At 71.2% G+C, this 54,496-nt stretch carries 56 protein-coding genes, 3 tRNA genes, 1 pseudogene and 1 riboswitch (1 of these 61 running past the window's edge); of the genes and pseudogenes, 23 read left to right on the top strand and 37 right to left on the bottom strand.

Annotated features, from left to right (window positions below):
• Positions 1 to 189 precede the first annotated feature (189 nt).
• Together F8R89_RS20925 and F8R89_RS20920 are read left to right on the top strand one after the other, a co-directional pair.
• Positions 190 to 1,416, top strand: coding sequence for a pyridoxal phosphate-dependent aminotransferase (locus tag F8R89_RS20925; protein ID WP_151785394.1), 1,227 nt, complete (start codon positions 190 to 192; stop codon positions 1,414 to 1,416).
• 123 nt (positions 1,417 to 1,539) lie between these two features.
• The gene (locus F8R89_RS20920) at positions 1,540 to 2,580 is read left to right on the top strand and encodes an adenosine deaminase (RefSeq protein ID WP_151785393.1); all 1,041 of its coding nucleotides are present in this window, start codon (positions 1,540 to 1,542) and stop codon (positions 2,578 to 2,580) included.
• On the opposite strand, the pseudogene F8R89_RS20915 reads toward F8R89_RS20920, so the two are convergent.
• Together F8R89_RS20915 and F8R89_RS20910 are read right to left on the bottom strand one after the other, a co-directional pair.
• Positions 2,564 to 3,217: pseudogene (locus tag F8R89_RS20915) on the bottom strand (hypothetical protein); the annotation flags it as partial. The gene F8R89_RS20920 and the pseudogene F8R89_RS20915 overlap by 17 nt on opposite strands.
• A gap of 24 nt (positions 3,218 to 3,241) precedes the next feature.
• Positions 3,242 to 3,730: a TetR/AcrR family transcriptional regulator gene (locus F8R89_RS20910; protein WP_225994450.1), complete on the bottom strand. Its 489-nt coding sequence runs from the start codon at positions 3,728 to 3,730 to the stop codon at positions 3,242 to 3,244.
• 34 nt (positions 3,731 to 3,764) lie between these two features.
• Here F8R89_RS20910 and F8R89_RS20905 point away from each other — a divergent pair, with 34 nt between their 5' ends.
• Entirely contained in the window at positions 3,765 to 4,397 is a 633-nt protein-coding gene (locus F8R89_RS20905; protein ID WP_151785392.1) for an NAD(P)-dependent oxidoreductase, read from the top strand.
• A 20-nt stretch (positions 4,398 to 4,417) separates the two neighbouring features.
• Here the strand turns inward: F8R89_RS20905 and F8R89_RS20900 are convergent, their stop codons facing one another.
• From F8R89_RS20900 to F8R89_RS20860, 9 genes are all read right to left on the bottom strand, one after another.
• On the bottom strand, positions 4,418 to 5,473 hold the full coding sequence (locus F8R89_RS20900) for a UDP-N-acetylmuramate dehydrogenase (protein ID WP_151785391.1): 1,056 nt from the start codon (positions 5,471 to 5,473) through the stop codon (positions 4,418 to 4,420).
• Positions 5,474 to 5,558: 85 nt separating this feature from the next.
• Positions 5,559 to 5,939: a DUF3291 domain-containing protein gene (locus tag F8R89_RS20895; protein ID WP_151785390.1), complete on the bottom strand. Its 381-nt coding sequence runs from the start codon at positions 5,937 to 5,939 to the stop codon at positions 5,559 to 5,561.
• 44 nt (positions 5,940 to 5,983) lie between these two features.
• Positions 5,984 to 7,444, bottom strand: coding sequence for an MFS transporter (locus tag F8R89_RS20890; RefSeq protein ID WP_151785389.1), 1,461 nt, complete (start codon positions 7,442 to 7,444; stop codon positions 5,984 to 5,986).
• A 92-nt stretch (positions 7,445 to 7,536) separates the two neighbouring features.
• A complete protein-coding gene (locus F8R89_RS20885; protein WP_192806181.1) occupies positions 7,537 to 8,112 on the bottom strand; it encodes a TetR/AcrR family transcriptional regulator in 576 nt (191 codons plus the stop codon).
• Positions 8,113 to 8,227: 115 nt separating this feature from the next.
• Positions 8,228 to 8,656, bottom strand: a complete 429-nt coding sequence (locus F8R89_RS20880) for a MaoC family dehydratase (protein ID WP_151785388.1) — start codon at positions 8,654 to 8,656, stop codon at positions 8,228 to 8,230.
• 5 nt (positions 8,657 to 8,661) lie between these two features.
• Positions 8,662 to 9,120 (bottom strand): MaoC family dehydratase N-terminal domain-containing protein, encoded by a 459-nt coding sequence (locus F8R89_RS20875; protein WP_151785387.1) that lies wholly within the window; start codon positions 9,118 to 9,120, stop codon positions 8,662 to 8,664.
• Between the two features lie 155 nt (positions 9,121 to 9,275).
• The gene (rpmG, locus tag F8R89_RS20870) at positions 9,276 to 9,440 is read right to left on the bottom strand and encodes a 50S ribosomal protein L33 (RefSeq protein WP_003948671.1); all 165 of its coding nucleotides are present in this window, start codon (positions 9,438 to 9,440) and stop codon (positions 9,276 to 9,278) included.
• Between the two features lie 90 nt (positions 9,441 to 9,530).
• Positions 9,531 to 9,603: transfer RNA gene (locus F8R89_RS20865), tRNA-Met, on the bottom strand.
• Positions 9,604 to 9,648: 45 nt separating this feature from the next.
• A tRNA-Thr gene (locus F8R89_RS20860) sits at positions 9,649 to 9,721 on the bottom strand.
• Between the two features lie 273 nt (positions 9,722 to 9,994).
• Here F8R89_RS20860 and F8R89_RS20855 point away from each other — a divergent pair.
• Together F8R89_RS20855 and F8R89_RS20850 are read left to right on the top strand one after the other, a co-directional pair.
• A complete protein-coding gene (locus F8R89_RS20855; protein ID WP_151788224.1) occupies positions 9,995 to 11,254 on the top strand; it encodes an amidohydrolase family protein in 1,260 nt (419 codons plus the stop codon).
• A 96-nt stretch (positions 11,255 to 11,350) separates the two neighbouring features.
• On the top strand, positions 11,351 to 12,007 hold the full coding sequence (locus F8R89_RS20850) for an SDR family oxidoreductase (RefSeq protein WP_151785386.1): 657 nt from the start codon (positions 11,351 to 11,353) through the stop codon (positions 12,005 to 12,007).
• Between the two features lie 20 nt (positions 12,008 to 12,027).
• Here F8R89_RS20850 and F8R89_RS36815 read toward each other — a convergent pair whose 3' ends face one another.
• The 5 genes from F8R89_RS36815 to F8R89_RS20825 all read right to left on the bottom strand — a co-directional run bounded on the left by F8R89_RS36815 (position 12,028) and on the right by F8R89_RS20825 (position 15,786).
• Positions 12,028 to 12,240 (bottom strand): hypothetical protein, encoded by a 213-nt coding sequence (locus F8R89_RS36815; protein WP_151785385.1) that lies wholly within the window; start codon positions 12,238 to 12,240, stop codon positions 12,028 to 12,030.
• Between the two features lie 198 nt (positions 12,241 to 12,438).
• Complete coding sequence (locus F8R89_RS20840) at positions 12,439 to 13,653, bottom strand: tyrosine-type recombinase/integrase (RefSeq protein WP_151785384.1); 1,215 nt, start codon at positions 13,651 to 13,653, stop codon at positions 12,439 to 12,441.
• A complete protein-coding gene (locus F8R89_RS20835) occupies positions 13,653 to 13,853 on the bottom strand; it encodes an excisionase family DNA-binding protein (RefSeq protein WP_029383635.1) in 201 nt (66 codons plus the stop codon). Before F8R89_RS20835 ends, F8R89_RS20840 begins: the two co-directional genes overlap by 1 nt.
• Before the next feature lie 2 nt (positions 13,854 to 13,855).
• A complete protein-coding gene (repSA, locus tag F8R89_RS20830) occupies positions 13,856 to 15,229 on the bottom strand; it encodes a replication initiator protein RepSA (RefSeq protein WP_151785383.1) in 1,374 nt (457 codons plus the stop codon).
• 47 nt (positions 15,230 to 15,276) lie between these two features.
• The gene (locus F8R89_RS20825; RefSeq protein ID WP_151785382.1) at positions 15,277 to 15,786 is read right to left on the bottom strand and encodes a hypothetical protein; all 510 of its coding nucleotides are present in this window, start codon (positions 15,784 to 15,786) and stop codon (positions 15,277 to 15,279) included.
• Between the two features lie 194 nt (positions 15,787 to 15,980).
• Here F8R89_RS20825 and F8R89_RS20820 point away from each other — a divergent pair, with 194 nt between their 5' ends.
• The 3 genes from F8R89_RS20820 (at position 15,981) to F8R89_RS20805 (ending at position 18,102) form a co-directional block, all read left to right on the top strand.
• Positions 15,981 to 16,754, top strand: a complete 774-nt coding sequence (locus F8R89_RS20820) for a GntR family transcriptional regulator (protein WP_151785381.1) — start codon at positions 15,981 to 15,983, stop codon at positions 16,752 to 16,754.
• Positions 16,751 to 17,314, top strand: a complete 564-nt coding sequence (locus tag F8R89_RS20815) for a GNAT family N-acetyltransferase (RefSeq protein WP_151785380.1) — start codon at positions 16,751 to 16,753, stop codon at positions 17,312 to 17,314. Before F8R89_RS20820 ends, F8R89_RS20815 begins: the two co-directional genes overlap by 4 nt.
• 488 nt (positions 17,315 to 17,802) lie before the next feature.
• On the top strand, positions 17,803 to 18,102 hold the full coding sequence (locus tag F8R89_RS20805; protein ID WP_225994449.1) for a hypothetical protein: 300 nt from the start codon (positions 17,803 to 17,805) through the stop codon (positions 18,100 to 18,102).
• Positions 18,103 to 18,352: 250 nt separating this feature from the next.
• Here the strand turns inward: F8R89_RS20805 and F8R89_RS20800 are convergent, their stop codons facing one another.
• Both F8R89_RS20800 and F8R89_RS20795 read right to left on the bottom strand, forming a co-directional pair.
• Positions 18,353 to 18,979 (bottom strand): hypothetical protein, encoded by a 627-nt coding sequence (locus F8R89_RS20800; RefSeq protein ID WP_151785378.1) that lies wholly within the window; start codon positions 18,977 to 18,979, stop codon positions 18,353 to 18,355.
• A gap of 199 nt (positions 18,980 to 19,178) precedes the next feature.
• Positions 19,179 to 19,260: transfer RNA gene (locus F8R89_RS20795), tRNA-Tyr, on the bottom strand.
• A 224-nt stretch (positions 19,261 to 19,484) separates the two neighbouring features.
• On the opposite strand from F8R89_RS20795, the gene F8R89_RS20790 reads away from it, so the two are divergent.
• Positions 19,485 to 19,973: a YajQ family cyclic di-GMP-binding protein gene (locus F8R89_RS20790; RefSeq protein WP_151785377.1), complete on the top strand. Its 489-nt coding sequence runs from the start codon at positions 19,485 to 19,487 to the stop codon at positions 19,971 to 19,973.
• Positions 19,974 to 20,066: 93 nt separating this feature from the next.
• Here F8R89_RS20790 and F8R89_RS20785 read toward each other — a convergent pair whose 3' ends face one another.
• On the bottom strand, positions 20,067 to 20,333 hold the full coding sequence (locus F8R89_RS20785; RefSeq protein ID WP_062664116.1) for a GlsB/YeaQ/YmgE family stress response membrane protein: 267 nt from the start codon (positions 20,331 to 20,333) through the stop codon (positions 20,067 to 20,069).
• Between the two features lie 148 nt (positions 20,334 to 20,481).
• On the opposite strand from F8R89_RS20785, the gene F8R89_RS20780 reads away from it, so the two are divergent.
• Positions 20,482 to 21,750, top strand: a complete 1,269-nt coding sequence (locus tag F8R89_RS20780) for an APC family permease (protein WP_151785376.1) — start codon at positions 20,482 to 20,484, stop codon at positions 21,748 to 21,750.
• Positions 21,751 to 21,850: 100 nt separating this feature from the next.
• Here the strand turns inward: F8R89_RS20780 and F8R89_RS20775 are convergent, their stop codons facing one another.
• The 13 genes from F8R89_RS20775 to F8R89_RS20715 all read right to left on the bottom strand — a co-directional run bounded on the left by F8R89_RS20775 (position 21,851) and on the right by F8R89_RS20715 (position 34,390).
• Positions 21,851 to 22,420: an SMI1/KNR4 family protein gene (locus F8R89_RS20775; protein WP_151785375.1), complete on the bottom strand. Its 570-nt coding sequence runs from the start codon at positions 22,418 to 22,420 to the stop codon at positions 21,851 to 21,853.
• A 144-nt stretch (positions 22,421 to 22,564) separates the two neighbouring features.
• The gene (locus tag F8R89_RS20770; RefSeq protein ID WP_151785374.1) at positions 22,565 to 22,960 is read right to left on the bottom strand and encodes a YccF domain-containing protein; all 396 of its coding nucleotides are present in this window, start codon (positions 22,958 to 22,960) and stop codon (positions 22,565 to 22,567) included.
• Positions 22,957 to 23,817, bottom strand: coding sequence for a zinc metalloprotease HtpX (gene htpX / locus F8R89_RS20765; protein ID WP_151785373.1), 861 nt, complete (start codon positions 23,815 to 23,817; stop codon positions 22,957 to 22,959). Before htpX ends, F8R89_RS20770 begins: the two co-directional genes overlap by 4 nt.
• Before the next feature lie 207 nt (positions 23,818 to 24,024).
• Entirely contained in the window at positions 24,025 to 25,548 is a 1,524-nt protein-coding gene (locus F8R89_RS20760) for an NADH-quinone oxidoreductase subunit N (protein WP_151785372.1), read from the bottom strand.
• Positions 25,545 to 27,119, bottom strand: a complete 1,575-nt coding sequence (locus F8R89_RS20755) for an NADH-quinone oxidoreductase subunit M (protein ID WP_151785371.1) — start codon at positions 27,117 to 27,119, stop codon at positions 25,545 to 25,547. Before F8R89_RS20755 ends, F8R89_RS20760 begins: the two co-directional genes overlap by 4 nt.
• Before the next feature lie 6 nt (positions 27,120 to 27,125).
• Positions 27,126 to 29,120, bottom strand: coding sequence for an NADH-quinone oxidoreductase subunit L (locus tag F8R89_RS20750; RefSeq protein ID WP_151785370.1), 1,995 nt, complete (start codon positions 29,118 to 29,120; stop codon positions 27,126 to 27,128).
• Positions 29,117 to 29,497, bottom strand: a complete 381-nt coding sequence (gene nuoK, locus F8R89_RS20745) for an NADH-quinone oxidoreductase subunit NuoK (protein ID WP_151785369.1) — start codon at positions 29,495 to 29,497, stop codon at positions 29,117 to 29,119. Before nuoK ends, F8R89_RS20750 begins: the two co-directional genes overlap by 4 nt.
• Positions 29,497 to 30,294: an NADH-quinone oxidoreductase subunit J gene (locus tag F8R89_RS20740; protein WP_225994646.1), complete on the bottom strand. Its 798-nt coding sequence runs from the start codon at positions 30,292 to 30,294 to the stop codon at positions 29,497 to 29,499. The genes nuoK and F8R89_RS20740 overlap by 1 nt, the downstream gene beginning before the upstream one ends.
• Positions 30,295 to 30,341: 47 nt before the next feature.
• Positions 30,342 to 30,917 (bottom strand): NuoI/complex I 23 kDa subunit family protein, encoded by a 576-nt coding sequence (locus F8R89_RS20735; RefSeq protein ID WP_151785368.1) that lies wholly within the window; start codon positions 30,915 to 30,917, stop codon positions 30,342 to 30,344.
• Positions 30,918 to 30,919: 2 nt separating this feature from the next.
• Entirely contained in the window at positions 30,920 to 31,888 is a 969-nt protein-coding gene (locus F8R89_RS20730; protein WP_151785367.1) for a complex I subunit 1/NuoH family protein, read from the bottom strand.
• Positions 31,885 to 33,282, bottom strand: coding sequence for an NADH-quinone oxidoreductase subunit C (locus F8R89_RS20725; protein ID WP_151785366.1), 1,398 nt, complete (start codon positions 33,280 to 33,282; stop codon positions 31,885 to 31,887). Before F8R89_RS20725 ends, F8R89_RS20730 begins: the two co-directional genes overlap by 4 nt.
• Positions 33,279 to 33,977, bottom strand: coding sequence for an NADH-quinone oxidoreductase subunit B (locus F8R89_RS20720; RefSeq protein ID WP_151785365.1), 699 nt, complete (start codon positions 33,975 to 33,977; stop codon positions 33,279 to 33,281). The genes F8R89_RS20725 and F8R89_RS20720 overlap by 4 nt, the downstream gene beginning before the upstream one ends.
• A complete protein-coding gene (locus F8R89_RS20715) occupies positions 33,968 to 34,390 on the bottom strand; it encodes an NADH-quinone oxidoreductase subunit A (RefSeq protein ID WP_055622584.1) in 423 nt (140 codons plus the stop codon). Before F8R89_RS20715 ends, F8R89_RS20720 begins: the two co-directional genes overlap by 10 nt.
• Positions 34,391 to 34,733: 343 nt before the next feature.
• Between F8R89_RS20715 and F8R89_RS20710 the strand changes: the two genes are divergently transcribed.
• The 5 genes from F8R89_RS20710 (at position 34,734) to F8R89_RS20690 (ending at position 41,786) form a co-directional block, all read left to right on the top strand.
• Positions 34,734 to 35,942, top strand: a complete 1,209-nt coding sequence (locus F8R89_RS20710) for a sensor histidine kinase (protein WP_151785364.1) — start codon at positions 34,734 to 34,736, stop codon at positions 35,940 to 35,942.
• A 124-nt stretch (positions 35,943 to 36,066) separates the two neighbouring features.
• Positions 36,067 to 37,428, top strand: a complete 1,362-nt coding sequence (locus F8R89_RS20705) for a sensor histidine kinase (RefSeq protein WP_151785363.1) — start codon at positions 36,067 to 36,069, stop codon at positions 37,426 to 37,428.
• A 342-nt stretch (positions 37,429 to 37,770) separates the two neighbouring features.
• On the top strand, positions 37,771 to 38,430 hold the full coding sequence (locus tag F8R89_RS20700) for a response regulator transcription factor (protein ID WP_283288202.1): 660 nt from the start codon (positions 37,771 to 37,773) through the stop codon (positions 38,428 to 38,430).
• 352 nt (positions 38,431 to 38,782) lie between these two features.
• Positions 38,783 to 40,714 carry a 2-oxoacid:acceptor oxidoreductase subunit alpha gene (locus F8R89_RS20695; protein ID WP_151785362.1) on the top strand — a complete coding sequence of 644 codons (1,932 nt, stop codon included), beginning with the start codon at positions 38,783 to 38,785 and terminating at the stop codon, positions 40,712 to 40,714.
• Positions 40,707 to 41,786, top strand: coding sequence for a 2-oxoacid:ferredoxin oxidoreductase subunit beta (locus F8R89_RS20690; RefSeq protein WP_151785361.1), 1,080 nt, complete (start codon positions 40,707 to 40,709; stop codon positions 41,784 to 41,786). Before F8R89_RS20695 ends, F8R89_RS20690 begins: the two co-directional genes overlap by 8 nt.
• A gap of 237 nt (positions 41,787 to 42,023) precedes the next feature.
• Here the strand turns inward: F8R89_RS20690 and F8R89_RS20685 are convergent, their stop codons facing one another.
• Positions 42,024 to 42,464, bottom strand: coding sequence for a winged helix-turn-helix transcriptional regulator (locus tag F8R89_RS20685; protein WP_413251263.1), 441 nt, complete (start codon positions 42,462 to 42,464; stop codon positions 42,024 to 42,026).
• A gap of 89 nt (positions 42,465 to 42,553) precedes the next feature.
• On the opposite strand from F8R89_RS20685, the gene F8R89_RS20680 reads away from it, so the two are divergent.
• The 4 genes from F8R89_RS20680 (at position 42,554) to F8R89_RS20665 (ending at position 46,297) form a co-directional block, all read left to right on the top strand.
• Positions 42,554 to 43,408, top strand: coding sequence for an SDR family oxidoreductase (locus tag F8R89_RS20680; protein ID WP_151785360.1), 855 nt, complete (start codon positions 42,554 to 42,556; stop codon positions 43,406 to 43,408).
• A gap of 145 nt (positions 43,409 to 43,553) precedes the next feature.
• Complete coding sequence (rarD, locus tag F8R89_RS20675) at positions 43,554 to 44,516, top strand: EamA family transporter RarD (RefSeq protein WP_151785359.1); 963 nt, start codon at positions 43,554 to 43,556, stop codon at positions 44,514 to 44,516.
• 216 nt (positions 44,517 to 44,732) lie between these two features.
• Complete coding sequence (locus F8R89_RS20670) at positions 44,733 to 45,209, top strand: VOC family protein (protein WP_151785358.1); 477 nt, start codon at positions 44,733 to 44,735, stop codon at positions 45,207 to 45,209.
• Positions 45,210 to 45,349: 140 nt separating this feature from the next.
• Positions 45,350 to 46,297, top strand: coding sequence for a M28 family metallopeptidase (locus tag F8R89_RS20665; protein ID WP_151785357.1), 948 nt, complete (start codon positions 45,350 to 45,352; stop codon positions 46,295 to 46,297).
• On the opposite strand, the gene F8R89_RS20660 is transcribed toward F8R89_RS20665, so the two are convergent.
• Positions 46,294 to 47,595: a tetratricopeptide repeat protein gene (locus F8R89_RS20660; protein WP_151785356.1), complete on the bottom strand. Its 1,302-nt coding sequence runs from the start codon at positions 47,593 to 47,595 to the stop codon at positions 46,294 to 46,296. The genes F8R89_RS20665 and F8R89_RS20660 overlap by 4 nt on opposite strands.
• Before the next feature lie 7 nt (positions 47,596 to 47,602).
• The gene (locus F8R89_RS36235; RefSeq protein ID WP_192806180.1) at positions 47,603 to 47,755 is read right to left on the bottom strand and encodes a hypothetical protein; all 153 of its coding nucleotides are present in this window, start codon (positions 47,753 to 47,755) and stop codon (positions 47,603 to 47,605) included.
• A gap of 63 nt (positions 47,756 to 47,818) precedes the next feature.
• Between F8R89_RS36235 and F8R89_RS20655 the strand changes: the two genes are divergently transcribed.
• The 3 genes from F8R89_RS20655 to F8R89_RS20645 all read left to right on the top strand — a co-directional run bounded on the left by F8R89_RS20655 (position 47,819) and on the right by F8R89_RS20645 (position 50,294).
• Positions 47,819 to 48,367, top strand: coding sequence for a DUF6668 family protein (locus tag F8R89_RS20655; protein WP_151785355.1), 549 nt, complete (start codon positions 47,819 to 47,821; stop codon positions 48,365 to 48,367).
• A gap of 71 nt (positions 48,368 to 48,438) precedes the next feature.
• On the top strand, positions 48,439 to 49,653 hold the full coding sequence (locus F8R89_RS20650) for an amidase (protein ID WP_225994448.1): 1,215 nt from the start codon (positions 48,439 to 48,441) through the stop codon (positions 49,651 to 49,653).
• 56 nt (positions 49,654 to 49,709) lie between these two features.
• A complete protein-coding gene (locus tag F8R89_RS20645) occupies positions 49,710 to 50,294 on the top strand; it encodes a flavodoxin family protein (RefSeq protein WP_151785353.1) in 585 nt (194 codons plus the stop codon).
• 65 nt (positions 50,295 to 50,359) lie between these two features.
• Here the strand turns inward: F8R89_RS20645 and F8R89_RS20640 are convergent, their stop codons facing one another.
• Positions 50,360 to 51,682 carry a LolA family protein gene (locus F8R89_RS20640; RefSeq protein WP_151785352.1) on the bottom strand — a complete coding sequence of 441 codons (1,323 nt, stop codon included), beginning with the start codon at positions 51,680 to 51,682 and terminating at the stop codon, positions 50,360 to 50,362.
• Between the two features lie 389 nt (positions 51,683 to 52,071).
• Positions 52,072 to 53,082 (bottom strand): polyprenyl synthetase family protein, encoded by a 1,011-nt coding sequence (locus tag F8R89_RS20635; protein WP_151785351.1) that lies wholly within the window; start codon positions 53,080 to 53,082, stop codon positions 52,072 to 52,074.
• Positions 53,083 to 53,811: 729 nt separating this feature from the next.
• A riboswitch (cyclic di-AMP (ydaO/yuaA leader) is annotated at positions 53,812 to 53,985 on the top strand.
• Between the two features lie 7 nt (positions 53,986 to 53,992).
• Between F8R89_RS20635 and F8R89_RS20630 the strand changes: the two genes are divergently transcribed.
• On the top strand, positions 53,993 to 54,496 hold the 5' portion of the coding sequence (locus F8R89_RS20630) for a transglycosylase SLT domain-containing protein (protein WP_151785350.1). Its footprint extends 237 nt past the window's final position; the window shows 504 of its 741 coding nt (coding positions 1–504); the start codon lies at positions 53,993 to 53,995; the stop codon falls past the right edge of the window.

The following is a 54,496-nucleotide window of genomic DNA, read 5'->3' as shown; positions in this document are numbered from 1 at the left end:
GGTCCCGGGCGCCCCGTCGAACAGAAAGTGGCCGATGAGGACGCGGCCGCCGGAGGATCGCCGGACGGGCACTGGTCCGCGGGCACAAGATCGCGCTGGCCGAGGGCGGGATCCGGACGGATGTTCAGGGGATGTTCAGTCCGTGAAACCCGTGTGCCGGGCGCGTTTCCTGTCTGAAACGATGGGGCCATGAGCGCTGCAACCCCTCCGACCGAGCGCCGGGTCTCCGCCCGAATCGGCGCGATCTCCGAGTCCGCCACCCTCGCCGTGGACGCCAAGGCCAAGGCCCTCAAGGCCGCCGGGCGTCCGGTGATCGGCTTCGGCGCCGGTGAGCCCGACTTTCCGACCCCCGACTACATCGTCGAGGCAGCCGTAGAGGCCTGCAAGAACCCGAAGTACCACCGCTACACCCCGGCGGGCGGTCTTCCCGAGCTGAAGGCCGCGATCGCCGCGAAGACGCTGCGCGACTCCGGCTACGAGCCGGACGTCTCGCAGATCCTCGTCACCAACGGCGGCAAGCAGGCCATCTACGAGGCCTTCGCCGCGATCCTCGACCCGGGCGACGAGGTCATCGTCCCGGCGCCGTACTGGACGACGTACCCGGAGTCGATCCGGCTCGCCGGCGGTGTCCCGGTGGAGGTCGTCGCCGACGAGACGACCGGCTACCGCGTCTCCGTGGAGCAGCTGGAGGCCGCGCGCACCGAGAAGACGAAGGTCGTCCTCTTCGTGTCGCCGTCCAACCCGACCGGCGCCGTCTACACCGAGGCCGAGACCGAGGCGATCGGCCGCTGGGCCCTCGAGCACGGCCTGTGGGTCCTCACGGACGAGATCTACGAGCACCTGGTGTATGGCGAGGCCGCCGCGGTCTCCCTGCCGGGCCTGTTCCCCGAGCTGCGCGACAAGTGCGTCGTCGTCAACGGCGTCGCCAAGACCTACGCCATGACGGGCTGGCGGGTCGGCTGGGTCATCGGCCCGAAGGACGTCGTCAAGGCCGCGACCAACCTCCAGTCGCACGCCACGTCCAACGTCTCCAACGTGGCACAGGCCGCGGCCATCGCCGCCGTCTCCGGCGACCTGGAGGCCGTCGCCAAGATGCGCGAGGCGTTCGACCGCCGGCGCCGGACGATCGTGCGGATGCTCAACGAGATCGACGGCGTGGTCTGCCCCGAGCCCGAGGGCGCCTTCTACGCCTACCCGTCGGTGAAGGCCCTGCTCGGCAAGGAGATCCGCGGCAAGCGCCCGCGGAGCAGCGTCGAGCTGGCCGAGCTGATCCTGGAGGAGGCCGAGGTCGCGGTCGTCCCGGGTGAGGCGTTCGGCACGCCGGGCTATCTGCGGCTGTCGTACGCGCTCGGCGACGAGGACCTCGTCGAGGGCGTGAGCCGTATCCAGAAGCTGCTGGCGGAGGCCCGGGACTGACGTCCCCCGTCCGCCCGAGGGCGCCTCCGGATCTCCGGAGGCGCCCTCATTTGTTTGTGCGAGCAAGACCACTAAAGGGGAAACCGCTACCGGGACCCCTCGGGCGTGCGGCAGGATCTGGGAATGGAGCGTGTACGTGATGTCTCTGATCTGCCGAAAGCCCATCTGCACCTGCACTTCACCGGCTCGATGCGGCCGACGACCCTGCTGGAGCTGGCCGACAAGTACGGGGTGCGTCTGCCCGAGGCCCTGACGGACGCGCTGACCAGAGGCGAGTCCCCCAAGCTGCGGGCCACGGACGAGCGGGGCTGGTTCCGCTTCCAGCGCCTGTACGACGCCGCCCGCTCGTGCCTGCGGCAGCCGGAGGACATCCAGCGCCTGGTCAGGGAGGCCGCCGAGGAGGACCTGCGGGACGGCTCCGGCTGGCTGGAGATCCAGGTCGACCCGACGTCGTACGCGCCCCGGCTGGGCGGGCTGATCGCGGCGCTGGAGATCATCCTCGACGCGGTCGACACGGCGGCGCGGGACACCGGGCTCGGCATGCGCGTCCTGGTCGCGGCGAACCGGATGAAGCACCCGCTGGACGCGCGCACCCTGGCCCGGCTGGCGGTCCGTTACGCGGACCGGGGCGTGGTGGGCTTCGGGCTCTCCAACGACGAGCGCCGGGGCATGGCCCGGGACTTCGACCGCGCCTTCCACATCGCGCGTGAGGGCGGCCTGCTGTCGGCGCCGCACGGCGGCGAGCTGACGGGGCCCGCCTCGGTCCGGGACTGCCTGGACGACCTGGAGGCGCACCGGATCGGCCACGGCGTGCGGGCGGCGGAGGACCCGCGCCTGCTGAAGCGCCTCGCCGACCGGGGCGTGACCTGCGAGGTGTGCCCGGCGTCGAACGTCGCCCTCGGGGTGTACGAGAAGCCGGAGGACGTCCCGCTGCGCACCCTGTTCGAGGCGGGGGTGCCGATGGCCCTGGGCGCCGACGACCCGCTGCTCTTCGGCTCACGGCTCGCCGCCCAGTACGAGATCGCCCGGCACGACCACGGTTTCAGCGACGCGGAGCTGGCGGAGCTGGCCCGTCAGTCCGTACGGGCCTCGGCCGCGCCCGAGGAGACGAAGAAGAAGCTGCTGGCGGACGTGGACGACTGGCTGGCCGGCCCGGTCGTCTGAAGTGGGTGTACGGCGGATACGGCTTGAAGCAGACCAGCACCTCGAAGGGGTGTCCGCCGCCGGGCGGCTGGGCCAGCGGCAGCCGCGTCATGAACGCGAGGTGCCCTTCGGCGACGCGCTTCTGACGCGGCCCGAAGCCGGCCGCGTGGGCGAGGTCCTCGGCGGACTCGGCGAACACCTCTCGGCCGCCGAACAGGAAGAGTGTGCGCGCGTGGGTGGTGTGCCGTAGGTCGTCGCGGTCCCGGCTCTCCTGCCAGGCGCGTGCGTCCCGTGCGGTGCGGGCCTCATCGGTGCGCACGGTCAGCGGGGTGCCCTGGCGCAGAGCGCGCCGCAGTCCCGGCCAGCGGCTGGGGCGCAGGCCGAGGGTGCGGTGGGCCAGGACGAGGTCGATCCGCTCTCCCCGGCCCTCGTCGGGCGGGACGCCGTCACGCAGGGGCACATGGACGATCGTGTGCGGGGAGCGGGAGGCGAAGGAGAACAGGGCGGCCAGCCGGCTCAGGCCGTCGTGGTCGCCGAGGAGCAGGCCGACGGGGTCGGGGGCGGTCAGCGCGGTGTGGCGCAGGGGTGTCCTCGGCCGGACGACCCGGTGGATGTGCGGCCCGGTCCGGGGCCGGAACTCGGTCAGCCTCAGCCGCATGTGCGCTGCCTCATGGGGTCAGGGTCACGGGCGGGCGGCGTCCCGCGCAACGGAGATTCCGTCCAGCAGGGTCCGGGCGAGCCGGGCGGCGAAGTCGGCCGCGGGCGGGCGGGCGTCCTCGGGCCCCGCGTCGTAGGCGAACGCGCGCTGGGCGCAGGCGCCGAGGAGCAGGGAGGCGGCCGCGAAGGTGTCGGCTCCGGGATGGACGCGGCCCACGGCCTGCTCGGCGCGCAGATAGGCGTCGAGGGCCTCGATCGGCACGTGCGGGCCGGCGCCGATCTTGCGCAGCGCCTCGTCGTGCCGCCGCTTGAGCTGGGGCTCGGCGTACAGGGACGCGGCGATCGGGAAGCTCTGTTCGTAGAACAGGGCGGCCTGCTCGGCGATGCGGGCCAGGTTGTCCTCCAGGGTGCCGGTGCCGGGCTCGGCCGTGAGGGTGCCGAGCAGCGGGGTGAGGCGGGTCAGCCGCTCGCCGAGAACCCTGACTCCAGAGGCGAGACACGGGTGAGTGAACACTTACCCACCAGTCGTTCCGAGATCGGGGAGAGCCATGAAGCTCACGGTGTTCGGTGCCACCGGAGGCATCGGTCAGGAGATCGTCCGCCAGGCGCTCGCCGCCGGGCACGAGGTGGCGGCGGTCGTACGGGATCCCGCGCGGCTGCCGGTGACGGGGGCGGGGCTGGAGATGTTCCGCGCGGATCTGACCGACCCGGAGGCCGTGCGTCCCGCGGTGGCCGGCCGGGACGCGGTCCTGTCGGGTCTCGGCGCCCGCACCCGCAAGGACGCCGGGATCACCGCGCGGCTGACCCGCACGGTGCTGCGGGCCATGGAGGCCGAGGGCACGCACCGGCTGCTGGTGGTGAGCGCGGCGCCGCTCGGGCCGGCCGCGCCGGAGGACGGCCCGCTGGACCGGACGACGCACGCCGTCGTCTCCAAGGTCCTCAAGAGCGTCTACGACGACCTGCGGGAGATGGAGGCGGACCTCGCCCGCAGCTCCCTGGAGTGGACGTCGGTCCGGCCGCCCCGGCTCCAGGACAAGCCGCTCGGCGGCGCGTACCGCACGGTGATCGGCGGGACCCCGGCCCGGGGCCGCTTCATCGGCCGCGCGGACGTGGCCCACGCGATGCTGGCGATGACCCAGGACGCGAGGACGGTGAAGCAGGGCGTGGGGGTGGCGTACTGACGCCTTTGCCTGCAGGGCCTCTAGAGGCTGACGCCGACCGTCACCGGCTCGTTGACCAGCGTGATTCCGAACGCCTCGCGGACCCCGGCGACGACCTCGCGGGCCAGCGCCAGCAGGTCCTCGGTGGTGGCCGCGCCCCGGTTGGTGAGGGCGAGGGTGTGCTTGGTGGAGATACGGGCGGGGCCGCTGCCGTAGCCCTTGGTGAAGCCGGCCTTGTCGATGAGCCAGGCCGCGGAGGTCTTCGTGTGCCCCTCCCCCGCCGGGTACGCGGGCGGCTCCACGCCCTCGCCGAGGCGCTCGGCCACGCGCGCGCGGAACGCCGCGAACTGCTCGTCGGTGAGGATCGGGTTGGTGAAGAACGACCCGGCCGACCAGGTGTCGTGGTCGTCGGCGTCGAGCACCATGCCCTTCCCGGCACGCAGCTTCAGGACGGTCTCCCGCGCGACGGCCAGCGGCACCCGGTCGCCGACCTCCACGCCGAGGGCGCGGGCCGTCTCGGCGTACCGCACCGGCGCGGAGAGCCCGCCCGCGTCCTCCAGCTCGAACCGGACGCGCAGGACGACATGACGCTCGGGGTCGGCCTTGAAGCGGCTGTGGCGGTACGAGAAGGCGCACTCCTCGTTCGTCAGCGTGACGGTCTCGCCGGCCCGGCGGTCGTAGGCGATGACCTCGGTGATGGTCGCGGAGACCTCCTGGCCGTACGCGCCGACGTTCTGGATCGGGGTGGCGCCCGCGCTGCCGGGGATGCCGGCGAGGCACTCGATGCCGGCGAGTCCGGCCTCGACGGTGCGGGCGACGGCGTCGGTCCACACCTCGCCCGCGGCCAGCTCCAGGGTAGTGCCGTCGAGCTCGACGCCCTTCGTGGCGATGACGAGGGCGGTGCCCTCGAAGCCCTTGTCGCCGATGACCAGGTTCGACCCGCCGCCGATGACCAGCAGCGGGGTCCCCGTGGCGTCCGCCTCGCGCACGACGTCGATCACCTCGGCGTCGGTGGTGGCGGTGACCAGGCGGGTGGCCGGGCCGCCCAGCCGGAAGGTGGTGAGGGGGGCGAGGGGCGCGTCGTGGAGTACCTGCACGCGCCCAAGACTACGAGACGGCGCCGACGGCCCCGGCACCCCTGTGGATACCGGGACCGTGACGGGCTCCACGCGCGCGTGCCGGTCAGGTGAGCCGGCGCCGCGCCTCGCTCCAGTCCAGCGGGAGCGCGTCGCCCGGCACCTCCCAGCGGGTGAACTTCGCGTCCCGCATCCGCCCGGACAGGCCCCGGGCGGTCGGGGCGTGCGGGCCGGAGCGGGCGAACTCCTTCAGCGCGGCCGGCGACTCCCAGGCGGACAGGGTCCAGAAGGTCTTCCGGAACACCTCGGCCTTCAGCGTGGCGCCGTACGCCCCGGGCGCCCGGCTCACCTGCCGCCACACGCCCGGCGTGCGCAGGAAGAAGGCGAACGCTCCCCAGAGGGTGCGGGTCTCGAAGCGGGAGGCGAAGACGTGCACGTCGGCGCCGGGTGGAACGGGGTTCGGCGTGGTCCAGGGAAGCGTGGGCACGGCTGTTCCTCTGTTCTCGGTGGACGGACGAGGGTGGGGCGAGGTCACCGGGAGGCCGGCTGGAGCTCGCGCTCTGGGAGGCTCCCCGCCTCGTCGGCGGCCTCGACGGCGTGCCGCCGGCCCGGGACGAACAGGGCGGCGGCACCGGCGAGCGCCACCACGGCGGCGCCGGTGACCAGGGCGGGCCGCAGCCCGTCGACGAAGGTCTGGCCGGTCTCGTAGCCGCCCTGGGCCGCGAAGATCGAGCCCATGATCGCGATGCCGAGCGCGCCGCCGACCTCGCGCAGGGCGTTGTTGGCGCCGGACGCGATGCCCTGTTCGGCGGGGCGGACGCTGGACATGACCAGGTGGGAGGCGGGCGCGAAGAACAGCGCCATCCCGACCCCGCTGATGATCAGACCGGGCAGCTGGCCGGCGTAGGAGACGTCGACGGTGACCACGGACGCCATGTAGGCGAGTCCGGCGGCCTGGAGGAACAGTCCCGTGGCGACCACGGGCCGGCCCCCGATCCGGTCGGCGAGGATGCCCGCGACCGGCGCGACCAGCATCGGCATACCGGTCCAGGGGAGCATCCGCAGGCCCGCCTCGGTCGGCGAGTAGCCGAGCACGCCCTGCATGTACTGGCTGAGCAGGAAGATCGACCCGAACATGCCGAGGAACATCAGCAGGCTCGCGGCGTTGATCCCGGCGAAGGCACGGGAGCGGAACAGCCGCATGGGCAGCATGGGGTTGCGGGCCCGGGTGCCGTAGAGGACGAACCCGGCGAGCAGCGCGCCGCCCGCGAACAGGCCGGTCAGGACCAGACGCCCGGTCCAGCCGTCTGCGGGGCCGCGCACCAGCCCGTACACGATCCCGAAGAGGCCGCCGCTGGCCAGCAGGGTGCCGGGGAGGTCGAGCGGGGCTCCGGTGCCGTGCGACTCGGCGAGGCGCAGCCGGGCGAGCGGCAGCAGGGCGACACCCAGCGGGACGTTCAGCCAGAAGATCCACTGCCAGGAGATGTGCTCGGTGAGGCTGCCCCCGATGAGCGGCCCGGACGCGACCGCGAGCCCGTTGACCGCCCCCCAGATGCCGAACGCCATCCCGCGCCGGGCCGCGGGCACCGCCGCCGTCAGCAGGGTGAGGGTGAGCGGCATCATGATCGCGGCCCCGACGCCCTGCACCGCGCGGGCGGCGATCAGGGAGTCGATGCCGGGGGCGAGGGCCGCGCCGGCGGACGCGGCGGTGAAGATCGTGATGCCGACGAGGAAGAGCCTGCGGCGGCCGAAGCGGTCCCCGAGCGCCGCGCCGAACATCAGCAGGACGGCGAAGGTGAGCGTGTAGGCGCTGACCGTCCATTCCAGGTCGTGCAGTCCGCCGCCCAGGTCCTTCCGGATGGAGGGCAGCGCGGTGGTGACGACGAGGTTGTCGAGTGCCGCCATGAATCCGGCGACGCTCGTGATGACCAGGGCCCAGAGGGCCCCGCGCGGGTTCGTCTCCCCCGCGTTCCGATCGGTCCGGTGTGACATCGCTCCCCCAGGAGTGTGCGATTCCGCTTGGTAGTTATTGATCACTAACTTTCGCGGCCACAAAAGAGCGCGACGATCCCCGCCGCCCTCCCCTACGACCCGTTCCCGCTCTCGCCCTCATCGCGCTCGGCGGACTCCATGCCCGCCCAGACCCGGTGCTCGGGCGGGAAGCCCATGGCCACCAGGCAGTTGATGAGCATCCCGTACGCCATGAAGGTCGTCGTCTCCTGCACGTCCGCCCCCAGCGGCAGATGCACGGTGTCCCACAGGCGCATCCAGCCGGCCCGGACGGCCTCGCCGAACTCGCGGTCGCCCTCCTGCTCGGCGGCGGCCACGGCGAGGAACATCTGCATCTGCATCATCAGCCGCTCGGGCTGCTCGGAGACCATGCGGTGATAGGCCTCACCCATGGCGTGCAGGGCCTCCTCGCCCTCCACCCCTTCGGCGGCCTCGGCGAACACCCGGTGGATGTCCTCCACGCACTGCTCGGCGGCGGCCAGGAAGATCGCCCGCTTGCCCGGGAAGAGCCGGAAGAGATACGGCTGCGAGACGCCGACCCGCCTGGCGATCGACTCGGTGGACGTGCCGTAGTAGCCGCCCCGCGCGAACTCGGCCATGGCCGCCCGCACGACGCTCTCGCGCCTCTCCTCCGCACTCATCCTGACCATGTTTCGAAGTTAGTACGCAATCACTAACTAAGTCAAGGGCGGTTTTCGGGGATCGGCCCGGGTACGGACAAGGGGCGCCCCGCCAGGCGGGACGCCCCTCACGCGCGCGTGTGCGTCACGCCAGCTGGACGACCGCCCGGGACATGCCGAGCACCTTCAGCCCGGCGCTCATCACGGTCAGGTCCACACGGACCTTCTTGTCGTCGAGCTTGGCCGCTACCTTGCCGCTGACCTCGATCGTGGCGCCCTTGTCGTCGTTCGGGACGACGACGGGCTTGGTGAAGCGGACGCCGTACTCGACGACGGCCGCCGGGTCGCCGGTCCAGTCGGTGACCACCCGGATCGCCTCGGCCATGGTGAACATGCCGTGCGCGATGACGTCCGGCAGCCCGACCTCCTTGGCGAACTTCTCGTTCCAGTGGATCGGGTTGAAGTCACCCGAGGCACCCGCGTACCGCACCAGTGTGGCGCGTGTCACGGGGAAACGTTGGGCGGGCAGCTCGGTGCCGACCTCGACTTCGTCGTACGCGATCTTCGCCGTCATCGGTCTCAGCCCTGCCCTTCCTCGGCTCCGCGCGCCACGAGCTTCGTCCAGGCGGTCACGACGTGCTCGCCGGCCTCGTCGTGGACCTCGCCGCGGACGTCCAGGATGTCGTTGCCCGCCATGGTCTTGACGGCCTCGATCGTCGAGGTCACGGAGAGCCGGTCGCCGGCGCGCACCGGGCGCGTATAGGCGAACTTCTGATCGCCGTGCACCACCCGGCTGTAGTCCAGGCCCAGCTGCGGGTCGGCGACGACCTGCCCGGCGGCCGCGAAGGTGATGGCGAAGACGAAGGTCGGCGGGGCGATCACATCGGGGTGACCGAGCGCCTTGGCGGCCTCCGGGTCCGTGTAGACCGGGTTGGCGTCCCCCACCGCCACCGCGAACTCACGGATCTTCTCCCGCCCCACCTCGTAGGGCTCGGTGGGCGGGTAGCTCCGCCCCACGAAGGACTGGTCGAGCGCCATGGCCCGGCACCTCCTGCTGTCTGCTGCGAATGTCCTGACGCGGCTGCGCGCGCCCCGCTCCGATGTACCGGCCGGCCGGAACCGACCGGTAACCGGAGCGGAAACGACGCGAGGCCGCCCCCACGATCGGGGACGGCCTCGCGTACGAGCCTGATTTATCGCGTTTCGCGGTGCGCGGTGTGCGCGTTGCAACGCGGGCAGTGCTTCTTCATCTCCAGTCGGTCCGGGTTGTTACGCCGGTTCTTCTTGGTGATGTAGTTCCGCTCCTTGCACTCCACGCAGGCCAGCGTGATCTTCGGGCGGACGTCGGTGGCAGCCACGTGAGTGCTCCTAAGACGAACGGATGGACTGATTCAACGCAAGAAAGAGTAGCCGATCGAAGGACCGACCCCGCAATCGGCTACTGTCAGTAGCGGTGACCGGACTTGAACCGGTGACACAGCGATTATGAGCCGCTTGCTCTACCGACTGAGCTACACCGCTGTGATGCGACAGGCCCCGTCTTGCGACGGGAACCCTTCACACCAGAGCCCCAAAACGGAATCGAACCGTTGACCTTCTCCTTACCATGGAGACGCTCTGCCGACTGAGCTATTGGGGCGAGCGATGAAGACATTACACGGTCTGCCGCCGTTCGCCCAAATCCGTTTCCCGGCCCCCGTCCGCACCCGAACACCGGGCCGAACACCCGCCTCCAGGACCGTGCCACGCCCTCGCCGCACGACGGCCACGCCGGTACGACTATTGCGCTCCTGCGCGCCAGGACCGCACGGCCACCCTAGGCTCGACTCACTCTGCGTGATCTTGCATGCCCGGCGCAGTGCCCCGGCAGGGTCCCGCAGCACCGATGCGCAGCCCGAGCCCCTGGAGCGCGATGCCCGACAGCCACCCCCAGCCGCCCCCCTCGTCCTCCTCGTCGGGACCCGCCGACCCGGGCACCCTCCTGCTGTGCGGCGCACACCTCACCGACGGCCGGACCGTCGACGTACGGCTGAGCGGCGGGCGCATCGAGGCGGTGGGGACGGCCGGGAGCCTGACCGGGGACGGCACACGCGCGTGCGGGTCCCGTCTGGACCTGAACGGGTACCTGCTCCTGCCGGCCCCGGCCGAACCGCACGCCCACGCCGACACCGCCCTCTCCGCCGACGACCGGGACGGGCCGGTGTCCTACGCCGCCGAGGACGTGCAGCGCCGGGCCACCGAGGCCGCCCTGCTCCAGCTCGGCCACGGCGCGACCGCGCTGCGGGCCCATGTGCACGTGGGCGACGTCCAGGAACTGAACGCGCTCGCCGCCGTCCTCCAGGCACGGCGTTCGCTGCGCGGGCTCACGGAGTTGACGACGGTCGCCATGCCCAGGCTGCTGACCGGCGTGGCGGGGGCCGACGGGCTGGCCATACTGCGGGACGCGCTGAAGATGGGCGCCTCGGTCGTCGGCGGCTGCCCCGACCTGGACCCCGACCCGACCGGGTACGTCGAGGCCGTCCTGGAGGTCGCCTCCGAGCACGGCTGCCCCGTCGACCTGCACACCGACGCCACCGACCCGGCCCGGCTGTCCCGCCTCGCCGCGATGGCGGGCGGCCTGCGCCCCGGCGTCACGCTGAGCCCCTGCGGCGGCCTGGGCCGCCTGCCCGAGGACGTGGCCTCCCGCACCGCCGACCAGCTCGCCGCGGCCGGGGTCACCGTGGTGTGCCTCCCCCAGGGCGGCTGCGGGGGCGCGGAACGCCGTGGCACGGCGCCCGTACGGCTGCTGCGCGCCGCCGGGGTCCGGGTCGCCGCCGGCAGCGGAGCCCTGCAGGACGTCTCCAACCCGGTGGGCCGCGGCGACCCGTTCGAGGCCGCCTATCTGCTCGCCTCCCGCCACGGGCTGCGCCCCGAGGACGCGTACGACTGCGTGAGCGCGTCGGCGCGCGCGGCGCTGGGCCTGCCGGAGGTCCGCGTGGAGGCGGGCTTCCCGGCCGAACTGCTGGCGGTGCGCGGCGAACGCCTCGCGGCGGCGCTGTCCCTGGCCTACAGCCGGATCGTGGTGCACCGCGGCCGCGTGGTGGCCCGCACGAGCGCCGTACGGGAGTACTGCGACTCGACCGCGGCGGCGGAACTCGGGCTGCCGCGGCAGGGGCGCGGGGAGGTCTCGTAAGGGCGTTCCCCTGCCGTGTGCGCCGATATGTGCTGACGTGGGTGACCGGCGGGCGTCGTGCGGCGGATGAGGTCGGCCCGGCGTACGGTCGAAGGCATGCGCATTGTCATCGCTGGTGGTCATGGTCAGATCGCGCTGCGGCTGGAGCAGTTGCTCTCCGCGCGCGGTGATGCGGTCGCGGGAATCATCCGCAAGGCCGAACAGAGCGACGATCTGCGGGAGGCCGGTGCCGAACCCGTGGTCCTGGACCTGGAGTCGGCGTCGGTCGAGGAGGCCGCGGAGCGGCTCCGGGGCGCCGACGCGGCGGTGTTCGCGGCCGGCGCGGGCCCGGGCAGCGGAGCCGACCGCAAGGACACCGTGGACAAGGGCGCCGCGGTCCTCTTCGCGGACGCGGCCGTCCGGGCGGGCGTACGCCGCTTCCTGGTCGTCTCCTCGATGGGCGCCGACCCGGCGCACGAGGGCGACGAGATCTTCGACGTCTATCTGCGCGCCAAGGGCGCGGCCGACGAGTACGTCCGCTCGCAGAAGGCCCTCGACTGGACGATCCTGCGGCCCGGCGCGCTCACCAACGACGCCGGAACCGGCCTGGTCCGCCTGGAGGCCCACACGGGCCGCGGCTCGATCCCCCGGGACGATGTGGCCGCCGTCCTGGCGGAGTTGCTGGACACTCCGGCGACCGCGGGCCTGACGCTCGAACTGATCAGCGGCTCCACTCCCGTGTCGGTCGCCGTGCGGTCCGTGGCGGGCAACTGAGACACGTCCTGCGGTGCCGCTCAGAACAACGGCAACTGCCCGGGGAAGTCGGGCACGACGTACCCGTCCAAGGCGGGCTGAGCGGCACCGAGTTGCGTCTGCCGCCGGGACCCCGGGCAGGACACGAGTTCCCCGCTCTCCCGCGCGCCGGGAGGATCGTGCCGGGCGAACCGGCCGGCGACGACGGCGATCTCTCGACGGCATTCGGGACAGCGTCTGCGAGGCGTGGCCATGGGGCCAGTGTGCCCGGCGGGACCGGGCCCTGGGGGACGCGGGAACGCCGGAACGCGCAAACCCCTCCGCGCTACGTTTCCGTAGTACGGAGGGGTTTTCCTCAGCGTGGCGGCGCCAGGATTCGAACCTGGGAAGGCTGAGCCGGCAGATTTACAGACTCCGGTGAACGATCAGGCACACCGGACTATCTGTGCAGGTCAGCCGCCCTGGTCTTCAGCCTCCGGAGCAGCGCCCTTCTCTTCGTGCAACGTCCGTGCCACGTCGCGCTTGATCCTCTTGGCTTTCCTGGCACGAGCCCGCTTGGCCCTCTCGTGATCGGCATTGAGTTCCTTGGCGATCTCCGCATCCTGGCCGTCCCGAGAACGGGCGTAGTGCCGAGTCGTGACACTCGCATTCGCATGACCGAGTCGCTTGGCCGCAGCCATGACGCCATGCCGGTCGGCCACCTGGGAGGCGTGCGTTGCTCGAAGATCCTGCGGGGTGACGTCCTTGAGGCCGGCGCGCTCGACGGCCTTGTCGAAGTGCGTCCGACGCCATGAGTTGTACCGAAGAGGGCGCCCAGTACGACCGAGGAACAGCAGTGCTTCGGGGTCGTCGGCCACGCGCGCGGCAAGGTGCTCTTGGAGCTCCCGAACGAGATACGCGGGCAGTGCCAACGGTCGCTTCTGGTGTGACTTCGGGGTGTCGAAGAACAGTTGCCCGGCGTCCTCCGCCAGAGCTTCATCCACCCAGATCAGACCGTTGACCAGGTCCACATCCTTCCGCCGCAGGGCGAACCCCTCACCGATCCGCAGCCCGGCGTACGCGAGGAGTTTGACCAGGAGGTCATGCGGTCGGTTGAGGTTTGAGATCAAGCGTTCGACCTCACGATTGCTCAGGATGTGCGGCTCGGTCTCAGGCAGTCTCGGAAGTTTGATCCCCCGGCACGGCGTGACCGCAATCAGGTCGTTGTCGACCGCAGACGCGAAGATCTGGGACAGCACCCGGTAGGCGGTACGAGCACGCGAGGCACTCAGCCCGGCTTTCTGGAGTCCGGCCAGCCATTCCTTGATGTGGATCGGGCGGACCGCCGACAGTTCGTAGCCACCGACCCGAGGATTGATCCACAGACGGATCAGTCCGGCGTAGAGCGTCACCGTCCGTCGCTTCAGGTGGGGGGAAGCCGAGTCGAACCACCGCTTGCCCCACTCGGCAACGGTGATCTTTCCCGCGCTCGGGTCACGGAACGTGCCCTTGATGATCTCTGCCTCAGTGGTGGTGAGCCACAGATCGGCGTCCGTCTTCGTCTCGAAGGTGTGCGGCGCGGACCGCAGCAGGCCCGTCGCCGGATCACGGTACCGGGCCTGCCAGCGACCGGACCCCAGTTGGCGGACTGCGCCGAAGCGCCGACGCCGACCACGACTGTTGGGCATCAGGCCACCGTCCTCAACCGGCGGACGACGCGAGGCACCGTGTTCGCGGCGATGTACTCGTCTACCGCGCTCTGTGGGATGCGGACGTGCCGCCCCACCTTCACAAAGGTGATCCGGCGTTCCTCGATCAGGCGCCGAGCGAAGCGGACGCCCGTCCCCAGCGCTTCGGCCACTTCCTGAACGTCCAGGAGCCGATCCATGGTCACCACTCCCCCTCAGCCTCAACGGCCAACGCGTCGGCCAGCGCCTCACGGGCGGTCTCTCGGTTCAGTTGGATCTCCTTTGCGATCGATGCGGCCAACCAGGACTCTCCTGGTGTGTGTCCTTGTCCGGCGTAGGTCCAGTGGGCGAGCACGAGCGTGGAGCCCTCCGAGTCGTCGAGGTCCTCGGAGAGCCCGCGTTCGCGGCGTTCCTGGCGTGCGCGGTAGTCGGCGCGGACCTGGCGGAGGGCGCCGAGGGTGGTGGAGTACTGGCGGGACTTGGTCGAGAAGTGCCCGCGGAAGCCGAGCATGTGAGCCCAGCGAGCCAGCAGCCGATCCGGGTAGGCCGCGTCGAGCGTCCAGCACGCTTCGATCAGGCGCCGGGTGTGGTCGGGCAGCGGCAGCTTGTCGAGTTCGGAGAGCTCCCCAATCCGGCGGTCCACGGTGCCGGTCGTCTCGGCCGCTTTGGTGGCGTACTTGGCGACGTAGGAGGCGACGGCCTGCTCGGTCAGTTCCTCGTGTCCGAGGGCGCCGATGGGCTGCACGTCGACCTGAGATCCCCACCGCAGCTCGCGTCCGGCGAAAGCGCCGGCGGAAGGCACCGGCACCGCGACCCGAGCGGCAGCGGCACGGATCGCACCGTCGAGGAGAGCGACCGTGGCCCAGGCCGGGGGCGCGGTGTCGGGACCGTCCGGGCCGTCGAGGCGCACCACGGCGTGGAAGTGCACGCTGCCGCGCTTCTGGAACTCGGCGACCTTGCCGAAGGAGACCCGGCACACCTCCCGCATGGCCGACTGCGTCAGACCCGCACGGGCGGCGATCTCACGGCGCAGGTAGATGGTGAAGCGCCGCCACAGATCACCGGCGAAGTTGTTCCACAGCACCGCCCCGGCGTAGTCGTAGCGCTCCGGATCGAGCGCCGTACCGAGGGCGGAGTCGTCGTCGGCGTGCTGGGCACCGCAGCGGCAGCGCCCGGAGTCCGCCCGGTTGTGGACCGGGCCGAACGAGGGCGCGGTGAGGGTGGCGAAGACCCGAGGGTGATCCCGCACCGTCTCAGGCACGTCCTTGCGTTCATCGCCCGTGATCCCGGCACGGATCAGGTGGTAGGTGTCCCCGGCGTAGGTCCAGGCGCAGGCCGGGCAGCGGGAGGCCCGCCGGTTGCCGCAGGCCACGCGGAGCATGCCGCCCGGCTCCTGTTCGGTGCTGTAGGAGTACAGGACGTCACCGGTCTTGGCGTCCCGGGTGACCGTCTGGCCTGCGAGGCGGATCGGGTTGGCGCAGCCGCCGGTACGGCGGACCTGCTCCTGCCAGCGGTCGAAGCCGGGCGAGTTGGCCACCCGCAGCAGATCAGCCAGGGTCAGGGGATCAGTGCCCATGGAGGCCGCAGCACCGGCCACGGCCTCCGGGGCGACGGGGAACACCGTCACGCGGCACCGCCGTCCCGGCACACCCAGCACGGGGCGTAGCCCTCCTCGAACCAGCCGGAGACGTCATCGATGACCAAGTTCACCCAGAGCTTTCCGGTGCCGTCGCACTTTGGGCACGTGCCATCGATCGCGGCCGAGAGCTCCCGCGCCCCCGGGGCGACCGAGACCCAGAAGAGGGATGTGGACGCCATGGATTCGGCGACGTTCAGACGCCGAGCCGAGGGAAACCGCTGCTTGTGACGGCGGTTGATCTCCGGAGTTGTCAGGTCACGCAGCCACAGCCTCCGGTGGCCCAGGAGGAAGGACGCGCGCCGACGGACTTCTTCGCGGCCGAGGCGAGCAGCACCCTGACCGATCCAACCGATCAGGGTCGTGTCCACCGGCCCTTGGAGGCGGTAGCGATCCGGCATGTCCGAGGCGTACAGCGCCACGGCCCGCTCCATGTTCGACAGGTCTTCGACTAACACCGGGGTCGGGGCATGCGTGGCAACGAGCGTTGCGGGCATGATGAGAGCTCCCTTCATGGGGGCGGGAGCGGCGATCTGACTTGGCGGTTGGGCGCCGCTCCCTGCTGCAGAGAAGGGGGTTACACCCCTTGCTCAACTTGTAGGTACGAGTTTGGTGGCGTTACGCGACTGTCGTCAAGAGATTCGGCGCCACATGTACCAATAAGTTGAGCGTGTGCGTCATGATGGGAGGTATGAGCAAGCAGCCGAAGTACCAACAGGTGGCGGACGCCCTGCGCAGGGAGATCGACAGCGGGACGTACGGCCCCGGCTCGCGGCTCCCCTCTGAAAGCGAGCTGATGGTTCGCTTCAACGCCTCACGGAACACGGTCCGATCAGGACTCAACTTGTTGGTCAGTCAAGGGCTGATCTCCTCCAGCCAGGGGCTGGGTTACGAGGTCCGGAAGCACGAGGTGTTCGTACTCAATGCCTCGCGGTTCGAGAACCTGACCTTTCCGCAGAACGGTGACGCATACTCCACCGACGTGACGAACGCGGGGCGCCGGCCGCACCAGACGTTCCGCGTCGAACTGACCAACGCGCCCGAGTACATCGCAGAGCGACTCAAGGTCGATGTCGGGTCCAGGGCCGTCTTGCGGTTCTGCCATCGCTTCGTTGATGACGTGCCCTGGTCCACCCAGGCGACTCACTATCCGGAGTGGCTCATCGAGCAGGCCCCGCGGTTGACCGAGCCAGGCGACATAGCCGAAGGCACCACGCGTTACCTCGCAAGCTTGGGCATCGAGCAGATCGGATACGCAGACGAGATCTCCACTCGCATGCCGACGCCCGATGAAGCCCGCCTGTTGGAGATCGGAGCTGGGGTGCCAGTCCTGCTCTGGACCCGCACTGGCTACTCGAATGAGAAGCCCATCCGGTGCACGATCACCACGCTTCGAGGCGACTTGAACCGCATGAACTACGAGATCGGCGATCTCTCGGCCCGAGACGAGAACGAACCCCAGTGATACTCGCACCCGCCACGCCTGACGATCTCCCCCTTCTCTTGGCGTTCCGTGAACAGGCAGCGTCCTGGCTGAGCAAGCTCGGCACTGACCAGTGGAGCCGTCCCTACCCAGCAGATCGCCTTTTGGCCACGATCGAGGCCGGGACGGTCTTCATGGTGCGGGATGGGAAGGCCACGGCGGCGACCATCACCCTCACCTCGGACGCGGAGGAGGGGTTGTGGTCGGAGGAGGAGTTGAGGGAACCGTCCATGTTCGTCAACAAGCTCACGGTGTTCCGCGAGTACGCCGGGCAGAACCTGGGCGGGCGACTTCTCGATTGGGCGGGTGACCGAGCCTTCCGCTCATCTGCCAAATGGCTTCGCCTTGACGCCTGGACGACCAACGATGCCCTACAGCGCTACTACCTACGTCAGGGCTTCGAGCATGTTCGGACCGTCCGCGAAGGCAGCGCCATCAATGGTGGTCCACGTGTCTCCGGATGGCTTGCCCAGAGGGAGGCTCTGCCCGCTCAGCATGGCTTCGTAGACCGTGCCCCGACCCCAGCGCCGATCATCGGGTAGCGGGTTACAGGTTTCTCTACCTCATCAAGCCCCGGCTGCGCTCCGCTCCGCCGGGCGCGCTTCCCGGCTCCGCTCCGGGCGACGCTCCTGCCTCCGGCCCGCTCCGCCCGCGCTGCGCCGACGCGCGCCCACCGATGGGTTGGGCCGAAGGCCATGAGGCGAGCACCGCACAGAGCGGCCTACGGTCACAGACGATGCCTCCGGCGGGGGATCGGCCGGCACCGGGATGGAGGGGGCACCGTCGCCGACCGCGGGTCCGTATGTGGCGTGCGTGGGGAGCTCCCATCCCGTCCACCGTCGACCCAGGCAGAGCCGAGCAGACGCGGCCCAGGGCGTCCAGGTCGTTCGTACAGTGGCGCGCTCCACCTGGACGCCCTGAACCACGCCCGCTCCACGGTGTGTGGGTCGACGGCGGACGGGATGGGAGCTGGGGTGAGTGGTGGGTGATGGTGGGTGCCTGGCCGATAAGGTGCGAAGGGGGTGATCCAGTGCACGGAAGTCTGCCGGTTGAGAATGCGGGGAGCGTCCCGCTGTGCCTCTTCGTCGAGCCGTACGGTGAGGACTTCTGGCTTGAGCCGGGCGAGGCCGTCACCGTTTCGGCAGTCAGCGACGGCATCGACGTCCAGTTCGCGGTAACCGTGGCGGCAGGGCTGGTGAGCGTGTGGCTCTACGAGGACGGCGACCCGAACAGGGTCGTTTCGGAGTCCCGGGTGATCGATGCGTCTGGTACCCCGTTGCAGTGTGGACACCAGCGTCACGATCGGCGAATTCCCGGGCCGTTCTTGTAGCAGGGTGTCAAGCCCGATGCTTCTCCTGACACCAGCGACTGACACCAACAAGGGCGGACAGCGGCGGTTCGCGTCGAACCTCAGCGGACAGGCAGCCGAGGAACAGGACGGGTTGGAGCAGGATCCCGTCCCCGCGTGATCGACCTGATAGAGATGAGGCCGGATCTCAAACCCTTGGCCTAGTACGGGCGCCGTCCACACCACCGGCCGGCGCCCGTCACCTTGACTGGGCCATTGAGACTCCGCCGACCTATCGAAAGAGGCTCTCCAGAACGCTCGAAAGAACTGCCCCGACAGCAGCGAGAGTGCCGAGCACCGCTGGGAGAAACTCCCAGCGTGCCACTTGGACTGCGGAGGACGGCTCAGGAGACTCATTGATCACTTTTGTGTCAATGAAGTACTGCTCCACAGATAGCAGGGGCTTGCCCTGGGTGATGAGCGAGACAGTCACAGACTGCCCAGGGGGCATCAGTTCTGGGCCGTACTTGACTTGGCTGCCGATCACTTCGATTGCGCTAGTCGATGGACTGTCCAGCAGCACGACCGGGCGACCCAAGTCGAACTTGATTGGTCGGCCCTGGTCGTAGTGCTCACTGGCTACGGCATGACGCCCCGTGCTCCGTAGGCGGAGCTTGACGACGTGAGGATCCTGTAGATCCTCTCCGTTGTAGTTGACGGTGAGAGCCCCGGGAAGGGCCTGCGCGTCGCCAGCCAAGAGCCTAGAGGTGTCCATTCTGTACGAGATTGCGCGATTCACCGGAAAAAGCGCTCGCCGAGCGTAGAGAACGCCCACCACGCCAGCAACCAGGGCGACAAGCGCAATGATGATCGTTAGAAGGTTGAACCCTCGCCCGTCAAGCCAGTCCATGGCAGCCATGAAGTTCCCCCCAGCGCTCACGCCCCACCCTCTCGCTCGCTTGCCCCTGACGGCCCACCATTCACCGCGTCATCCGCCTGCGCAGTGCCACTCGCGTGCCAGGTCGAGCAGTGGCCAGCGGGGAATGGCGGGGAATCAGAGAACTCATACAGGAACGACCCCCAACCGCTTGCGCTGGTCAGGGGCCGTTTCCTACGAGTGGCGGCGCCAGGATTCGAACCTGGGAAGGCTGAGCCGGCAGATTTACAGTCTGCTCCCTTTGGCCGCTCGGGCACACCGCCGGGGTCGCTGCCGTTCGAACCGCTCTGCGGCGGTGCTCCCTGGCAACGACGTAAACAATACCCGATACCGAGGGGTGCTTCGCCACCCGATTGATCGCCACCTGGGGGACCCGGGGTGGCTAGGCTTGTCGGGATGCGGCCCGAGGTCCGCCCCGGGCACGGCGGCCACCCCCACGCCCGCCGACACGCACCCATTCGCACCCCGATACAAGGAGCCACAGGACATGGCCGACTCCAGTTTCGACATCGTCTCGAAGGTCGAGCGGCAGGAGGTCGACAACGCCCTCAACCAGACCGCCAAGGAGATCTCGCAGCGCTACGACTTCAAGGGCGTGGGTGCCTCGATCTCGTGGTCCGGGGAGAAGATCCTCCTGGAGGCGAACTCCGAGGACCGGGTGAAGGCCGTCCTCGACGTCTTCCAGTCCAAGCTGATCAAGCGCGGCATCTCGCTGAAGGCTCTGGACGCGGGTGAGCCGCAGCTCTCCGGCAAGGAGTACAAGATCTTCGCGTCGATCGAGGAGGGCATCTCCCAGGAGAACGCGAAGAAGGTGGCGAAGATCATCCGTGACGAGGGCCCCAAGGGCGTGAAGGCGCAGGTCCAGGGTGACGAGCTGCGCGTCAGCTCCAAGAGCCGGGACGACCTTCAGGCCGTGATCGCCCTGCTGAAGGGCAAGGACTTCGACTTCGCGCTGCAGTTCGTGAACTACCGGTGATCGTGGGCTGAGCCCAGCGCCTGAAGTCGGAAGGGTGAGCTCCCACGGGGGCTCACCCTTCGCGCGTTCCGGGCCGGGCGCCGGGCGTACCGGTCAGTCGCGTGAGTGGCCGAAGAAGATCCGGTAGGCGATCAGCAGCACCAGGGAACCGCCGATCGCCGACACCCATGTGGCGCCGTCGTAGAAGTCCTTGCTGATCGGGTGGTCCAGCCAGCGGGCCGAGATCCAGCCGCCGATGAACGCGCCCGCGACGCCGATGAGCGTCGTGCCGATGAAGCCGCCGGGGTCGCGTCCCGGCAGCAGGAACTTGGCGATGGCTCCGGCCAACAGCCCCAGGAAGATCCAGCTGATGATCGTCATACCTCTGAACCTGCCCCTCCGCGCCGTGCCTGCACTTCTCCAGGCACTGTGATCTCCGGCGCGCTCGTTCGCCCACTGTTGCTGCTCCGTTGGTGAACAGGACGTATCACCGGCGCCCGCCGGTTGCAGCCGTCAGTAGGGTCGGGCCATGACTCGGTCCACCTCCGTCTCCCCCGGGCTGCGGCGTTCGCTCGGGGTCGGGGACGCCGTCGTCATCGGGCTCGGCTCGATGATCGGCGCCGGGATCTTCGCGGCGCTCGCCCCGGCCGCCCGCGCGGCCGGCTCCGGCCTCCTCGCCGGGCTCGCGGTCGCCGCCGTCGTCGCTTACTGCAACGCCATGTCGTCGGCACGGCTGGCCGCCCGCTACCCGGCTTCGGGCGGGACGTACGTGTACGGCCGGGAGCGGCTCGGGGAGTTCTGGGGGTACCTCGCGGGCTGGGCGTTCGTGGTCGGCAAGACGGCCTCCTGTGCGGCGATGGCGTTGACGGTCGGGGCGTACGTCTGGCCCGCTCAGGCGCACGCGGTGGCGGTCGCGGCCGTGGTGGCGCTGACCGCGGTGAACTACGGCGGCGTGCAGAAGTCCGCCTGGCTGACGCGGGCGATCGTGGCGGTGGTCCTGACTGTCCTGGCATGTGTGGTGGTCGTGTGCCTGGGGTCCGGCCGGTCGGACGCCGGGCTCCTCGGGGCCGGGGCGACCGGCGGCATGAGCGGTGTCCTCCAGGCGGCCGGCCTGCTGTTCTTCGCGTTCGCCGGGTACGCGCGGATCGCGACCCTGGGCGAGGAGGTGCGGGATCCCGCCCGCACGATTCCCCGGGCGATCCCACTCGCCCTGGGCGTGACGCTGGTGGTCTACGCGCTCGTCTCGGTGGCCGTCCTGTCCGTGCTCGGGGCTGAAGGGCTGGGGGCCGCGGGTGCGCCGCTGACCGACGCGGTGCGCGCGGCCGGGGCACCGGCGCTGGCTCCCGTCGTGCGGGTCGGCGCGTCCGTGGCGGCGCTGGGGTCGCTGCTCGCGCTGATCCTGGGTGTCTCCCGTACGACGCTGGCCATGGCCCGCGACCGGCATCTGCCCGGCGTCCTGGCCGCCGTGCATCCGCGTTTCCAGGTGCCGCACCGGGCGGAGCTGGCCGTCGGCGCGGTGGTCGCGGTCCTCGCCGCGACGGTGGACGTGAGGGGTGCGATCGGCTTCTCCTCCTTCGGTGTGCTCGCGTACTACGCGGTGGCCAACGCCTCGGCCTGGACGCTCGACACGGCCCGGCGTTCCCGTGTCGTGTCGGCCGTGGGGCTGGTCGGGTGTGCGGTCCTCACCTTCTCCCTTCCGGTGGTCTCGGTCGTCGTGGGCGCGGGTGTGCTGGCGGTGGGGGTGGCCGTGTTCGCGGTGCGGTGGTGGATGGGGCGGCGGCGGGCACCCGGGGCGTAGGGCGGGGGTGCGGCGGCCTTGCCCCAGGCGGTGGGGTGCGACGTCCTCGCCCCAGGCGGGGGTACGACGCCCTCGCCTCAGGCAGTGGGGTACGACGTCCTCAGGCGGTGGGGTGCGGGGAGGCCGTGCGCAGGGGGAAGTCCGCCCATGGGGTCAGGTCCATGTCGTCGTTCTCCTCCTCGTACCAGCCGGTGCCGTCGAGCCAGGCGCGCAGCCAGTCGGCGAGGCTCGGGGCGTCCAGGTACCAGGCGTGGGCGGCGGCGTCGGCGTTCGGCTCGAAGAGGAGGACTGGGGCCTCCGGTGTGCGGCAGTCCACGCAGGCGTACATCGCACAGCCCCAGTGGGATATCGGCAGGACCCCTTCGGGCCAGGGCCAGTCCGGGTTTCTGCGGGCGGCGTCCCGGTTGGCGAGGTACTGCGGGACGGCGGCGGGCTCGCCGGCGGGAGGGTTGTCGAGCAGCGGCAGCAGGCCGTACTCCGGGCCGAATCCACCGTCGCCTATACGGAGATAGAGGTCGGCGAGGAGCGGGGGCAGACCGAAGCCGAGGGCCGCCTCGGCGCGGGCCACGGTGGCCGCGTCCACCGGCTCGGGGAGTGAAGGCCAGCCCCACGGACGGGTGTTGCGGGCCTGGGCCGCCACCCTCGTCAGCAACTGCTCGTTCTCGGTCATGCGTTCATGATGCAAGCCGCCACTGACAACCGGCCGGGGCTGTGGACAACCGGCGCACTGTGGACAACCGCACACTGTGGACAACCGGCGGACTGTGGGCAGTCGGGAACGCCGAACTGTGTGCGGTGGGGTCGTCTCCCCCGCCTACCAGGTCGTCGCGAACGGCCTGTCCGTCGGCACGATCTCGCGTCCGAGCGGGAACAGCGACACCGGGATCAGCTTGAAGTTGGCGATGCCGAACGGGATGCCGATGATCGTCACGCACAGGGCGAGGCCCGTGACGATGTGGCCGATGGCCAGCCACCAGCCCGCGAGGACCAGCCACAGGACGTTGCCGACGCAGGAGGGGGCTCCCGCGTCACGCCGCTCCACCGTCGTGTACCCGAAGGGCCACAGGGCGTAGACGCCGATACGGAAGGCCGCGATGCCGAACGGGATGCCGATGATGGTGATGCAGAGGACGAGGCCCGCCACGATGTAGGCGAGGAACAGCCAGAAGCCGCTCAGGACGAGCCAGATGACGTTCAGGATGGTCTTCACAGGTGGCCTGCCATCTTCTCGAGTCGGGCGATGCGCTCCGCCATCGGCGGGTGGGTGGAGAACATCTTGGCGAATCCCTGTCCGGGGCGGAACGGGTTCGCGATCATCATGTGGCTGGCGGTCTCGATACGGGGCTCGGGCGGCAGCGGCAGCTGCTTGGTGCCCGTCTCCAGCTTGCGCAAGGCGCTGGCCAGAGCGAGCGGGTCTCCGGTGAGCTGGGCACCGGAGGCGTCCGCCTCGTACTCCCTGGAGCGGCTGATGGCCAGCTGGATGAGGGAGGCGGCCAGCGGCCCCAGGATCATGATCAGCAGCAGGCCGAGGATGCCGGGTCCGTCGTCGTCGTCCGAGCGGCCGATGGGGATCAGCCAGGCGAAGTTGACCAGGAACATGATCACCGAGGCGAGTGCGCCGGCGACCGACGAGATCAGGATGTCGCGGTTGTACACATGGCTCAACTCGTGGCCGATGACACCGCGCAGCTCGCGTTCGTCGAGGAGGCGCAGGATGCCCTCGGTGCAGCACACCGCCGCGTTGCGAGGGTTGCGGCCGGTCGCGAACGCGTTCGGCGCCTCCGTCGGGGAGATGTAGAGACGGGGCATCGGCTGGCGGGCCTGGGTGGAGAGCTCGCGGACCATCCGGTAGAGCCCTGGCGCCTCGAACTCGCTGACCGGTCGGGCCCGCATCGCGCGCAGGGCGAGCTTGTCGCTGTTCCAGTACGCGTACGCGTTCGTCCCGAGGGCGACCAGGACCGCGACGACGAGCCCCGTCCGGCCGAAGAAACTGCCGATGACGATGATGAGCGCGGACAGTCCCCCGAGGAGGACTGCGGTCCTGAGCCCGTTGTGCCGGCGGTGCACGGTACGCCCTCCAAGTGGTGCGGCAGGGGAACCTTCACTGGTCGTCTGCGACGCCACCGGTGTCGTGGTGTCACGTCCAGTGGACCCTTCTGTACTGGTCAACGCCAGGCGAAGGTCACGGGTTCCCTGGTCGGCCGCCGCCGTCCCTGGGCCGTCCGGGTGAGGCCCCGGTGGACGCGGGCACGCGTACGTGGCGGGGCCGCGGGGTCAGAAGAGCCCGGTGTCGGCGAAGCGCAGGACCAGCTGGGGCGCCCCGGACAGGGCGACGGCGATGACGCCGGTGAGGGCGATCGCCGCCGTCACCGGTGCGACGGGCAGGTGCCTGGCCTCTTCGCCCTCAGGCGCGCGGAACAGCAGGACCGTCCACTGGAGGTAGTAGAAGAGGGCGATCACGACGTTGACCGCCATCACCACGGCCAGCCAGCCCAGACCCGCGTCGACGGCGGCGGCGAAGACGGTGACCTTGGCGAACAGGCCGATGATCCCCGGCGGCAGCCCCGCGAGACAGAGCAGGAAGAAGGCCAGGACCAGGGCGGACACGGGGTTGCGGGCGTACAGGCCGCGGTAGTCGCTGACACGGTTCAGGGTCTTCGTACGGCCGACGAGTGCGGCCACCGCGAAGGCGCCCAGGTTCACGGCGCCGTACATGAGCGCGTAGGCCACGGTGGAGCCGATGGAACGCTCCGCGTCGCCGGAGTACGCGGCGGCGGCGATCGGTACGAGGAGGTAGCCGGCCTGGCCGACGGAGGACCAGGCGAGCAGGCGTACCGCGCTGTACGCGCGCGTGGCCTGCTGCCGCAGGGCACCGACGTTGCCGACGGTCATGGTGAGCGCGGCGAGCGCGGCGAGCGCCGGGCCCCAGACGTCGGCGTACGACGGCAGCGCGACGACCGTGACGAGGATCAGGCCGGTGAAGCCGACCGCCTTGCCGACGACCGACAGATAGGCGGCGACCGGCAGGGGCGCACCGATGTAGGTGTCCGGCACCCAGAAGTGGAACGGCACGGCGGCCGTCTTGAAGGCGAAGCCGACCAGGGTGAGGACCACGCCGGTCTGGGTGAGCGTCTGGAGCTGCCCGTCGACGTCCTGGATGCGTTCGGCGAGCCGGGTGAGGTGCAGGGTGCCCGTCGCGGCGTACACGAAACTGATGCCCATGAGGCTGACCGCGGTGGCGGTGACCGACGACAGGAAGAACTTCAGGGCCGCTTCGGAGGACCTGCGGTCGCCGCGGCGGAGGCCGACCAGGGCGAACGCGGGCAGCGAGGCGACCTCGAGGGCGACGACGAGGGTCGCCAGGTCGCGGGCGGCGGGCAGCAGCGCGGCTCCGGCGGCGGAGGACAGCAGCAGGAACCAGTACTCCCCTTCGGCCAGTTCCTTCTTGGCGTCCTTGAGCGCCGTGACCGAGAGGAGGGCCGCCAGGAGGGCGCCTCCGAGGACGAGGAACTGGATGACGAGGGTGAAGCGGTCGGCGGTGTAGCTGCACACGTCCGGGGCGCCGGTGAGGCAGAAGGTGGAGCGGTCGCCGTCCAGGAGCGGCAGCAGCAGGAGCGCGGCGGCGGCGAGTCCCGCCACGGACGCCCAGCCGAGAAGCGCCTTCCTGGCCTCGGGGACGAACAGGTCGGCGACGAGGACCGCGAGGGCCACGGCCGCCACGACGGTGGGCGGCGCGATGGCGAGCCAGTCGACGGACTGGACCAGCGACTCGACGAGGGACTGGGCCGGAGAGCTCATCGGGTGCCTCCTGCGAGGAGCTGCTGCACGGCCGGGTCGGTGAGGCCGAGGAGGGTCTTCGGCCAGAGGCCGGCGACGACGGTGAGGGCGACCAGGGGAGTCCAGGCCGCGAACTCGTAACTGTGGACATCGGCGAGGCGCGGGGCGTCCTGCGCGACCGCGCCCATGCACACGCGGCGCACCACGACGAGCAGGTACGCGGCGGTGAGCAGGGTGCCGAAGGCGCCGATCGCCATGAAGGTGAGGAAGGCCGGGCGGCTGAGCCCTGCGGCGGGATCGAACGCCCCGAACAGCGCGAGCATCTCGCCCCAGAACCCGGCGAGGCCGGGCAGTCCCAGCGAGGCGACGGCCGCGAAGGCGAGCAGTCCGCCCAGGCGGGGCGCCTTACCGTACAGCGCGGCTCCGGTCTCCTCGGCGAGGGTGTCGAGGTCGGTCGTGCCGGTCCGGTCCTTCAGCGCGCCGACCAGGAAGAACAGCAGGCCGGTGATGAGGCCGTGGGCGATGTTGGCGAACAGGGCGCCGTTCACGCCGGTCGGGGTCATCGTGGCGATGCCGAGCAGGACGAAGCCCATGTGGCCGACGGACGAGTAGGCGATGAGGCGCTTGAGGTCGCCCTTCGCGCCCTGTTTGGCCAGCGCCAGGCAGGCGAGCGATCCGTAGATGATGCCGACGACGGCGAAGGCGGCGAGGTAGGGCGCGAAGTCGGCGAAGCCGTCGGGCGCGATCGGCAGCAGGATCCGCACGAACCCGTACGTGCCCATCTTCAGCAGGACGCCGGCCAGCAGGACCGAGCCGACGGTCGGCGCCGCGGTATGGGCGTCGGGCAGCCAGCTGTGCAGCGGCCACATCGGCGTCTTGACCGCCAGCCCGAGACCGATCGCCAGAACGGCGATGACCTGCACGGACGCGGTCAGTGACCGGCCGTTGTCAGTGGCGAGTGCCACCATGTCGAACGTGCCCGCCTTGAGACCGATCAGGAGCAGGCCGAGCAGCATCACGACGGAGCCGAGCAGCGTGTAGAGGATGAACTTCCAGGCGGCCGCGGCCCGGCCGTCGCCGCCCCAGCGGGCGATGAGGAAGTACATCGGGATGAGGACCGTCTCGAAGGCGAGGAAGAAGAGCAGCAGGTCGAGGACGGCGAAGGTGGCGAGGGTGCCGCCTTCCAGCAGGAGCAGCAGGGCGACGAACGCCTTCGGGGTGGGCCCCGAAGGCATCTTGAAGTACGAGTAGAGCGCGCAGAGGAAGGTCAGCAGCGCGGTCAGGACCAGAAGGGGGAGGGAGATGCCGTCGACGCCGAGGTGGATGCGCACGTCGAGTGCGGGGATCCAGCTGATGTCCGTGCTGGCCTGCATCTTCGACGGCTGGTCGTGGTCGAAGCCCAGCGCGAGGACGATCGCGGCGATGAGCACCACGCCGGTCACGGTCACGCCGTGCCGGAGCACCGCCTGCTCGGGTGACTTCCCCTTCAGTCCCGGCGGGGCGGGCAGGAGGGCGGCGGCCGCGCCGAGGAGCGGCCCGACGACGACGAACGCCAGAAGGAACTGCATCACGGACTCGTTGATATCGATCACGCCTGCTCACGCTCCCGTGGCGACGAGGACGGCGGCGACCGCGAGGACGACGGTGCCGGCGAGCAGCGCGCTCACATAGGTCTGCACATTGCCGGTCTGGGCGCGCCGCACGGCGATGCCGAGCCAGCGCGGAAGGGCGCCGGCGCCGCGTACGTAGGTGTCGACGACCTCGCGGTCGAGGAACCGGACCAGGGCGGCGCCGCCCTGGACCGGGCGGACGAAGAGGGTCCGGTAGACCGCGTCGAGGTGGAAGCCGACGGCCGCGTGGCGGTGCAGCGGGCCGAGCAGCAGCCTGCCGGGGTCCGCCGGGTCGGGCGCGTAGGCAACTCCCCCGTACACGGGCGCGTGGCTGGCGATGGCCTCCGCCTCGACCTGTCCGGCGTCGCCCTCGGGGTGCGCGACGACCGCGCCCAGCGGGATGCCCATGGCCAGGGAGGTCGTGTGCCGCCAGGCCGCGTAGGTGACGATGCCGCCGATGAGGGCGACACCGGTGCCGAGGACGGACGTGGTGAGGGTGGGGGCGAGGTCGTCACCGCCGAACCAGTCGGGGAGTACGCGGTAGGCGAACCCGCCGAGGGCCAGGGACGGTACGGCCAGCACCCACAGCACCACGGTCATCGTCAGCGGCTGCCTGCCGTGGTCGGGGGCCTCGACGCCGCGGCCGTGGAAGGTGAGCAGCCAGAGCCTGGTCGCGTACCCGGCGGTGAGCAGGGCGGTGACCACGCCGGCGATCAGGACGGTCCAGCCGGCGGCGCCGGGGGCGTGCTCGGTGTGGCCGGTGGCGACGTGCTCGGCCGCGCCGAGGACGGACTCCTTGGAGAAGAAGCCGCTGAACGGCGGGATCGCGGCGAGCGCGAGGAGCGCCACGGTCATCGTCCAGAAGGCGTCCGGGACGCGGTCGCGCAGATGGCCCATGCGGGACATGACGGCCAGCGAGTTGGTGCCGGCGGCGTGGATGATCACGCCGGCCGCGAGGAAGAGCAGGGCCTTGAAGGCGCCGTGCGAGAGGAGGTGGAAGACGGCGGCACCGCGGTCGCCGACGGCCAGGGCGCCCGTCATGTAACCGAGCTGGCCGATCGTCGAGTAGGCGAGGACGCGCTTGATGTCGTCCTGGGCGAGCGCGGCGAGGCCGGAGCCGACCATCGTGACGGCGGCCATCACGGCGAGTACGACCATCGCGGCCTGTGAGGCCTCGAAGACCGGGAGGAGGCGGGCGACGAAGTAGACACCGGCGGCGACCATCGTCGCGGCGTGGATCAGCGCGGAGACCGGTGTGGGGCCGGCCATCGCGTCGGGCAGCCAGGTGTGCAGCGGGAACTGCGCCGACTTGCCCGCGACACCCGCGAGGAGCAGCAGGGCGATGACGGTCGGGTGGTCGAGGCCGCCGCTCGCGACGGTGCCGAGGATCTTCGTGATGCGGAAGGACCCGGCGTCGGTGGCGAGCGCGAACAGGCCGATGAGGAAGGGGACGTCACCGAGCTTGGTCACCAGGAACGCCTTGATGGAGGCGGCTCGGGCCTCCGGGGTCTCCCAGTAGTGGCCGACCAGGAAGTACGAGCAGATGCCCATGATCTCCCAGCCGACCAGCAGCACCATGAGGTCGCCGGAGTAGACGACGAGCAGCATGGCGGAGGTGAACAGGGAGACGAGCGCGGCGTACGACGGGTACCGGGGGTCCTCGCGGAGGTAGCCCGTGGAGTAGACCTGTACGCAGGTGGCGACGACGGTGACGAGTACGGCGACCAGCGCGGCGAAGCCGTCGACGTTCAGGGCGAGTTCGATCGGCACCGAACCGGTGGGCGTGAGCTCGGTGGCGGCGGTGATCGCCTGGTCGCCGCCCTGGCGCACGGCGACGACGGCGGCGAGCACCAGCGACGCGAGGGTCGGCAGGATGGCGAGGGGCCGGACGAAGCCGGGCGTCGTACGACCCAGGAGCAGGCCGGCCGCGGCGCCGAGGAAGGGGAGGAGGGGGACGAGTACGGCGAGGGTGGTCGTGGTCACGCGGTGGCCTCAGCCTTCTCGGCCTGCCCGGCGGCGGGGCTGTCGTGATCGGGATCGTGGCCCTCGGCGGTGTCGCGGAGCCGGTCGATGTCCGAGGTGCCGCGGTTGCGGTGGACGGCGAGCACGATCGCCAGGCCGATACCGATCTCGGCGGCGGCGATGGTGATCGTGAAGAGGGTCAGGGCCTGACCGGAGTGCAGGGTGTCCGCGGCGGCCCGGCTGAGCCAGACGTCGAAGGCGACCAGGTTGAGGTTGACGGCGTTGAGCATCAGCTCGACCGACATCAGGACCAGGATCGCGTTGCGGCGGGCGAGGACGCCGTAGAGGCCGGTGCAGAACAGCAGGGCGGACAGCACGGCGGGGTAGGCGAGATGCATCAGCGGGCGCCTTCCTGCTCGGCCGGCGTGAATTCCTCGGGCGCCCGGGACTTGCTTCCCTCGGGCGCCCCGGACTCGGTTCCTCCGGTCGTCCCGGCGTCAGTTGCTTCGGGCGTGCCGGGCTTGGTTCCCCCGAAAGCCCCATTTCGCCCGATCGGGCGATTACGGGAATCCGGAACGGAAGGGGAACTCCTGGTCGCGGCTCGGGAGTTCACAGAGGGAGAGCCCGGCTCGGCCTTCGCTTTGCGGGACAGGACGATCGCCCCGACCAGCGCGGCGAGGAGGAGGACGGACAGGCCCTCGAAGGGGAGGACCCAGTTCTGGAAGAGGCTCTCGCCGGTGGCCTGGGTGGAGCCGGCGGCGGGGCCGTCCAGGTCGATCCAGGTGGTGCGGAAGGCGTCGACGACCACCCAGACGAGCGTGACCGCGGCGACGGCGGCCACGGCCAGGGCGGCCCAGCGGTTCCCGGAGTCGGCGTCCGGGGAGCGGCCGATGGGAGCGCGGGTCAGCATCAGACCGAACAGAAGGAGGACGACGACGGATCCCACATAGATGAGGACCTGCACCCAGGCGATGAACTCGGCCGTCAGCAGGAGGTATTCGACGGCGAGTCCGCCGAGCGCCACCACCAGCCACAAGGCGGCGTGCACCAGCTGCCGGGTGGTGACGGTGACGAGGGCGGCGCCGAAGGTGACCAGACCGACGAGCAGGAACGTGATCTCGACGCCCGTCGGCGAGAGAAAGCCGTGCGAGCCCTGCGCCGGGGCCGCGTGAGCCGCCAGGGCGTGAGTGGTCACGGCCTGGGTGGCGACGGCGTGGGCGGTGACAGCCACCGCGGCGAGGCTCACGACTGACCCTCCTGCGCGTCGGTGCCCGACTCCGTCCGAGGTTCCGCCTGAGCGGCCGCCAGCTTCTCGGCGGTCTTGCGGGCGGCGGCGATCTCCTTGGGCTCCTCCGCGCCGGGGTCCAGGGCGGGCGGGGCGGGGACGGTCCACATCCACTCGCGCAGCTTGTCGCGCTCGTGGGTGAGGTCACGGATGTCGGTCTCCGCGTACTCGAACTCCGGAGACCAGAACAGGGCGTCGAAAGGACAGACCTCGATGCAGATACCGCAGTACATGCACAGCGAGAAGTCGATGGCGAAGCGGTCCAGGACATTGCGGCTGCGCTCACGGCCACCGGGAGCCGCCGGCGGGACCGTCTCCTTGTGGGAGTCGATGTAGATGCACCAGTCCGGGCACTCACGGGCGCACAGCATGCAGACCGTGCAGTTCTCCTCGAACAGGCCGATCACGCCCCGGCTGCGGGGCGGCAGGGCCGGCTGGGTGTCCGGGTACTGCGCGGTGACGGACTTCCTCGTCATCGTGCGGAGGGTGACGGCCAGGCCCTTGGCCAGGCCACTGCCGGGGATGGGGGCCATGGTTACTGGATCACCACCTTGACGATGCCGGTGAGGGCGATCTGGGCGAGGGAGAGGGGGACGAGGAGGGTCCAGGAGAGCTTCTGCAACTGGTCCTCGCGCAGTCGGGGGTAGGTGACGCGCAGCCAGATCACGATGAACGCGAGGACGGCCGTCTTCAGCAGGGTCCAGACCCAGCCGAGACCGTCGGCACCCCAGGGGCCGTGCCAACCGCCCAGGAACAGGACGGTGGTCAGCCCGCACAGGACGACGATCCCGGCGTACTCGGCGAGGAGGAAGAGAGCGAAACGCAGACCGGTGTACTCGGTGTAGGCGCCGAAGATGATCTCCGAGTCGGCGACGGGCATGTCGAAGGGCGGGCGCTGGAGTTCGGCGAGACCGGCGACGAAGAAGACGATCGCGCCGACGATCTGCCAGGGCAGCCACCACCACTCGAACGCGTCGAGGATGCCGACGAGGGAGACCGTGCCGGCCGCCATCGCGACGGAGGCGGCGGTCAGCAGCATCGGGAGTTCATAGGCCAGGAGCTGGGCGGCTGTCCGCAGACCGCCGAGGAGGGAGAACTTGTTGGCGGAGGCCCAACCGGCCATGAGCGAGCCGAGGACGCCCACGCCCATGACCGCCAGGACGAAGAAGATCCCCGCGTCGACGACCTCGCCGACCGCGCCCTCGCCCGGGCCGATGGGGATGGCCAGAAGGACGAGCAGATAGGGAAGGAGGGCCACCGCGGGAGCGAGCTGGAAGATGCGGCGGTCGGCGCCGGCCGGGACCACGTCCTCCTTCTGCGCGAACTTCACGCCGTCGGCGACGAGCTGGGCCCAGCCGTGGAAGCCGCCGGCGTACATGGGGCCGAGGCGGCCCTGCATATGAGCCATCACCTTGTGCTCGGTCTGGCCGACGAGCAGCGGGAAGGTGAGGAAGACGACGAAGACGATCAGGAGTCGCAGGGTGACGTCGAGAGCGTCGTTCACCGCGGGCCTCCTGCGGGGTCGGTGCCTTCGTCGGGGCGGGGGGTGCGCTGGTCGTCCTGGTCGGTCTGGCCGTCCTGGTCGGTCTCGCCGTCACGGTTGCCCTGGCTGTCCTGGCCGGTCTGGCCGTCCCGGTTGGCCTGGCCGTCCCGGCTGACCTGCCCGTCCCGGTCGGTCTCGCCGTCCCGGTTGTCCTGGCTCTCCTGGTCGCCGTGGCTCTCCCGGTCGCCCTCGCGTTCGGGCTGTGATCCGGCGTGCTTCTCGGCGGCGTCGGGGGACGGTTCCTCGAAGGCCGGGCGGGCGTGGTGCCAAGGGGCGTCCGGGCTGCGCGGGGTCCGGGGGGCAGCGGCAGCCGGTCCGTCCTCCGGGGCCGGGGCTGGGGCTGGAGCCGGAGTCGCGGGGGCTTGGGCTTCCGGTGCCGGGCGCTGGCTGGCCGAGCCCTCAGAGGCACTGCGGGAGCGGCGGGGGGCGACCGGGGTGCGCTGGGACGCCGAGCCCTCGCTCGCGCTGCGGGACCGGCGGGCCGGGGGCGCGGCGGTGCCGGGGTCGGCCGGGGTCCCGGTCTCCGGCGCCGGGGTGGTCTGGCTGGCGGAGCCCTGGGCCGCCGTACGGGTGCGGCGGGGGCGGGTGCCCGCGGCGGGAGTGCCCTCCGACGCAGTGCCCGCCGCGGTGCTGGCCGCAGTGCCTGGTGCCGCGGACGGCGCCTCGCCTGCCTGGGTCGCGGAGCCTTCGGCGGCGGAGCGGGTGCGGCGTACGGGGCGTTCGCCGGTGGTGCGTCCCGCGGCGGTGCGTCCCGCGGCGCGGGCCGGGCGGGACGGGGCGGGCGGGAGTTGGCCCTTCAGCGGGCCCCACTCGTTGGGGTCGGGCACGCCGGGCGGGAGCATCTGGCGGCGCTTGGGGCCGCCGTGCTCGGACTCGCCGGGTTCCTTGGCGCCCGGCCACGCCTTGGCGACGCGGGCGGCCAGGACGAAGTCCTTGCGGAGGGGGTGGCCCTCGAAGTTCTCCGGGAGGAGGAGGTGGTCGAGGCCGGGGTGGTCGGTGAACTCCACGCCGAACATCTCGTGGGTCTCGCGTTCGTGCCAGGCCGCTCCCGCGTAGACGCCGACGGCGGAGGGGAGGGCGGGCGCGTCGTGCGGGACGGTGGTGCGGACGAGGAGACGGCGTACCGGCGCGAGGGCGGCCACGTGGGCGGCGACGCGGAAGCCGGTGCCGGGTTCGTCGACGGCGCTGAGCCAGTCGAAGTAGGTGCAGCCGAGGGAGTCGCGGGCGGTCTCCAGGGCGGTGATCCAGGCGGCCGGGGGCACGTCGACCGTGAGGACGTCGTAGGACTCCTCGGCCGTGGCGTCCGGGCCGAACAGTTCCTCGACCGGGGTGGGCAGCCAGCCGACCGTCGTCATCGACCGGCCTCCCCGGCGTCGGGGCCGGCGTCGGCGTCGGCGTCGGTGCCGGTGCCGGTGCCGGTGCCGGTGCCGCCGTCGGCCGACCGGGTGTCCGGGGTGCCCGGTGTCTCCGGCCCCCGTACCAAGCCGCTCTGGAGGGCAGTCGTGGACGGGCGGTGGGTCGCGTAGCGGTCGCCGAGCGACTCCTGAGCGATCTTCTCCTGGAGCTTGAGGATGCCCTGGAGGAGCGCCTCGGGGCGCGGCGGGCAGCCGGGGACGTAGACGTCGACCGGGATGATCTGGTCGACGCCCTTGGTGACGGAGTAGGAGTCCCAGTAGGGGCCGCCGCAGTTCGAGCAGGCGCCGAAGGAGATGACGTACTTCGGCTCGGGCATCTGCTCGTACAGGCGCTTCACGGCCGGTGCCATCTTGTCGGTCACCGTGCCGGAGACGACCATCAGGTCGGCCTGCCGGGGGCCGGGGGCGAACGGGATCACGCCGAGCCGGATGAAGTCGTGGCGGGCCATCGACGCGGCGATGAACTCGATGGCGCAACAGGCGAGACCGAAGTTGAAGACCCAGAGCGAGTAGCGGCGGCCCCAGTTGAGGATCACCTTCATCGGCTCCGGGGCGAGCCGGGCAAGGGCGCCCAGCCGCTTCGGCTCCGGCAGCAGTACCGGCTGCTCGTTGGTGGTGTCTGGCGTCACGTCCATGCCAGGACGCCCTTCTTGTATGCGTAGAGCAGGCCCACGGCCAGGAACCCCAGGAAGACGAACATCTCGACGAGCGTGGTGGCGCCGTAGCCCGGGGCGGCGAAGACCGTCGCCCAGGGGAAGAGGAAGATCGAGTCGATCGCGAAGATCACGTAGAGGAACGCGTACACGTAGTAGCGGACCTGGGTGTGGGCCCAGCCCTCGCCGACGGGGTCGACGCCGCACTCGTACGTGAGCAGTTTCTCGGGCGTGGGGACCACGGGACGCAGCAGGCGGCCCGCGCCGAAGGCGACGGCGACGAACAGCACGCCGACGACGGCCAGCAGTCCGACGACCGAGTAGGACTGGAAGTAGTCCGCCGAGACGACGACGTCATACGCATCCGCCGCGACGACGACGGTCTGTTCCGACACGTCCGCCCCTCGCTCCCTGACCTCGTGACCGATGTCCCAGGACCGGGCTCGTCCGGCCCGTCCGGGCCGGTGTCCTGCGACCGTGATCTCGTGAACAGTGCCGTGAGCCCCGCTGCCGACGCTGTTCGACGATCTGTACGCACGGGAGTCTAGGCCCTGCTAAAGACACCGTAAGCAGCCCGTCACGCCTCGGGTTACCCGTGGGACGCGGCGAACCTGTCTCGCGGGGCGCCACCGCGCTTGTGCCAGGCCCTTGTTCGCGCCCGGAGGTGGGGTTTTCCCCAGGGCACGCAGGCGGTCCACTCCATGGCGCGACGGCTGCGGGCGCGGCACGCTGACCCGTATGACCGAACGCCCCAGCCCCTCCCCCGGCGCCTCCGTGCCCTCCGGGACCACGCAGCCGCCGCTGCCGCCCGCCCGTTTCGCCTACGACCGGCACACCTGGAAGGAGATCGCCCACCTGCTGGCGAACTTCCCGCTGTCGCTGCTGGGCTTCGTCTATGTGATGACGGTGCTGGTGACCGGTGCCGCCCTGACGTTGACGGTGATCGGGTTCCCGCTGCTCGCGGCCGGGCTGATGGGGGCGCGGCAGTTGGGCAGGCTGGAGCGGGCACGCGCGCGTGCGCTGCTCGGGGTGCGGGTGGACGAGCCGAGCCGGCTGCCGTTGCGTGGCGGGCGAGACGGTTTCTTTCCGCAGTTGTGGCTGGCGTTGAAAGACCCGGTGGGCTGGCGGACTGCCCTGTACGACTTCATCCGGCTGCCCTGGGGCATCCTCACCTTCGTCGTCACCCTGACGTCGTTGTTCGTGCTGTGGCCGGTGCTGCCGTTCATCGCGCGCGGTCTGTCGAACGTGGACCGGGCGATGGTGCGCGGTCTGCTGTCGCCGTCCGACGAGCTGGAGCGCCGTATCGCCGAGCTGGAGTCGGACCGCGGGGTCGTCGTCGACACGGCGGCCGCCGATCTGCGCCGTATCGAACGCGACCTGCACGACGGGGCGCAGGCCCGTCTGGTCAACCTGGCCATGGGGCTGGGCCTGGCCAAGGAGAAGCTGCTGGAGGACCCGGACGCGGCGGCGGAGATGGTCGCGGAGGCGCACGGCGAGGTGAAGCTCGCCCTGCAGGAGCTGCGCGATCTGGCGCGCGGCATCCACCCGGCCGTACTGACCGACCGGGGGCTGGACGCCGCCCTGTCCTCGGTCGCCTCGCGGTGCACGGTGCCGGTGAAGGTGACCGTGGACCTGCCGGCCAGACCGGCGGAGGCCATCGAGGGCATCGCCTACTTCACCGTCTCCGAGCTGCTGCAGAACGTCAGCAAGCACAGCGCGGCGGCGTCGGCGTCGGTGGACGTGTGGCGCCGGGACGACCGGCTGCTCATCCAGGTGCGGGACGACGGGCGCGGAGGCGCGCGCCTGGACGGCGGCACGGGTATGCGCGGGCTCGCGGACCGGCTGGGTGCCGTGGACGGGCTGTTCGTCGTCGACTCGCCGGACGGCGGCCCGACGACGGTGACGGCCGAGCTGCCGTGGCGACCGCGTGCCGCCGCCCAGGGGTAGGGAAAACCCCCCGTTCAAGACGCCGACGGTCTCCATGGTCCGCGGACCCGCGGTCGAGGAGGGTGGAGGTACGACGGCACAGCCCCGGACGGGGCTGACGGGACGAGGAGAACGGACGACGCCGATGGCCACGGAGTACGGACAGGGCTACGGGCACGGGCTCGGTTACCCCGAGCACGGGCTTCCCGAGCACGCCGAGCGGCGGCACCGGGTGCCGGCCGTGCTGCGCGCGCCGTTCGAGGCGCGCACCTGGCGGGAGTTCGGTTACGTCCTGCTGGGGCTGCCGATCAGCATCATGCTGTTCGTGTACGCCGTCACGATGGTGTCGCTGGGCGCGGGCCTGCTGGTGACGTTCCTGGGTGTGCCGGTGCTGGCAGCGGCTCTCGCCGGCTGCCGGGGCTTCGGCGTGCTGGAGCGGACCCGCGCGCGGGCGCTGCTCCACCTGGACGTGGGCGACCCGGAGCCGCTGCGGACCCGGCGGGGCGGTTTCATGGCGTGGATCGGCGCCGTACTGAAGAGCGGCACGTCCTGGCGGGCGCTGCTGTACGCGGTGGTCAACTTCCCGTGGGCGGTGTTCTCCTTCGCCGTCGCGGTGAGCTTCTGGACGTACGGGTGGGCGCTGCTGACGTATCCGCTGTGGTTCTGGGTCTTCCCGGTCTGGGCGGGGCAGGACGGTCTGCAGCTGTTCGGCGACGAGACGCACAACATCTACCTCGACAACCCGTTCGAGATCACGGTCACCGCGCTGGTCGGGCTCGTCTTCACGCTGGCGACTCCGTGGATCGTGCGGGCGCTGACGACGGTCGACCGGGTGATGGTGCACGGTCTGCTCGGGCCGTCGCGGCTGGCCACGCGTGTGGTGGAGCTGGAGTCGGACCGCGGGACCGTCGTGGACACGGCCGCCGCCGACCTGCGGCGCATCGAGCGGGACCTGCACGACGGGGCGCAGGCCCGTCTGGTGGCGCTGGCGATGGACCTGGGGCTGGCGAAGGAGAAGCTGGCGGAGGACCCGCGGGCCGCGGCGAAGATGGTCGACGAGGCGCACGGCGAGGTGAAGACGGCCCTGCAGGAGCTGCGCGACCTGGCCCGCGGCATCCACCCGGCGGTCCTGACCGACCGCGGGCTGGACGCGGCCCTGTCGGCGGTGGCCTCGCGGTGCACGGTGCCGGTGGAGGTCCAGGTCGATCTGGAGGGGCGTCCGGTGCCGGCGATCGAGGGCATCGCGTACTTCACGGTCTCCGAGCTGCTGCAGAACATCAGCAAGCACGCGCGGGCCACCTGGGCGTCGGTGGACGTGTGGCGGGTGGAGAACCGGCTGATGCTGCAGGTCGCGGACAACGGGGTGGGCGGCGCCGACGTGTCGGCCGGCTCGGGCCTCGCGGGGCTCGCGGAGCGGCTGGACGCGGTCGACGGCATCCTCGTCGTCGACTCGCCGAAGGGCGGGCCGACCCGCATCACGGCGGAGCTGCCGTGGCGGACCGTATAGAACCGTCCCCGCTCCGAGCGGGGAGATGAGCGAGGGATCCGGCTCCCGGTACCGCGGGGCCGGATCCGCCGTGTGACGAGTACGGAGTACGAAGCAGGCACCGAGCACCCTCCGCCGGCCGTCCGTACGGGCGACCGGCATCCGCGTGCGGCTCCCCCGGCCGCGCCCGGCCCCGAACCGCGTCCCCGAGTTGTCCACAGGCCAGTTGCAGCCGAGGCCCGTTGTCCACAGGCCCCCTACGAGCGGGCCTCAAGCGGGATACTGAGATCGCGAGGACGTCAGGGCCGGGGGGATGCTCGGCCGAATCCAGGGCACGGGGGGCCGAGGATCGTGGAGGACAGGGTGCGGGTGGTCATCGCCGAGGATTCGGTGCTGCTGAGGGAGGGACTGACGCGGCTGCTGACCGACCGCGGGCACGACGTGGTGGCGGGGGTCGGGGACGGCGCGGCGCTGATCAAGACCATCACGGAGCTGGACGCGCAGGGTGAGCTGCCGGACGTCGTGGTCGCGGACGTACGGATGCCGCCGACGCACACGGACGAAGGGGTGCGGGCGGCCGTGCAGCTGCGCAAGGCGCACCCCGGGCTCGGGGTACTCGTCCTCTCGCAGTACGTGGAGGAGCGGTACGCCACCGAGCTGCTGGCCGGGTCCAGCCGCGGGGTCGGCTATCTGCTGAAGGACCGCGTGGCGGAGGTCAGGGAGTTCGTGGACGCCGTGGTGCGGGTGGCCCAGGGGGGTACGGCCCTCGACCCGGAGGTCGTGGCCCAGCTGCTGGGCCGCAGCCGCAAGCAGGACGTGCTGGCCGGGCTCACCCCTCGCGAGCGGGAGGTGCTCGGGCTGATGGCGGAGGGCCGGACCAACTCGGCGATCGCCCGGCAGCTGGTCGTGAGCGACGGAGCCGTCGAGAAGCACGTCAGCAACATCTTCCTCAAGCTCGGGCTGTCCCCGAGCGACGGGGACCACCGGCGGGTGCTCGCGGTCCTCACCTATCTGAACTCCTGACCGAACTTCGGCGCGGCCGGGCGGGTGATCGCCAGGCGATCTGTCCACGTCGGGCGGTCGGTCCACGTCCGGCATCGGTCCACGTCGGCCGATCGGACCTCGTCCGGCAATCGATCCGCGTCGGGCGATCAGCCGCCCGGGATTCGGCAACCGAACAAAGAACTCAAAGCGTCTTCAAGTCCAGCGCCGGGGGGCGTGTGAATCATGGGGAGCAAAGGCGGGGCACGTTTTCATCATCAAGTCCGTCATGCGAATGGCCCCGGGAGGGCGACCTTTGCGGACGTAGGGTTGATCCTGGGAAGGCTTGCGGAAGGCCATGCCCAGACAGCCGCCTCGAGGGAGGTCCAGTTCAGTGACCAGCCAGGTCAGTAGCCCAGCGGAGCAGGCCGACGAAGCCGTCGTGGGAGAGCAGCGCAAACCGGCGGGAACGACGAAGGACGTACGCCGGCTGGACCGGGTGATCATCCGTTTCGCCGGGGACTCGGGCGACGGTATGCAGCTCACCGGCGACCGGTTCACCTCGGAGACGGCGTCCTTCGGCAACGACCTGTCGACCCTGCCGAACTTCCCCGCGGAGATCCGTGCCCCCGCCGGCACCCTGCCGGGCGTGTCGTCCTTCCAGCTGCACTTCGCCGACCACGACATCCTGACGCCGGGCGACGCGCCGAACGTGCTGGTCGCGATGAATCCGGCGGCCCTCAAGGCGAATATCGGTGATCTTCCGCGGGGTGCGGAGATCATCGTCAACACGGACGAGTTCACCAAACGGGCGATGCAGAAGGTCGGCTATGAGACCTCGCCTCTGGAGGACGGTTCCCTCGACGGTTACAGCCTTCATCCGGTGCCGCTGACCACCTTGACGGTGGAGGCGCTGAAGGAATTCGATCTCAGCCGTAAAGAGGCCGAGCGCAGCAAGAACATGTTCGCGCTGGGCCTGCTGAGCTGGATGTATCACCGGCCCACCGAGGGCACGGAGAAGTTCCTGAAGTCGAAGTTCGCCAAGAAGCCCGATATCGCGGCCGCCAATATCGCCGCCTACCGCGCCGGGTGGAACTTCGGCGAGACGACGGAGGACTTCGCCGTCTCCTACGAGATCGCCCCGGCGACGAAGGCGTTCCCCGTCGGCACCTACCGGAACATCTCCGGGAACCTCGCGCTGTCCTACGGCCTGATCGCCGCGTCCCGGCAGGCCGACCTGCCGTTGTACCTGGGCTCGTACCCGATCACCCCGGCCTCGGACATCCTGCACGAGCTGAGCCGGCACAAGAACTTCGGTGTGCGCACCTTCCAGGCGGAGGACGAGATCGCCGGTATCGGGGCGGCGCTCGGCGCGGCCTTCGGCGGTTCGCTCGCGGTGACGACGACGTCCGGGCCGGGTGTGGCCCTGAAGTCGGAGACCATCGGGCTCGCCGTGTCGCTGGAGCTGCCGCTGCTGGTGATCGACATCCAGCGCGGCGGACCGTCGACAGGTCTGCCGACCAAGACCGAGCAGGCGGACCTGCTGCAGGCGATGTACGGACGCAACGGCGAGGCGCCGGTCCCGGTGATCGCCCCGCGCACCCCGGCGGACTGCTTCGACGCGGCCCTGGAGGCGGCCCGGATCGCCCTGACGTACCGCACGCCGGTGATGCTGCTGTCGGACGGTTACCTGGCCAACGGCTCCGAGCCGTGGCGCATCCCGGACCTGGACGAGCTGCCGGACCTGACCGTGCAGTTCGCCCAGGGCCCGAACCACACCCTGGACGACGGCAGCGAGGTCTTCTGGCCGTACAAGCGCGACCCGCAGACGCTCGCTCGCCCGTGGGCCGTCCCGGGCACGCCGGGTCTCGAGCACCGCATCGGCGGCATCGAGAAGGAGGACGGCACGGGCAACATCTCGTACGCCCCCGCGAACCACGACTTCATGGTCCGCACCCGCCAGGCGAAGATCGACGGCATCGAGGTCCCGGACCTGGAGGTCGACGACCCGGACGAGGCGAACACCCTGGTGCTGGGCTGGGGATCGACGTACGGCCCGATCACGGCCGCGGTCCGCCGGCTGCGCACCGCGGGAGAGGCCGTGGCGCAGGCCCATCTGCGTCATCTGAACCCGTTCCCGCGCAACCTGGGAGCGGTGCTCGCGCGGTACGAGAAGGTGGTGATCCCCGAGATGAACCTCGGCCAGCTCGCCACCCTGGTCCGTGCGAAGTACCTGGTGGACGCCCACTCGTACAACCAGGTCAACGGCATGCCGTTCAAGGCGGAACAGCTCGCCAAGGCTCTCAAGGAGGCCATCGATGCCTGAGACGTCCCCGGAAGGCACGGGCACGATCGAGGCGCTCTCGCTCATCCCCAAGGCCACGGCCCGCCAGTCCATGAAGGACTTCAAGTCCGATCAGGAGGTGCGCTGGTGCCCCGGCTGCGGTGACTACGCGATCCTCGCCGCGGTGCAGGGCTTCATGCCGGAGCTGGGCCTGGCCAAGGAGAACATCGTCTTCGTCTCGGGCATCGGCTGCTCGTCGCGCTTCCCCTACTACATGAACACGTACGGGATGCACTCCATCCACGGGCGGGCGCCCGCGATCGCGACGGGGCTCGCGACCTCGCGCCGCGACCTGTCGGTGTGGGTGGTGACGGGTGACGGTGACGCGCTGTCGATCGGCGGCAACCACCTGATCCACGCTCTGCGGCGCAACGTCAACCTCAAGATCCTGCTGTTCAACAACCGGATCTACGGCCTGACGAAGGGCCAGTACTCCCCGACCTCCGAGATCGGCAAGATCACCAAGTCGACCCCGATGGGCTCGCTGGACGCGCCCTTCAACCCGGTCTCGCTCGCGCTCGGCGCGGAGGCGTCGTTCGTGGCGCGCACGGTGGACTCCGACCGCAAGCACCTGACGCAGGTGCTGCGGGAGGCAGCCGCCCACCAGGGGACGGCGCTCATCGAGATCTACCAGAACTGCAACATCTTCAACGACGGCGCCTTCGAGGTGCTGAAGGACAAGCAGCAGGCGGAGGAGGCGGTGATCCGGCTGGAGCACGGGCAGCCGATCCGCTTCGGGACGGACGGTGCGCGCGGTGTCGTGCGGGACGCCGCCACGGGTGACCTGAAGGTCGTGGCGGTGACCCCGGAGAACGAGTCGCAGATCCTGGTCCACGACGCCCACTCCGCGTCCCCGACGACGGCGTTCGCGCTGTCCCGGCTGGCCGACCCGGACACCCTGCACCACACGCCGATCGGTGTGTTCCGCTCGGTGGAGCGGCCGGTGTACGACACGCTCATGTCCGAACAGCTCGACACCGCGATCGAGCAGAACGGCAAGGGCGATCTGGCCGCGCTGCTGGCGGGCGGGGACACCTGGACGGTCCTGGGCTGACGTCCCGGGCTGACGTCCTGGGCTGACGGGCCCTGGCCCGAGGCAGATGGGGAGGGCGGCCGGGAGCGCGAGCGCGTGCCCGGGCCGCCCTCGGCCACGGTCCGGCGGGCACGCGTCCGGCCGGCACACGTCCGGCTGGCATGCGTCCGGCCGGCACACGTCCGGCGGGCATGCCTCCGGCTGGCATGCCTCCGGCGGACACGCGTCCGGCGCGTACCGCGCCGCCGCCCGGAACCCTCAGTCCCGCCCGGTCGCCGCCTCGCTCTTGCGGCTGTCGTAGGCGGCGCGCGCCCGCTCCACGTCGTCCATCCGGCGCTCGGTCCACAGGGCGAGGGCGCGCACCTGCTCGGCGGCCTCGCGGCCGAGGTCGGTCAGGGAGTAGTCGACCCTCGGCGGGATCACCGGTTTGGCGTCGCGATGGACCAGGCCGTCGCGTTCCAGGGTCTGGAGGGTCTGGGTGAGCATCTTCTCGCTGACGCGCCCGATCGTCCGGCGCAGTTCGCTGAAGCGGTACGGACGGTCGAGCAGTTCCATCAGGACGAGGACGCCCCAGCGGCTGGTGACGTGCTCCAGCACGAGGCGGTACGGGCACATCTCCTCGCCGTCCGTGTACAGGCCGCGAGCCGTACGGGACCGGCGCGACGAGGTGGGTTCGGTCGACACGGTACTTACTGCCATGCCTGTACCTTACTTCAAAGTGGGTACTTTCCTTCAGTTAGCGCCACTCCTAGGGTGGGTGGCACCGCACCCCACAAGGAGTTCTGATCATGAGCATCGTCGTCACCGGAGCCACGGGCCACCTGGGCCGCCACGTCGTGGAGCAGCTGCTGGAGAAGGTGCCGGCCGACCAGGTCACCGCCGTCGCCCGCACCCCCGAGAAGGCCGCCGACCTCGCCGAACACGGCGTACGGATCGCCGTCGCCGACTACAACGCGCCGGAGACCTTCGACGGGCTGTTCGCCGCCGGCGACAAGGTGCTGCTGATCTCCGGCAGCGAGGTCGGCAACGACCGGGTCGGCCAGCACCGGACGGTCATCGAGGCCGCGAAGGCCGCCGGGGTCGCCCTCCTCGCCTACACCAGCGCCCCCGGCACCCTGACCGCCGCCCTCGCCGACGACCACCGGGCCACCGAGGAGGTGCTGCTCGCGTCGGGCGTGCCGTACGTGCTGCTGCGCAACGGCTGGTACCACGAGAACTACACGGAGAACCTCGCTCCGGTGCTGGCGCACAACGCCGTCACGCACGCCGCCGGTGACGGCCGTATCTCCTCCGCCGCCCGTGCCGACTACGCGGCCGCGGCCGTCGCCGTGCTGACCGGCGAGGGGCACGAGAACAAGACGTACGAGCTGGGCGGCGACGTCGCCTGGAGCATGGGCGAGTATGCGGCGGAGCTCAGCCGGCAGACCGGCCGGGAGATCGCCGAGAACCGCGTCTCCGCCGAGGTGCTGACCGACATCCTGACCGGTGCCGGGGTCCCCGCGCCGTTCGCCGCGGTACTGGCGGGTGTGGACACCTCGATCGCCAAGGGCGAGCTCGTCGTCGACAGCGGTGACCTCTCCCGTCTGGCGGGCCGCCCGACCACGCCGCTCGCCGAGGCGATCGCCGCCGCGCTCAAGGGCTGAGCCCCTCCGGCCCACCCGGCACACGCGACCCCTGCCTGTCATGACCGTATGGCGATACGGACATGACAGGCAGGGGCCTTCGGCGTTACCTTCGAGCAGGTCGCGGCAGGCGCCGCGGCCGGGGTAAGAGCGTGAAGGAGGGACCGTGACCGGGAAGTCCAGGGGCGAGCGGCACATAGGGCTGCTGAACGGATTCGCGGCCTACGGCATGTGGGGACTGGTCCCCCTCTTCTGGCCGCTGCTCAAGCCGGCCGGAGCCGTCGAGATCCTCGCCCACCGGATGGCGTGGTCCCTGGTGTTCGTCGCGGTCGCGCTCGCCTTCGTACGGCGCTGGGCCTGGGCGGGCGAGCTGCTGCGGCAGCCCCGGCGGCTCGCGCTGGTCGCGGTGGCCGCCGCGGTGATCACGGTCAACTGGGGCGTCTACATCTGGTCCGTGAACTCGGGTCATGTGGTCGAGGCGTCGCTCGGGTACTTCATCAATCCGCTCGTCACCATCGCCATGGGCGTGCTGCTCCTGAAGGAACGGCTGCGGCCCGTGCAGTGGGCGGCGGTCGGGGTCGGCTTCGCCGCGGTCGTCGTCCTGACGATCGGTTACGGCCGGCCGCCGTGGATCTCCCTCACCCTCGCCTTCTCGTTCGCCACGTACGGGCTCGTGAAGAAGAAGGTCGATCTCGGCGGGGTGGAGTCGCTGGCCGCCGAGACGGCCATCCAGTTCCTGCCCGCCGTGGCCTATCTGGTGTGGCTGTCGGCGCGGGGCGAGTCGACGTTCGCGACGGAGGGCGCCGGGCACATGGCGCTGCTCGCGGCCACCGGTGTCGTCACCGCCCTGCCGCTCGTCTGCTTCGGCGCGGCGGCGATCCGCGTGCCGCTGTCGACGCTGGGTCTGCTCCAGTACCTGGCGCCGGTCTTCCAGTTCCTGCTCGGCATCCTGTACTTCCACGAGGCCATGCCGGCCGAGCGGTGGGCCGGGTTCGCGCTGGTGTGGCTGGCGCTCACGCTGCTCACGGCGGACGCGTGGCGCTCCGCGCGGCGGGCCCGGGTGGCCGCCGCGATCGCCCGCGCCCCGCGCACGGCGGAGAAGCCGGCGTCGGCGGCCGTGGACGCCTGACGGAGACGCCGGCCTCGGGGACACCGTGGACGCCTGCCGTAGAAGCCGCCTCGGCGGCCGTCGACGTCTGACAGAGAAGCCCGCCTTGGCGGCCGTGGACGCCTGACGGTCCGCCCGGCCGCCCCCTTCACACGTCTCCCCACGCCCAAACGCCTGCTTTACGCCGACTGGCGATATCCGTTGCGCCCGGGACAACGGCCCCCTAGAAGTGGTCGCATGACTCAGGAATCCGGGAGCCGACCCGCCCCGCTGCACTGGAAACTCGTCGTCGACTGCGCCGATCCGCAGGCCCAGGCCGACTTCTGGGCGGCCGCGCTGCACTACGAGGTCGAGGACAACAACGCGCTCGTCGAACGGCTGCTGCACCTGGGCGCACTGCCCGAGGAGGCCACCGTCGAGTTCCACGGCCGGCGCGCGTTCCGCGACCTGGTGGCCGTACGGCATCCGGACGACCCGTACGACGAGGACAGCGGGACCGGTCTGGGGCGCCGGGTGCTGTTCCAGCGGGTACCGGAGGCGAAGACGGTGAAGAACCGGCTGCACCTGGACCTCCACGCGGGGGCCGGGCGGCGCGAGGCCGAGGTGGAACGGCTGGAGACGCTGGGGGCGACCGTCCTGCGGCGGGTGAAGGAGCCGGGCGGCGAGTGGGTCACGATGACGGACCCGGAGGGCAACGAGTTCTGCGTGCAGTGACACCCGGACCGGTGGGCTCACTGTCCGAACAGCACTCTTGACGGAAAGTCAGATTCCGCCTGACCATCCAGTCACCCCATTCACCCGGATCCCCTGTGGCCATCCCACAGGATCCCCCCTGGACTTCGGGAGCCCCCCACATGATGCTCTCCGTCTCCGGGCGCGCGACGGCGGCTGGTGCCGTCGCGGTCGCCCTCCTGCTCACCGGTGGATCCATAGCGGGCGCGACGCCGGGGGCCGAGGCCCTCGCCGCCGCGCCCGACATCCCGGTGGCAGCCGTGAAGGCGCACCTCGCCCAGTTCCAGTCCATCGCCACCGCCAACGGCGGCAACCGCGCCCACGGCCGCCCCGGCCACAAGGCGTCCCTCGACTACGTGAAGGCCAAGCTGGACGCCGCCGGTTACACGACGACCGTCCAGCAGTTCACGGCGTCCGGCCGCACCGGCTACAACCTGATCGCCGACTGGCCCGGCGGTGACACCGGCCAGGTGCTCATGGCCGGCTCCCACCTCGACGGCGTCACCGCGGGACCCGGCATCAACGACAACGGCTCCGGTTCGGCGGCGGTCCTGGAGACCGCGCTCGCCGTGTCCCGGGCCGGCTACCGGCCCACCAGGCATCTGCGGTTCGCCTGGTGGGGAGCGGAGGAGCTGGGACTCGTCGGCTCCCGCCACTACATCAGCAACCTGTCCAGCGCCAACCGCGCGAAGATCAAGGGCTATCTGAACTTCGACATGATCGGCTCCCCGAACGCCGGCTACTTCGTCTACGACGACGACCCGGCGATCGAGAAGACGTTCAAGGACTACTTCGCCGGCCTCGGCGTCCCGACGGAGATCGAGACCGAGGGCGACGGCCGCTCCGACCACGCGCCCTTCAAGAGCGCGGGCGTGCCGGTGGGCGGGCTGTTCACCGGGGCCGGCCGTACGAAGACCGCGGCGCAGGCCGCCAAGTGGGGCGGCACGTCGGGGCAGTCGTTCGACCGCTGCTACCACGCGTCCTGCGACACGACGTCCAACATCAACGACACCGCCCTCGACCGCAACAGCGACGCCCTCGCCCACGCGGTGTGGGAGCTGTCCGGCTAGGGGGTGTCCTGGGCGCAGGTCGTCCCCTCGGCCCGGGCCGCTCGTGCCGCTCGTGCCGCGAGACGGTCCATACGGGCCCGGGCCGACTCCAGTTCCTCCGCCTCCTCGGCCGCCGGACCGCCCTCGGCCACGAGGTCGCTCCACAGGCCGAGGAGGCCGCGGCCCAGGTCCTGCCCGAGGGCCGGGTCCCGGACGGCGCGCCAGGCCGTGGCCGCGCCCTGGAGACCGCTGTACGCCGCCTCCGCGTCGCCGGCCCGGCGGTACGCCCCTGCCACGTCGAGGGACAGGCCGAGGGCGCGCTCCGGCTCCCCGGCCAAGTAGGCGATGTAGGCGGCGAGTTCGCGCATCCGGAGTACGTCGGTGTGGTCGGGGCCGAGCAGGGCCGAGGCCTCGGCCATCGTCCGCCGTACGAGCTCGTCCGCTTCACCGGTGCGTCCTTCGCCCACCGCGTCGTACACCCGTGCCATCGGTTCGGCGAAGGGCGAGGTGTCGGCGGTGGCAGCGGGCCGCGCGCCGTCGCCCAGCACCGTCTCGGCGACGGCGTCGAAGCCGCGGGGCGGAGTGGGCTGCGGGTCGGGGTCGGGGTCGGGGTCGGAGACGGGGAGCGGGTCCGTGGACGGGGCGGGGTCCGTGGACGGGGCGGAGGCCGGGGACTGGACGGAGGCCGCGGACTGTCGTTCCGGGGCGGCGGGTGCGGTCGGGAGCGGCTGCGGTTCCTGGGCCATGGCATCCGGCCAGGGCGCGCTTTGGGCCGGTGCCTCCATCGACGGCGGTGGTCCGAACTGCCCCAGCGGGGGCGCCACCGTGCCGGGGGCCGCCTCGTCCGTCCGGCCGGACAGCGTCCGCAGCCGGCACGTGGGCGGAGCCTCCTCCTCAGGGGCCCGCGCCGGACGCAGGACCTGGGTGGCCCGGTCCTCCTCGGGCGGCGCGGACGGCGCGGACGGCGCGGGCGCCACCGGCGGACGCGGGGGTTCCGTGCGCAGGGGCTCGGCGGTGTAGCGGCTCGAACCGTCCTGCTCCACGCACAGCGGCACGACGTACCCGATGCGCTCGTCGTGGACCGTCGCGTACACCGGGTGCCCGGCGGCCACGGCGATCCGCTGGAGGTGGGTCAGCACGGCCCGCTGGATCTCCTCGCCGGGCGCCGCGGTGACGGGCACCCCGCCGATGGACGCGGAGGTGCCCGCGCCGGGCCCGGCGGCCGGGACGCGCACGTCGATCGGCGCCGGCGGCACGGTTCGCTCGGCGGACGCGGCACGCTTCTGTTCCCGCTTCATCGCGCGGCTGAGACGAGACATCGCTTCCTCACTCGCATGCGCCGGGCAGGCGGTCGTTCAGGTCGGACACGTCGTCAACGCCGAAGACGTCGTCCACGTACTGTCGAGTCTCTCCGGCCGCGGGCGGCGCGGGCGTCACCGTGACGTCACAGACTCGTTCCAGGAGCTTGTGCCACGTCACGGTGTTCTCATGCCTCACGTGCCACACACCGGGGACGTGGCGTGACGAGGAAGGAACACGGGCATGGGCACCGACATGCGCGAACAGCACGGGCCGTACGGCCGGGGCCCGGACATCTGGCTCCGCGGACCGGTCCCCCTCCCCGACGGCCCTCTGCCTACGCCCCCGCTCCCGCCCGGCACCCCCCGGCGCTTCTCGTGGATCGGTCTGCACGGCGGAGCGGGCGTCACGACCCTCGCGACGGTGTACGGCGGCCGGGACTGCGGGCGGGAGTGGCCCGGCCCGGACGACCCGCACGCCGTGCTGCTGGTCGCGCGCACCCACGCGTCCGGCCTGGCCGCCGTACCCGGCGCCCTCGACCTCTTCCGGCGCGGGGCGACGCCACGGGGGCTGGACCTCGAAGGCGTCGTCCTGGTCGCGGACGCCCCGGGCCGGCTGCCGCGTCCGCTCGCCGAGCGCGTCCGGGTGATCGAGTCGGTGATCGACGTGTACCGGGTGCCGTGGATGCCGGACTGGCGTCTGGGCGACCTGGGTGACCAGGCCGGACCGCGCGGAGGGCACCCGCCCCGGCAGCCGGAGGCGCTGGCGCGGCTGACCGGGCACGGGCGCTGACCATGCCCGTGCCCCCTCCGCCGAGGCCCGCCGCATCCGAGGGACCCGGTCCCCTCTCGGCGTACTCGGCCGTGACGATCGCCTCGGCCGTCTGCGCGGGCGCCGTGCGCGCGGTCGACGTGGTCGCGGACGCCCTCGACCGGATCGAGCGCGTCGATCCGGCGCTGTCCGCCTTCGCCGAGGTGTGGGACGAGCGGGCGCGGGCGTGGGCGGAGGCGGTGGACGCCCGGATCGCCGCGGGCGAACGGCCGCCGCTGGCCGGGGTGCCGATCGGGGTGAAGGGCCGTGGCGGGCTGCGTACGGCGGCCCCGCTGCTCGCGGCGGGCTGCGTGCCGGTGGGCGCGACGTCCGTGCCGGGGCCGGGGACACCGTGGCAGACCTGGGGGGCGGGGCGGTACGGCCGTACGGTCAACCCGTGGCGGCCCGACCGGACGCCGGGCGGATCGTCGGCCGGTTCGGCGGCGGCGGTCGCGGCCGGGCTGGTGCCGCTCGCCACGGGGAACGACGGCGCCGGGTCGGTGCGCATTCCGGCGGCCTGGTGCGGGGTCGTCGGCCTGAAGGCGACCAACGGGCGCTTCCCCACCACGGATGCGACGGGGCTGATGGCGCCGGGCGTGCTCACGCGTAGCGTCGCGGACGCGGCGGCGTACTGGGCCGCGGTGTCCAGTGCCCCGGCCTCCCCACAACCCGCCCCCTCCGATCCCGCCGCGGGGGCCGTGGCGCCCGGCGACCCCGCCACCCCACAGCCCAGCCCCTCCGCTCCGGCCGCCGCCCTCTGGTCCCCCGACCTGGGCTTCGCCTCTCCCGACCCGGAGGTCGTGGCCGTGGCGCACGCGGCCGCCGTACGGCTTCACGGAGCCGGTGTGGTGCGGCTGGTGGATGTGGGGGAACCGTTCCGGCTCGACGATCCGGCTCCGGCGTGGCTCGCCCTGCGCGGGTCCGCGGCCGGCCCTCCCCCCGAGGCCGCCCGGCGTCTGCGGGCGGCCAACGACCGCAGGCTCGCCGCTCTCTTCCGCCGGACGCGCCTGCTCATGACGCCGACGGCCCCCACCCCGCCGCACGGTCACGACGGCCCGGGCGAGCGCTTCTCCACCGCCCTCACCTGGGCGTTCAACCTGAGCGGGCATCCGGCGATCAGCGTTCCGGCCGGGTTCGGGCCGGACGGGTGCCCCGTCGGGCTCCAGTTGGTGGCGGAGCACGGGCAGGAGGCCGCGCTGCTCTCGGTGGCGGAGGCGGCTGAGGGGCTGCTCGGTCCCTGGACGCCAGCTACATGCATACGCATATAATGCAGATGCGCTTATTCGCCGTACGCCCTGTTCCGCGCGTGCCCACTGGGGGACCCATGACCCGCCGCTTCCTGTTCGTCCTCGGCAGCAGCCGCTCCGACGGCAACACCGAACTGCTGGCCCGCCGGGCCGCCGAGCAACTGCCCGAGAGCGTGGAACAACGGTGGATCGACCTGGCGGCCCATCCACTGCCCGACTTCGAGGACCTGCGCCACGACAGCGACCATGTGCGGCCGACGGAGGGGAACACGGCCCTCCTGCTCGACGCCACCCTCGCGGCCACGGACGTCGTGATCGTCTCGCCGCTGTACTGGTACTCGGTGTCCGCGCACGTCAAGCGCTACCTCGACCACTGGTCGGGCTGGCTGCGCACACCCGGCGTCGACTTCAAGGACACCCTGGCCGGGCGCACGCTCTGGGGCGTGACCGCGCTCGCCCACGAGGAGCCGGTGGTCGCCGACCCGCTGATCGGCACCCTCCACAACTCGGCCGCCTACATGGGGATGCGCTTCGGCGGGGTGCTGCTTGGCAACGGCAGCAAGCCCGGGGACGTGCTGCGGGACACCGGGGCCCTGAGCCGGGCCAAGACGTTCTTCGCCCAGGACGCGCCGCTCGCGCGCTTCGCGTACGAGACGGACTGAGCACCGGTCCCTGACGCCGCGTGAGAGCGGCCCGGCCCGGCATCCGGGCCGGGCCGCTCGTCGCGTCACTTGGCCGAGTCGGCCGCCTTCACCAGCGTGGCCTTGTCGACGGCGCCGACATAGACCTTGCCGTCGTCGGTGACGAGGGCGTTGATCAGGCGCGTCGAGAACACCGTGCCCGAGCCGAACTTCCCGCTGGCCTTGTCGCCGAGGGAGTCGAGGAAGCCGCCGAAGTCGCCGCCGACCTCGGCGCCCGAGGGAACGCCCTCGCCTCCGGTGTCGAAGACCGCCACCGTGTTCCAGCCCTCGCCGATGATCTCGGGACCGCCCCCGGGGCCCTTCGAACCCTTCGAGTTCTCGGCGCCGAACTCCTTCTCCAGCTCCTTGCGGAAGCCGTCCTCGGACCTGCCCCCGCCGTGCCGCGGGGCGCCCTTGTCCACGTCACCCTCCTCCGTGACCTTCGCGCCCTTGGGCGGCGTGAAGTCGAAGGTGGAGGCGGCGGGCTTGGCGAAGCTGACCTGCGTGAAGCCGGCGTCGACCACGGCCGCGCCACCGCCGGCCGGGGTCAGCGTGAACTTCAGCGGCAGCCCGGTCTTCGCGTCCACGGCCACGGTGATCGCTCCGACCGTGGTGCCCGACTGCTTCGGCTCGATGAGCAGCCGGTAGGCGTCCCGGCCGGCGACGTGCGCGGTGCCGTCGACGGTGACCGACGTCGTGTCGTCGACCGCCTTCAGGGCCTCCTCGGTGAGCTCCTTGGGGGTGGCGGGAACCCCGTCGATCTTCCCGTGGTCCCGGCCGTGCCCCCTGCCCTGCCCCTCGCCCCGGCCCTTGCCCTGCCCCTTGTCCTTCTCCCGCCCGGCCTCGTCGGCGGTGGCGTGGAAGACCTCGCCGGACCGGCTGTCGTAGCCCCAGACGTCCTTGCCGTTGTGGATGAGGCTGTACTCGGAGGACTTGTCCGCCAGGGACAGCTTCTGCCGGTCGTCGCCGTCGGCGGCGATCCGCAGGGTGTGCGTGCCGGAGGCCAGCTCGGTCAGCTTCGCCGAGGGATCGGCGGACGAGCCGCCGCCCGCGCCCGCTCCGGTGAGGCCCAAGGCGAGACCCGACTCCAGCCCGCCGAGGTCGGGCAGCCCCAGATCCGTCGTGATCTTGAACGTGCCGGACAGCTGCTGGACGTCCGACTGGGCGATCTTCTCGATCAGTTGCTGCGCGGTGAGGTCCGGCAGATCCGGGTCCCCGGCGTCGGCGAGCGCCGGGACCAGCCCGATCGTCGCCGCCGCGATCCCCACCACCGTGACCGGGACGACGTACCGAGCGGCCTTGCGCCGGCCCGCGCGCGGGTCGTCGCCCTCCCCCGCGGTCGTATTGTCGTCGACTTCGTACGGTGCCATGTGTGCCCTACCTCCGTCGTCGGCGGCGGCCGTCCGTTCGTCTGTCGCCCGCGAGTCTCACGACCCGGCAAGGTCCACCCCTGAGCCGCCATTCTCACCCGAATCGGTGAGGAGTGGTGTTTTCCGTGTGGTGTCCATCTGACCAAATCGGTCAGGAAGTTTCGTCAGCCTGCGGAGCCAACTCCGCGTACACCTGCGGTATGACGCCGGAGGGGTGGACGTCCCCCGACCCGTAGGGGTCAGGGGGTCGAGGGGCTGGGGCGGGGCGGGGCGAGGGGTGGGACGGGGCGAGGAACGGAGAAGCGGTGGCCGGGGCGAGGAACAGAGAAGCGGTGGCCGGGGCGAGGAGCGGAGAAGCGGTGGCCCGGGCGGCCGGCCGAGGGGGCGGCTCAGCCGGCGCGGTGCACCACGGCGTCGCACAGCTCCATCAGGGCGGCCTTCGCGTCGTTCTCCGGCAGGGGCGCCAGCGCGGCGCGCGCGTCCTCGGCGTAGCGGACCGTGTCCCGCCGGGCCTGCTCCAGCGCCGGGTGCTCCCGCAGGGCGGTCAGCGCCTCCGCGAGCCGGGCGTCGTCGCTCAGGTCGGAGGCCAGCAGCTCGCACAGGGCGATGTCCTCGGGCAGCCCCAGCCGCTCCGCGCGCTCCCGCAGCCGCAGCACCGGCAGGGTCGGGATGCCCTCGCGCAGATCCGTGCCGGGCGTCTTCCCGGACTCGTGGGAGTCGCTCGCGATGTCCAGGACGTCGTCCGCCAGCTGGAAGGCCACGCCGAGCCGCTCCCCGTACTGGGTGAGCACGTCGACCACGGTCTCGTCGGCGCCCGACATCATCGCCCCGAAGCGGCAGGACACCGCCACCAGCGACCCGGTCTTCCCGCTCAGCACGTCGAGGTAGTGCTCCACGGGGTCCCGGCCGTCCTGCGGTCCGGCCGTCTCCAGGATCTGGCCCGTGACCAGCCGCTCGAACGCCTCGGCCTGCACCCGGACCGCCTCGGGCCCGAGGTCGGCCAGGATGTGCGAGGCGCGCGCGAAGAGGAAGTCGCCGGTGAGGACCGCGACGGAGTTCCCCCAGCGGGTGTTCGCGCTGTCGACCCCGCGCCGGACCTCGGCCTCGTCCATCACGTCGTCGTGGTACAGCGTCGCCAGGTGGGTCAGCTCCACCACCACGGCCGACGGCACGATCCCCGGGGCGTACGGGTCACCGAAGCGCGCGGCGAGCATCACCAGCAGCGGCCGGAAGCGCTTCCCGCCCGCCCGCACCAGGTGCTGGGCGGCCCCGGTGATGAAGGGGACCTCACTCTTGGTGGCTTCGAGCAGTCCCTCCTCGACAGCCGCCAATCCGGCCTGGACATCGGCTTCCAGAGCCTGGTCCCGCACGCTCAGCCCGAACGGCCCGACGACGGTCACGAGGGGTCTCCTGTCTGCTGGTGTCTTTCGGCTGGTTACACGGTTTGTCGATAGGTCGCTGCCATCACTCAAGTCAGCGTATCCGGTCACGTTTCGATCACCGATGCCGCCCACCCGTCCACCACGGCCGACTTCGGCCCACGGTCGGTATGTTTTTTGATCACCCGATAAGGATGGACATTCATCGATTTATCGTCACGTCACCGTGGGTAGCCGACCCCTCGCCATCCCCTCTCGAATCGAATTCCGGTTCGACCCCTCGGGGCCGGCCCGGGGGTCCGCACGGCACCCCCGCCTCCGCCTACCCCGACCCGCCCTCCGGACGCCTCCACGCCCCCTCAACGAACGACACGAAGGGCGGGGTTCCTGCCCGGCAAAACGGACTCTCCGGAAGGAAGGGGGCAGATAGGTGCCGCGACGGCAGGCTCTCCACGGCCAGGCAATAACAGGGGAGTTGGATTCATTGCCCGATTTGCCGTTGTTGTGATCGCCGTGAGTTGGGTCACGCGGCCACCCGTCGACCCATCCCCCCGCCGGAGCCTCACGTCCCCTTGCCAGAAAAGCGAGTTGAGAATTGGCAACCGCAAAGGATCAAGCGCCCCATACGCCTCAGACCATGGTCAACTAGCACGTCAGGTGATTGCGGCCCTTGTTCCGGACATGTGCTCTCGCATACGTTCCCGCTCTGTCGGGCGGACGCCGAATCCTGCCGCCGCCCGAGTCATCCACCTACGCAACGCACCGCACGGCAGGAGCGGGGGACCCAGGTAAGTCGCCGTACCGCACGCCTCGATGGCGCACCGGAACGGCTAGGGGTGAAGTCGCGTCGTCCTACGGCGGTGTGACCGGGCATCTCCCGCCCGAACCCGACAGCTCACCTCGCAGGCGCCGGAGAGGAACGAACAGCGCCATGTCCCGAGGCAAGCACCGTCGCACCCGCACCAGCCCGTTCACCCGCCGCGTCATCGCCGCCGGAACCGGTACCGCCGCTCTCGCGCTCCCCCTGCTGAGCGCGACCACCGCGAGCGCCGCCGAGCCCGCCAAGGCCCCCACCGTGGCCAAGGTCGGCTCCGTCAGCTACACCACCAAGAAGGGCGACACCCTGTACGGGATCGCCGACCGGTACGACGCCCAGGGCGGCTGGCGTCAGCTCTACAAGGACAACCGCGCGGCCATCGGCGACAACCCCCGGCTGATCCACCCGGGTGTCGACCTGAAGGTCCGGGCCACGAAGAAGGCCGCGCCGGCGAAGGCCAAGGCGAACACGGCGTCCGCCCCCGTCAAGAAGTCCGCCGTCGCCCAGGCCACCCAGGCCTCCGTGAAGACGTACGCGGACAACCTCGACGGCTGGATCCGTGAGGCGCTCGACATCATGGCGCAGAAGGGGATCCCCGGTTCCTACGAGGGCATCCAC

This window comes from Streptomyces sp. SS1-1 (assembly GCF_008973465.1).
Lineage (GTDB): Bacteria > Actinomycetota > Actinomycetes > Streptomycetales > Streptomycetaceae > Streptomyces.
This window is presented reverse-complemented; position numbering and strand designations above follow the sequence as displayed.

What these genes read in the sequence shown, in the direction of transcription:
- F8R89_RS20925 (WP_151785394.1), top strand. Translation starts at nt 190, where the DNA reads ATGAGCGCTGCAACCCCTCCGACCGAGCGCCGGGTCTCCGCCCGAATC.
- F8R89_RS20920 (WP_151785393.1), top strand. Translation starts at nt 1,540, where the DNA reads ATGGAGCGTGTACGTGATGTCTCTGATCTGCCGAAAGCCCATCTGCAC.
- F8R89_RS20905 (WP_151785392.1), top strand. Translation starts at nt 3,765, where the DNA reads ATGAAGCTCACGGTGTTCGGTGCCACCGGAGGCATCGGTCAGGAGATC.
- F8R89_RS20890 (WP_151785389.1), bottom strand. Translation starts at nt 7,444, where the DNA reads ATGTCACACCGGACCGATCGGAACGCGGGGGAGACGAACCCGCGCGGG.
- F8R89_RS20885 (WP_192806181.1), bottom strand. Translation starts at nt 8,112, where the DNA reads ATGGTCAGGATGAGTGCGGAGGAGAGGCGCGAGAGCGTCGTGCGGGCG.
- F8R89_RS20880 (WP_151785388.1), bottom strand. Translation starts at nt 8,656, where the DNA reads ATGACGGCGAAGATCGCGTACGACGAAGTCGAGGTCGGCACCGAGCTG.
- F8R89_RS20875 (WP_151785387.1), bottom strand. Translation starts at nt 9,120, where the DNA reads ATGGCGCTCGACCAGTCCTTCGTGGGGCGGAGCTACCCGCCCACCGAG.
- F8R89_RS20855 (WP_151788224.1), top strand. Translation starts at nt 9,995, where the DNA reads ATGCCCGACAGCCACCCCCAGCCGCCCCCCTCGTCCTCCTCGTCGGGA.
- F8R89_RS20850 (WP_151785386.1), top strand. Translation starts at nt 11,351, where the DNA reads ATGCGCATTGTCATCGCTGGTGGTCATGGTCAGATCGCGCTGCGGCTG.
- F8R89_RS36815 (WP_151785385.1), bottom strand. Translation starts at nt 12,240, where the DNA reads ATGGCCACGCCTCGCAGACGCTGTCCCGAATGCCGTCGAGAGATCGCC.
- F8R89_RS20840 (WP_151785384.1), bottom strand. Translation starts at nt 13,653, where the DNA reads ATGCCCAACAGTCGTGGTCGGCGTCGGCGCTTCGGCGCAGTCCGCCAA.
- F8R89_RS20835 (WP_029383635.1), bottom strand. Translation starts at nt 13,853, where the DNA reads ATGGATCGGCTCCTGGACGTTCAGGAAGTGGCCGAAGCGCTGGGGACG.
- repSA (WP_151785383.1), bottom strand. Translation starts at nt 15,229, where the DNA reads ATGGGCACTGATCCCCTGACCCTGGCTGATCTGCTGCGGGTGGCCAAC.
- F8R89_RS20825 (WP_151785382.1), bottom strand. Translation starts at nt 15,786, where the DNA reads ATGCCCGCAACGCTCGTTGCCACGCATGCCCCGACCCCGGTGTTAGTC.
- F8R89_RS20820 (WP_151785381.1), top strand. Translation starts at nt 15,981, where the DNA reads ATGAGCAAGCAGCCGAAGTACCAACAGGTGGCGGACGCCCTGCGCAGG.
- F8R89_RS20800 (WP_151785378.1), bottom strand. Translation starts at nt 18,979, where the DNA reads ATGGCTGCCATGGACTGGCTTGACGGGCGAGGGTTCAACCTTCTAACG.
- F8R89_RS20790 (WP_151785377.1), top strand. Translation starts at nt 19,485, where the DNA reads ATGGCCGACTCCAGTTTCGACATCGTCTCGAAGGTCGAGCGGCAGGAG.
- F8R89_RS20785 (WP_062664116.1), bottom strand. Translation starts at nt 20,333, where the DNA reads ATGACGATCATCAGCTGGATCTTCCTGGGGCTGTTGGCCGGAGCCATC.
- F8R89_RS20780 (WP_151785376.1), top strand. Translation starts at nt 20,482, where the DNA reads ATGACTCGGTCCACCTCCGTCTCCCCCGGGCTGCGGCGTTCGCTCGGG.
- F8R89_RS20775 (WP_151785375.1), bottom strand. Translation starts at nt 22,420, where the DNA reads ATGACCGAGAACGAGCAGTTGCTGACGAGGGTGGCGGCCCAGGCCCGC.
- F8R89_RS20760 (WP_151785372.1), bottom strand. Translation starts at nt 25,548, where the DNA reads ATGAGCTCTCCGGCCCAGTCCCTCGTCGAGTCGCTGGTCCAGTCCGTC.
- nuoK (WP_151785369.1), bottom strand. Translation starts at nt 29,497, where the DNA reads ATGCATCTCGCCTACCCCGCCGTGCTGTCCGCCCTGCTGTTCTGCACC.
- F8R89_RS20735 (WP_151785368.1), bottom strand. Translation starts at nt 30,917, where the DNA reads ATGGCCCCCATCCCCGGCAGTGGCCTGGCCAAGGGCCTGGCCGTCACC.
- F8R89_RS20725 (WP_151785366.1), bottom strand. Translation starts at nt 33,282, where the DNA reads ATGACGACGGTCGGCTGGCTGCCCACCCCGGTCGAGGAACTGTTCGGC.
- F8R89_RS20720 (WP_151785365.1), bottom strand. Translation starts at nt 33,977, where the DNA reads ATGGACGTGACGCCAGACACCACCAACGAGCAGCCGGTACTGCTGCCG.
- F8R89_RS20710 (WP_151785364.1), top strand. Translation starts at nt 34,734, where the DNA reads ATGACCGAACGCCCCAGCCCCTCCCCCGGCGCCTCCGTGCCCTCCGGG.
- F8R89_RS20705 (WP_151785363.1), top strand. Translation starts at nt 36,067, where the DNA reads ATGGCCACGGAGTACGGACAGGGCTACGGGCACGGGCTCGGTTACCCC.
- F8R89_RS20690 (WP_151785361.1), top strand. Translation starts at nt 40,707, where the DNA reads ATGCCTGAGACGTCCCCGGAAGGCACGGGCACGATCGAGGCGCTCTCG.
- F8R89_RS20685 (WP_413251263.1), bottom strand. Translation starts at nt 42,464, where the DNA reads ATGGCAGTAAGTACCGTGTCGACCGAACCCACCTCGTCGCGCCGGTCC.
- F8R89_RS20680 (WP_151785360.1), top strand. Translation starts at nt 42,554, where the DNA reads ATGAGCATCGTCGTCACCGGAGCCACGGGCCACCTGGGCCGCCACGTC.
- F8R89_RS20670 (WP_151785358.1), top strand. Translation starts at nt 44,733, where the DNA reads ATGACTCAGGAATCCGGGAGCCGACCCGCCCCGCTGCACTGGAAACTC.
- F8R89_RS20665 (WP_151785357.1), top strand. Translation starts at nt 45,350, where the DNA reads ATGATGCTCTCCGTCTCCGGGCGCGCGACGGCGGCTGGTGCCGTCGCG.
- F8R89_RS20660 (WP_151785356.1), bottom strand. Translation starts at nt 47,595, where the DNA reads ATGTCTCGTCTCAGCCGCGCGATGAAGCGGGAACAGAAGCGTGCCGCG.
- F8R89_RS20655 (WP_151785355.1), top strand. Translation starts at nt 47,819, where the DNA reads ATGGGCACCGACATGCGCGAACAGCACGGGCCGTACGGCCGGGGCCCG.
- F8R89_RS20645 (WP_151785353.1), top strand. Translation starts at nt 49,710, where the DNA reads ATGACCCGCCGCTTCCTGTTCGTCCTCGGCAGCAGCCGCTCCGACGGC.
- F8R89_RS20640 (WP_151785352.1), bottom strand. Translation starts at nt 51,682, where the DNA reads ATGGCACCGTACGAAGTCGACGACAATACGACCGCGGGGGAGGGCGAC.